Source organism: Bradyrhizobium cosmicum (genome assembly GCF_032290525.1).
Taxonomy (GTDB): domain Bacteria; phylum Pseudomonadota; class Alphaproteobacteria; order Rhizobiales; family Xanthobacteraceae; genus Bradyrhizobium; species Bradyrhizobium cosmicum_A.
The window spans coordinates 1-56826 of the sequence record NZ_JASXTA010000018.1; the positions used below are offsets into that span (position 1 = coordinate 1).

The following is a 56826-nucleotide window of genomic DNA, read 5'->3' on the forward strand; positions in this document are numbered from 1 at the left end:
CCAAGCTCGCCGGCGGCGTCCACCGCCTCGACGGACAGCTCATGGTCGTCCTCGACGTCGATCGCGTCCTCGAGCTCGCGCCCGAGATGATGGCGGCCTGATACGCCGGCACACCCGCCGACGTACCTGCAATTGGAAGTGTCCCCACAAAGGGGATGGGAAGCAGAGGTTCACATGCGAACTTGTCTCGTCGTTGATGATTCCAGCGTCATCCGCAAGGTTGCGCGCCGGATCCTGGAGGGCCTCGACTTCCAGATCCTCGAAGCCGAGGACGGTGAGAAGGCGCTGGAAGCCTGCAAGCGCGGCTTGCCCGATGCGGTGCTGCTCGACTGGAACATGCCGGTCATGGACGGTTACGAGTTCCTCGGCCATCTCAGGCGCATGCCCGGCGGCGATCAGCCGAAAGTGGTGTTCTGCACCACCGAGAACGACGTTGCGCACATCGCCCGTGCGCTGCACGCCGGCGCCAACGAATACATCATGAAGCCCTTCGACAAGGACATCGTGACGGCAAAGTTCCAGGAAGTCGGACTTATCTGAGCGACTGCCCGGAGGCTGAACGGCTCCTTCGGCGTTTGTTTTCAACTGACCGTTTCAGTCTGAGTTGGTGAGTAATGAGTGTTGCGTTCGCAGGTAATTCGACCCCGGGCTCGTCGCGCGAAGCCGGACCATTGCGGGTGATGGTCGTCGACGACTCTGTCGTCATCCGCGGTCTGATCTCGCGCTGGATCGGTGCCGAGCACGACATGGAGGTCGCGGCCTCGCTGCGTACCGGGCTCGAAGCGGTCAACCAGATCGAACGCATCAGTCCCGATGTTGCCGTGCTCGACATCGAGATGCCCGAGCTCGACGGCATCTCGGCGCTGCCGCAACTGCTGGCGAAGAAGCGCGATCTCGTCATCATCATGGCTTCGACGCTGACCCGCCGCAACGCGGAGATCAGCTTCAGGGCGCTGTCGCTCGGCGCGGCCGACTACATTCCGAAGCCGGAATCGACGCGCGAAGCGTCGGCCGCGGACATCTTTCATCACGACCTGATCCAGAAGATCCGCCATCTCGGCGCGCGGCTGCGCAGGAAGTCCGCCGTTGCAAGTCCGCCGCTGGCGCCCGCGAGCCCCGCACCGGCTGCGCGCGCGCCAACCGTCGCTCGGCCTGCGGCGCCCGCACCGGCCGTGCATGCGCCGTCGTCAGGGGCGCTGTCCACGCGCCCGTTCTCGACCCAGGCGCCGAAGGTGCTGCTGATCGGCTCCTCGACCGGTGGTCCGCAGGCGCTGATGGCGCTCGTCACCGAACTTGGTCCTGTCATCGACCGCGTCCCGGTGCTGATCACCCAGCACATGCCGCCGACCTTCACCACCATTCTCGCCGAGCATCTGGCGCGCGCGAGCCGCAAGCCGGCGGCCGAAGCGGTCGACGGCGAGCCGGTGAAGCCGGGCCGTATCTATCTCGCGCCAGGCGGCAAGCACATGCGCGTGGTGCGCAGCGGCGCGGACATAGCGATCGCGCTCGACGACGGCCCCGCGGTCAATTTCTGCAAGCCTGCGGTTGATCCGCTCTTCACCTCCGCCATCGACATCTGGCACGGCGGCATCCTCTCCGTGATCCTGACCGGCATGGGCTCGGACGGCATGCGCGGCGGCAAGGACATCGTCGCCGCCGGCGGCAGCGTCATCGCGCAGGACGAAGCCTCCAGCGTTGTGTGGGGCATGCCGGGCGCGGCGGCCAATGCCGGCATCTGCGCGGCGATCCTGCCGCTCAACCAGATCGGCGCCAAGGTCAACCGCCTGTTCGCGGGAGACCGCGCGTGACGCCCGCAGACTACGACTATCTGCGCAAGTTCCTGAAGGAGCGCTCCGGCCTCGATCTCTCCCCCGACAAGCAGTATCTGGTCGAGAGCCGGCTGCTGCCGCTCGCGCGCCGGGCAAGTCTTCCCGGCATTCCCGATCTCGTGCTGAAGATCAGGAACGGCGACGGCCGGCTTGCGAGCGACGTGGTCGAAGCGATGACCACCAACGAGACCTTCTTCTACCGCGACAAGATTCCGTTCGATCACTTGCGCGAAACCATCCTGCCGGGCCTGCTCCAGGCGCGCGCGGCGCGCAAGTCGCTGCGGATCTGGTCGGCGGCGTCCTCGACCGGGCAGGAGCCCTATTCGATCGCGATGTGCATCAAGGAGATGGGCGCGGCCTTTGCCGGCTGGCGTATCGAGATCGTCGCCACCGATCTGTCGCAGGAGGTGCTGGAGAAGTCCAGGGCCGGCCTCTACAGCCAGTTCGAGGTGCAGCGCGGCCTGCCGATCCAGCACCTGATGAAGTACTTCACGCAAGTCGGCGACGTCTGGCAGCTCAATGCCGACATTCGCGCGATGGTGCAGTTCCGCCAGCTCAATCTGCTGCAGGACTTCTCCCATCTCGGCAAATTCGACGTGATCTTCTGCCGCAACGTGCTGATCTATTTCGACCAGGACATCAAGGCGGTGATCTTCGAACGCATGGCGAAGTGTCTGGAGACCGACGGCACGCTGCTGCTTGGCGCCGCCGAATCCGTCGTCGGGATCACCGACGCGTTCCGCCCGATCACGGAGCGGCGTGGTCTCTATCAGCTCAACCCGTCGCGCTCCGGCCGCCCGATGGGAGGTCTGATGCCGCCGTCCTTGAAGGTCGCCGCGGCGAGGTGAACTTTCTTCCGTCATTCCGGGCTCGCGACTTTGTCGCGCCCCGGAATGACAGAGCCTCTCACAAAATCGCGTGCGGCAGAAATCGCGAGCGGTTGCCCGTGATCGGGCTCTCGTCCTCGCGGATCGACAGGCCGCAGGGTTCGTGGTTCACCAGCCAGCTTCCCACCACCGGATAGAAGCCCGAGAAGTTCGGCAGCGGCGACAATGCCTGGCGCACGAACCCTTCGGTGCCGTAGGGGCCTGCTTGCTCGTCGAGCGGTATGCCGCCGGACACCAGCGTGACATTGGCGCCTTCGCGCGACAGCAGCGGCTTGCGCACATAGGAGCTGCCGAGTTCAGCGGCGCGCGCGTCGTCCTCGAAGAAGGCCGGCAGCAGATTGGGATGGTTCGGAAACATCTCCCAGAGCAGCGGCAGGATGCCCTTGTTGGAGAGCACGGCCTTCCACGGCGGCTCGATCCAGCGTGTCGCTGCGCCCCTGAGCTTTGCGCCGAAGGCGTCGTGGAACATCCATTCCCAGGGATAGAGCTTGAAGGCGAGTGCGATATCGCAATCGTCGAGATCGACGAAGCCGCCGGCCTCATCGCGCCAGCCGATCTCTTCGATGTCGAGCAGCCTGGTCGAGAGCCCGGCCTGGCGCGCGGTGTCTTCGAGATAGGCGAGCGTGCCGGCGTCCTCCTCATTGCCGGTGGTGCCGGTGAGATGGAGATGGCCGCCAGCTCCAATCTCCTTCCACGTTGCGATCAGCCGCTCGTGGATGGAATTGAATTGATCGGCGCGAGCGGGGATGATCCGCCGCTCGATCGCCTGTTCGAGCCAGGTCCATTGAAACACCGAGGCCTCGAAGATCGAGGTCGGCGTATCCGCGTTGTATTCGAGCAGCTTTGCCGGGCCCTTGCCGTCGAATTTCAGATCGAGCCGGCCATAGAGGCTGCGGTCGTCTCGTGTCCAGCTCTCGGCGATCAAGCTCCAGAACGCTTCGGGTATCTTCAAGCGGCGCAGATGGCGCTCGTCGCCGATGATGCGGCCGGCAAGCTCCAGGCACATCGCGTCGATTTCGCCGGTCGGCGCCTCGACGCCGCGCTCGATCTCCTCGAGCGTGAAGCCGTAATAGGCGCTCTCGTCCCAATAGCGCTCGCCGTCGATGGTGTGGAAGGCGAAACCGCATTGCGCGGCGGTCTGCTGCCAGTCGTCGCGTTCGGGACAGGTGATGCGTTGCATGGATCAGCCGCCGCTCGAAAAGCCGTGGCCGAACGAGCCGAAGCCACCGCGGCTCACGGTGCCGGAGCCTCCATCGGATGACGTTCCGGACGAGGAATGACTCGAGGAGTCGCCGCTGAAGAAGCTCGATCGCGACGACCAGCGCGAGCTGCCGCCGCTCGAGGAGCCGGTTCTGCTGCTGCAAGCGGTGTTCGCCTGCACCGTCGAATCCGTTCCGGCCGGCGGCGGCTCGCAAGTCTGCCGCGGCATCAACGTGTAGGCGGTGGTGCCGACCGCCAGCGTGCCCATCACCAGCAGCGCGACATGACCGGAGCGCTTCACCGGCGGTCGCCGAGGCGGCGGCTCGGCCGGCGGCCTGCGCTTGCCGAACTGCTTGCTGGAGGGTTTGTGGGCCATGTCAGTAGATCATGGAGGCGGCGTTGAGCAGGCCGGCGGCGAGCGAAGACAGCCCCAGCCAGATCGCGGGGGCAAGCTCGCCGGCCGCGATCCGCGCCGACAGATTCGGCACCGGTACTCTCACGAGAAAAAGCACGATGATCTGCACGATCAGCGCGATGATCGCCCAGATCATGCAGTCCAGCACATTGGCCGAATGCGCAATGGCGCTGACCAGCGGCGCGACGAAGCCGAGCAGGCTGAGGCCGAGCGCGATCGCGGCGGCCGGCTCGTTGTCGCGGATGAGCTGGAATTCGTTATGCGGGGTGATGCGGGTATAGACGAACAGATACGCCACGATCGCGAGCAGCCCGGTGCAGAAATAGACCAGGAAGGCGGGCAGGCCGGCCAGTGATTGCAGGATCATCGTTCCCCCATCGTGCAGCGACCATTCGTCGGCGGGAGGAGGATAGCGGTTCAAACATTAAGCTTCGGATGAAGCGACCCACAAAACAAAACCCCGCCATTTGCGGCGGGGTCCAGGCTGGGAGGAGCGTGCCGAGGGGGCTCGCGACGTAAACCCGTAAGATCAGGCCGGAATGCGCTCTTCCTGCTCGTGCGGCTCGCGCAGCACGTAGCCGCGGCCCCACACGGTCTCGATGAAGTTGCGGCCTTCGGAAGCGTTGGCGAGCTTCTTGCGGAGCTTGCAGATGAAGACGTCGATGATCTTCAGCTCCGGCTCGTCCATGCCGCCATAGAGGTGGTTGAGGAACATTTCCTTGGTGAGGGTCGTGCCCTTGCGGAGCGAGAGCAGCTCCAGCATCTGGTATTCCTTGCCGGTCAGATGCACGCGCTGGCCGCCGACTTCCACCGTCTTGGTGTCGAGATTGACGACGAGGTCGCCGGTCTGGATGACCGACTGGGCATGGCCCTTGGAGCGGCGCACGATCGCGTGGATGCGGGCCACCAGCTCGTCCTTGTGGAAGGGCTTGGTCATGTAGTCGTCGGCGCCGACGCCGAGACCCTTGACCTTGTCCTCGATGCCGGCGAGGCCGGAGAGGATCAGGATCGGTGTCTTGATCTTGGAGACCCGAAGCTGCTTGAGCACGTCGTAGCCGGACATGTCGGGCAGGTTGAGGTCGAGAAGGATAATGTCGTAATCGTATAATTTACCGAGATCGACGCCTTCTTCCCCCAAATCGGTCGTGTAGACGTTGAAGCTCTCAGACTTCAGCATCAGCTCGATCGACTGCGCGACGGCGCTGTCATCTTCAATCAGCAAAACGCGCATGCCAGTTCCCCATAGTCGCCGCTCCTGGGCGTCAGGTCGGCCGCATTCGCGGCACTCAACAAAACGCCTTTGAACAACTGATTCGGATCCTGACGACAGATGGTTAACAAATCCTGATTCCGGAACGCAAGTCCCCTTGGTGCAATTTTTCTCGAATCGCCCTAAGGTCTTGCGCAGGAAGCAGCTTTTGTTAGTTCGCTCCGTTCAAGTTCCACTTTAAGAGACGGGCCTAACCGACTCCCGCGACTCAGCCTTCTTCTGAAGGGGAGCCACGCTCAGTCACAAAGACAGTGACGCAATGATTAACGATGCGGGTAAACACGAAGTTAAGCGCCGTTCAGAAATATGGCGAAACTTAAGAGTTTTACCGTGAAGTCCCGGGGATCACGAAGACGACCACCTTGTGAAGGCCCCCTTATGAAGGTGCGCCCGCTATGAAGGCCCTCCCATGAAGGCTCTTGCCGAACAGATCGGCGATATCGACGGCGTCAACATTTATGGCCGTGTGGTCGGTGTGCGCGGCCTGATGGTCGAGGTGGCCGGCCCCATTCACGCGATGTCGGTCGGTGCGCGGCTCGTGATCGAGACCGGCGCGAGCCGTTCCATTCCCTGCGAGGTGATCGGCTTCTCCGGCAACAACGCCGTCGTGATGCCGTTCGCCGGACTCGACGGCGTGCGCCGCGGCTGCAAGGCGGTGATCGCCAATGCCGCCAATCAGGTGCGTCCGTCATCGGCCTGGCTCGGCCGCGTCGTCAACGCGCTGGGCGAGCCGATCGACGGCAAGGGACCGTTGCCGCAAGGGTCCTCGCCAATGCCGTACCGCAATTCGCCGCCGCCGGCGCATTCGCGCAAGCGCGTCGGGGCGCCGCTCGATCTCGGCGTGCGCGCGATGAACACGTTCCTCACCTGCTGCCGCGGCCAGCGCATGGGCATCTTCGCAGGGTCCGGCGTCGGCAAATCGGTGCTGCTCTCGATGCTCGCGCGCAACGTCGATGCCGCCGTCAGCGTCATCGGGCTGATCGGCGAACGCGGCCGCGAGGTGCAGGAATTCTTGCAGGACGACCTCGGCGAGGAGGGCCTGGCGCGCTCCGTCGTCGTGGTCGCGACCTCCGACGAGCCGGCGCTGATGCGCCGCCAGGCGGCCTATCTGACCCTCGCGGTCGCCGAATATTTTCGCGACGAGGACAAGGACGTGCTCTGCCTGATGGACTCGGTGACGCGCTTTGCCATGGCCCAGCGCGAGATCGGCCTGTCCGCCGGCGAGCCGCCGACCGCCAAGGGCTACACGCCGACCGTGTTCACCGAGCTGCCGAAGCTTCTGGAGCGCGCCGGACCGGGCCTCGGGGAGGGCGCGATCACCGCGATCTTCACGGTGCTGGTCGACGGCGACGATCACAACGAGCCGATCGCGGACGCCGTCCGCGGCATCCTCGACGGCCATATCGTGATGCAGCGCTCGATCGCCGAGCGCGGCCGCTATCCCGCCATCAACATCCTCAAATCCGTCTCCCGTACCATGCCGAAATCGGCCGATCCGCAATTCTGGCCGACCATCCAGCGGGCCCGCCAGGTGATGGCGACCTATGCCGACATGGAGGAATTGATCCGGCTCGGGGCCTACCGGACCGGCTCCAGCCCCGAGGTCGACGAGGCGATCCGGCTGCACGAACCGCTGGAAGCCTTCCTGCGGCAGCGCAAGGACGAAAATGCATCGCTGGCGGACGGCTACCGGCAGTTGGCGCAAATCCTCGGTAATTTGGAAACGGAACGCTAACTTTGTCCCGTCATCATCCGATCCCACAGAGTAGCAGAACCGGTCTGGGCCCCAATCGGGCCTGTGGGGCGACCGGTGTCGTCCCACGTGCAGCCAAGGGACTTCTGGGGAGTACGAGTCGATGAAGTCACGTGATACCCTCATCCGCCTGAAGAAGTTTCAGGTCGACGAGAAGCGCCGCCGGGTCTCCCAAATCGAGACCATGATCGCCGACTTCCAGCGGATGTCGACCGATCTTGAACGCGAGATCTCGACCGAGCAGGAGCGTGCCGGGATCAACGATCCCTCGCATTTCGCCTATCCGACCTATGCCAAGGCCGCGATTCAGCGCCGCGAGAACCTGACCCGCTCGGCGGACGAGTTGAAGGGCCAGCTCGACGAAGCCAAGGCCGCGCTGGCCGAGGCGTTCGAGGAGCTGAAGAAGGTCGAGCTGCTCGACGAGCGCGACCAGGCCCGCGAACGCGCCGAGGAAAACGCCCGCGAGCAGGCCGACCTCGACAGCATCGGCCTGATGCGCGCCCGCATCGGCGCCGTCGCCTGAGCCGCTAGCAGCGAAATCGACAAGAATTCGAGAGCCCGGACCCGCAAGGTCCGGGTTTTCGCATTTGCTATCCACAGCGTGGCGCCCCGCCCCTTGGTGATGGGCTTTGCCACGCGCTATGGTAGCGGAGTGCCGGGGTCTGCGCGGACGCGACGGGCCGTGTGTGGGGGGCGGAATGCGGACGCCAGCAGAGCTGGTCGAGCTGATCGAAGCGGTCGGCAAGGGCGATCAGGCGGCGTTCGAGCGCCTCTACGTCGCCACGCGCGCGAAACTTTATGGCGTCGTCCTTCGTATCTTGCGCCGGCAGGATCTCGCGGAGGAGGTCATTCAGGAGACCTACGTCAAGATCTGGAACAGCGCCGGCCAGTTCAATCCGGCCTTGTCGTCGCCGATCACATGGATGGCGTCGATCGCGCGCAACCGCGCCATCGACATCGTGCGCAAGAAGACGGAAGTCTCCATCGAAGAAGAGCCGCAGGCGATGGAGGTCGCTGCCGAAAGCCCCGATCCGCTGGCGCGGAGGGAGATGACCGAGGAATTGAAGCGGCTCCTGGAATGTATCGGCCGGCTCGAGCCCGACCGTCAGAGGCTCGTGCTTCTCGCCTATTACAACGGCTGGAGCCGCGAGCAACTGGCCGAGAAATTTGCCGCGCCCGTCAACACGGTGAAGACGTGGCTGCGGCGCAGCATGTTGGATATCCGCGAGTGCCTCGGACTATGAGGGCTCGTACCATGAGGGTTGTTCTGGACTGCATGTGATGGCCTACACGGAGGACCATATCGCGCTCGCCGCGGAATACGCGCTCGGCACCCTCGACGCCGACGAGCGCGCGCAGGTCGAGACCATGATGTCGGTGGACAAGGCGTTCGCCGATGTCGTGCAGGCCTGGGCCTACCGGCTCGGCGTCCTCAACCAGATGGTCGGCACCATCGAGCCGCGTCCGATCGTGTGGGAGAACATCAGGTCCGAGCTGGCGCGGACGGATTTTGCGCAGGAGCCGTCTGCGCTGCCGGAAGGCTCGTCGCCGCCGCCAACGCCGGAGCTTTCCTCGCCCGACATTTCGCCGCCGGAATTGGCCTCGGAGGATACCAAGCAACCGGCGCCGCAGCCTGCGCAAGCAGAGCAGCCCGGCACCGTGCGGCCCGAATCCGATGTGCTTCCAGACATCGCGCCGGTATTCATGCCGCAGGTCCATGCGCCCGATCCTGAAGTCGTGCGCGCGCCACCGTCGCCGGTCGCGGACAATACCAATGTGATCCGGCTCGAGAGCCGCGTGAAGCGCTGGCGCACCGTCGCATCCGCCGCCGGCGCGCTCGCGGCCGCACTGCTGGTGACGCTGTCGCTTCAGATCTTCCAGCCCGACGCGCTGCCGGGCGGCTTGCGTCCGGCGCCGCGCATCCAGACGGTCGAGGTGAAGACACCGGCGCCGCTTGCGGCGTCCGCGCAATACGTCGCGCTGTTGCAGGGCCAGGCCGGCGGCCCCGCCTTCATTCTCACGGTCGACGGCACGACCAGGAATTTTACCGTGCGCAAGGTCGGCGCGACGCCGGAGCCCGGCAAGAGCTTCGAGCTCTGGCTGATCTCGGACAAGCTGCCGCGTCCGCGCTCGCTCGGCGTGATCGGCTCTGGCGATTTCACCGCGCGTCCGCTGCTCGGCTCTTACGATGCCGACGTCGTCAATGGCGCGACCTACGCCGTCACCGTCGAACAGGCCGGCGGCTCGCCGAACGGCCAGCCGACCTCGGCGCCGGTGTTTTCCGGCAAGCTGATCGAGACTGTGCCGTCCTCCCAGCCGCAGGCGCCCGCGAAGAAGTAGACGCGTGACTGTCGTCATGGTCCGTCCCGTCGTCGCAATCCGACAAGTCTCGCCGAATCCAGCCTCAATTTGAACCTCCCTGCAATTCACGGCGTCAAATGCCCGGAATTTGCAGTCGGTGCCGCCAATCATGGTGCCGGAGAGGGGCTAGAAGTCAGATGGATCCAGCAAAAACGCCGGGCATCTTCGTCCACCAATATGCGGGTCTGCCGCATGGTCCGGCCTTCGAACATTGGCGCGAGCGGGCCTTTGGTTCCTGCGGCCTTGATATCGGGCCGAGCCATGGCGACAGCATCGATTGCCGGCTCCAGGTCAGCGTGGTCGACAATATCGCGCTCGCGATTCCCGAAGGCGCCTCCGCGCAATACTCGCGCACGCAAAGCCTCCTTGCCGACGGCAGCGACGATCTGGTGCTGATATCGGCCCATGCGGGCCTCGTCCGCGTCGGCCAGAACGGCCATAGCGTCGAGCTTGCGCCGGCGCAGATGGTGCTGGTCGACATGGCCATCACCGGCACCGTCGGCCACAGCGACGACGACCGCTTCACTACCATCCGCATGCCGCGCCGCGCGCTGCTCGACATCAATCCGCGCGCCGAGGACAAGCTGTCCCAAGTGCTCGCTGATGGCGCAGTCGCCGAGACGATCTTCCGCTACCACGCGCTCGCCGCCAACCAGGCGGCGCATCTCGATGCCGTGGGCCAGCGCCTGACCGCGCAGCACATGGTCGATCTCGTCGGCCTCCTGCTCGGCACCGATGCGGAGCATGCGAGCCTCGCGCGCGGCCGCGGACATGCCGCAGCCCGCCTCGATCTGATGCGTGCCGACGTGATGGCGGCGCTCGGCCGCAATGATCTCTGCCTGTCCGAGATCGCGACGCGGTCCGGCTTGAGCCCGCGCCAGGCGCAGCGTCTGTTCGAGCAGGCCGGCACGACCTTCACTGAATTCGTGCTCGAGCAGCGACTGCTGCTGGCGAGAAAGCTGCTCGTCGATCCCCGTGCGAGAGCACGCAAGATCAGCGACATCGCGCATTCCTCGGGCTTCTCCGATTTGTCCTACTTCAACCGCACTTTCCGCAAGCGCTTTGGCGCGACGCCTTCTGAGCTGCGCGAGGCGTAAGCTGCGTTCTTGTGCAGCGGGGGCGCCGCCGCGGTTGGTCGATCCGGGGGAATGAGCTAAGCTGTTCGCGCGCGGCAGATCGCCGGATTGCTCGGAACAACGAAGTCAACAGACATGGTGCGTAGGACATGGCGCGTATCGTCGTTCTCGGCGCCGGGTTTGCAGGTCTGTGGGCTGCCATCGGCGCCGCCCGCAAGCGCGACGAGATCGCCGCTGGCAGCGACATCGAGATCCACGTCGTCGACCGCAATCCCTATCACAACATCCGCGTGCGCAATTACGAGGTCGATCTCAGCGAGGTCGCGCTTCCGCTTGCACGGCTGCTCGATCCGATCGGGGTCAGTCACGGCCTCGGCGAGGTCGAAGCCATCGATCCGGGACGGCGCGAGATTTCGCTGGTCACGAGCCGCGGCGATGAGACGCTGAGCTACGACCGCTTGGTGCTCGCGCTCGGCAGCGAAGTGATGCGTCCGGCCATCTCCGGCCTCGCCGAGCATGCTTTCGACGTCGACAGCTATGCCGCCGCGCTCCGCCTCGAAAGTCACCTCGCCTCGCTCGGACGCAGTGCACCCTCGCCGGGGCGCGCGACGGTCGTGGTGGTCGGCGCCGGCTTTACCGGCATCGAGGTTGCGGCCGAGATGCCAGACAGGTTGACGCGCGCCGGCATCATCGGCAGCCGCCGCATCATCCTGGTCGATTCCAATCCTGCGGTGGGGGCGACCATCGGTGCGTATGCGCGTCCCGTCATCGAGGCGGCATTGTCATCGCTGGACGTCGAGACGCGGCTTGGCGTGCGCGTCGTATCCATCGAGGCTGCCGGCCTGCGCCTGAGCTCGGACGAGTTCATCCCCACACAGACGGTGATCTGGTGTGCCGGCATGCGCGCGAGCCGGCTGGCCGCGAGCTTTCCAGGCGGGCGCGACCGCCTTGGGCGGCTGCTGGTCGATCCCCTCATGCGGGTTGCGGATGTGGCTGGCGTATTCGCGGCGGGCGACGTCGCCTCCAGCGTGGTCGACGGACTGCATCCGACCGTGATGTCCTGCCAGTTCGCCCGTCCCATGGGCCGCTTCGCCGGCCACAACGTTGTTGCCGATCTCGCAGGCCTGCCGATGCTGCCGCTGCGGATCGACTGGTACGTGACGGTGCTCGATCTCGGCGGCTGGGGCGCGCTTTACACGGAAGGTTGGGACCGAGAAGTCCGCGCCACCGGCGCGGCCGCGAAGGCGACCAAAGAGACCATCAACCGCAGGCGCATCTATCCGCCGCTCACCGGCAGCAAGGGCGAGCTGTTCGCCGCGGCAGCCCCGACCGTGCAGGCACCGCCGCCGACCTATGGGGCGCGGTAGTGCCTCATGTTAGGTGTCATCGTCCGCGAAGGCGTACGATCCAGTATTCCAGAGACGGCAGTGGGATACAGAGAAGCTGCGGCGTACTGGATCCCCGATTTCGCGGGGAATGACGGTTGTGTTTGGAGCGGCGTCGCTGGCTACATCCGCGCCGAATTCATCCGCAGCGTAAAACACACCCCAAACATGAGAAAGCGCCCGTGGGGGGCGGGCGCTTTCTGTAGTCGACTTGGGGTTGGGGTCGTCTACATATCCACGTGGCGACTTTGGGGGGCTGGTAAAGAGCCGCGTGAATTCCTGAAACTCATGTCTCCTTAGCGAACGAGGGACGCGTTTGCGCTGGTGATAACAACCGGCTTGCCGGCCTTGATGACGCGAGCGGTCTGGGTCAGGCCTTCGTCTGAAGCAGTCGTGCGTGCCGTGATGCCGAAGCCTGCCACCGCGATCCCTGCGACGAGGGCCACGACCACGATCTTGAGGTGGGTCGAGCGATCTGCGCTGTAAATCGAGTGGTTCATGGAAGGCTCCTGCCGCCATCTACCCGAAGTAGTCGCTACCCTGTTCGGGCAGGTTCATGCTTCCGGTGCCCATCAACCTAGTATTGGGGGGATTCGTTCCCAAGAGGCGATCACAACAGCGTGACGCGACGTGAGAAGTCGCGATCGAGAGGGGTGCCTGATCGTGCAATTATGTAATTATTTCAAATAGGTAATGTGCTTCTAAGGCGCCTCGACGCCATTTGGTCGACAAGGCGCCAGGAACTCAGAAAACATTTGCCTGTGGCCGAAAAACACACGGCTTCTTAAGGCAAATCAGACGCTTCCGACCGTTTTCAATCTCGCCCTGGGGTGGATCTCAGCCTGCGACAGCACGGTCGTCTGGGCGCGGAACCGCTCGACCAGGGAACGCACGAAAGGACGAATTGCCGCAGAGGTGACGAGCACCGGAGCCTCGCCCTCGCGTGCCGCGCGTTCGAACGCCTCGCGCACGCCGGTCATGAACTCCGACAGCTTCGAGGGCTGCATCGCGAGGCTGCGCTCCTCGCCCTGGCCGATGATGGATTCGGCAAAGGCCTGCTCCCAGCGCGCCGACAGCGCGATCAGCGGCAGATAGCCGTTGTAGGAGGTGTTCTGCGCGCAGATCTGCCGCGCCAGCCGGGCACGGACATGCTCGACCATGGTGGCGGGATTGCGCGAGAAGGCGAGCGAGTCCGCGATGCCTTCGAGGATGGTCGAGAGGTCGCGGATCGAGATGCGTTCGGCGAGCAGCAGTTGCAGCACGCGCTGTATGCCGGAGACGGTGACCTGCCCCGGGACGATGTCCTTGACCAGCTCGCCCTGCTCCTTCGGCAGCTCCTTGAGCAGCTTCTGGACCTCGCCATAGGAGAGCAGATCCGACATGTTGGCCTTGAGCAGCTCGGTGAGATGGGTCGAGAGCACGGTCGCGGCATCGACGACGGTGTAGCCCTTGAGCGAGGCTTCTTCCTTGAAGCTGGCATCGACCCAGGTCGCTGGCAGGCCGAAGGTCGGCTCGGTGGTGTGGATGCCGGGTACCTGCACCTGGCTGCCGCCGGGGTCCATGACCATGAACTGGTTCGGCCAGATCTTGCCGGTGCCGGCGTCGACCTCCTTGATCTTGATGATGTAGGTGTTGGCTTCGAGCTGGACGTTGTCGAGGATGCGCACGGCAGGCATCACGAAGCCCATCTCGATCGCCAGCGAGCGGCGCAGCGCCTTGATCTGCTCGGTGAGGCGGTCGGTGCCGTCGGGCCCGTTGACCAGCGGCAGCAGCGCATAGCCGAGTTCGATCTTGAGGTCGTCGATCTTGAGCGCGGCGGAGATCGGCTCCTCGGCCGCAGCGGAGCCCGGTGCTCCCGGCGTTCCCGGCGCAGGTGCGGTCTTTGCAACTTCGGCGGCGCGGGCCGTCGCGCGGTTGCGGTTGCGCGCGTGCCAGGCGAGCGCGCCGGCGCCGGCGCCGAGCGCGAGGAAGGGAAGGGTCGGAATGCCGGGCAGGGCGGCGAGCACCAGCATGACCGCCGAGGACATCGCCAGCGCCTGCGGATAGCCGGAGAACTGCTTCATCAGCGCCTTGTCGGCGGCGCCGGAGACGCCGGCCTTCGAGACGAGCAGGCCCGCCGCGGTCGAGACGATCAGCGCCGGCACCTGGGTGACGAGGCCGTCACCGACCGTCAGCAGCGTGTAGCTGCGCCCGGCGTCGGCGAAGGAGAGGCCCTGCTGCGCCACGCCGATGATCATGCCGCCGACGATGTTGATGAAGACGATCAGGAGGCCGGCGATGGCGTCGCCGCGGACGAATTTGGAGGCACCGTCCATGGCGCCGAAGAAGCCGCTCTCGTCCTCCAGGTCCTTGCGGCGCTGCTTGGCGACCTGCTCGTCGATCAGGCCGGCGGAGAGGTCGGCGTCGATCGCCATCTGCTTGCCGGGCATGGCATCGAGGTGAAAGCGGGCGGCGACTTCAGCGATACGGCCCGAGCCCTTGGTGATGACGACGAAATTGACGATGATCAGGATCGCGAAGACGATGATGCCGATGACGAAATTGCCGCCCATCACGAAGCTGCCGAAGGCCTCGATGACGTGACCGGCGGCCGCCGTGCCCTCATGCCCGTGCGACAGGATCAGGCGGGTCGAGGCCATGTTGAGCGACAAGCGCAGCATGGTCGAGATCAGCAGGACGGTCGGGAAGGCGGAGAATTCCAGCGGCGCCTGGATGAACAGCGACGTCATCAGGATCAGGATTGAGAGCGTGATCGAGATCGCCAGGAACAGGTCCAGCACGATCGCGGGCAGGGGCAGGATCAGCACCACCAGGATGGTGAGAACGCCGAGCGCCAGCGCGATGTCGCCGCGCCTGAGGATGTTGCCGATCTCGGCAAGGGTGGGGAAGCCGGCGTTCGTGCTGCCTACGCCCTGTCCCGCGGTGACATCGACCATGGTAGCTGCCCCTCCGCGCGACTGCCGCCCGCGCGCCCCAAATGTCTGCGCGGCGGCCGAAGGGCCGCCGTTCCGAAAGTGAGGCACCGCACTGGCGTCCACGGGGGACCTCCCGTTCTACGCGGCTGACGACACTCGACTCTTCACCCGGCAATTCTTGCCGGGTGTATGGTTAGCAAACGGTTAACGGAGGGTGCGGCAGGAGGTCAGACCGGGGTGTTTCGGGGGCCACAGGTGTCGTTCCGGGGCGGCTCGTAGAGCCGAACCCGGAACCTCGAGATTCCGGGTCTGGTCCTGCGGACCATCCCGGAATGACGGCCGGGCTGCCAAGCGCCGCCCTACTTCGCCTTCTCCATCCTGGTCACCGTATACCCCGAGGCCGCCTCCTCGGCTTCGAAGGTCACCTTGTCGCCGACCTTCACCTGCTTGAGCAAAGCAGGATCCTTGACGCGGTAGACCATGGTCATGGGATCCTCCATGCCGAGGCTCTTGGCGGGGCCGTGCTTGAGCGTGATCTTTCCCGCGCTCTCGTCGATCTTCTTCACCTCGCCATTGATCGCGGCGCTCTGGGCCGCGAAGGCTCCGGCGGCAAGACCGACGGTCAGCGCCAGGAGGGATGCGATGCGGATGATGCGGTTCATGGCGGTCTCCTTCATTTCACGGTAACGCGGCCGACCATGCCGTACTCACGGTGGTCGGGGATCAGGCAGGAAAATTCGAACGTGCCGGCCTTGCTGAACTTCCAGAGGACCTCGGTCGTCTTGTTCGGCGCGAGTCGCACCCCGTTCGGCTCGTCGTGCTCCATGTGCGGATGCTTCTTCATCACTTCGGCGTGCGCGAGATTCTCCTTCGTGGTGGCGAGCAGGAATTCATGGTCCTCCTTGCCGACATTGCGCAGGACGAAGCGGATCTGCTCGCCGCGCTTGACCTCGATCTTTGACGGCTCGTAGCTCATCTCGCTCATCGCAATCTCGATGACGCGCGCAGGCTTTTTGGGATCGCCCGGTTCGCCGGCCGAGAAGGACTCGTGGCCGTGCTTTTCATGCGCGTGGGTGGGCGCAATCGAGAGCGCAGCCAGCGCCAGGACCAGTCTGATCGTCTTCTTCATTGTCGTCTCCAGTTGGTGGTTCATCGAAACTTCACATCTTCATCTTGTGCGTCGGCGTCTCCGGCTGCCGTGCAGGTTCTGCCGCCGGTGAGGCGACCTCGTAGGCGACCGTGCCTTGCGGGAACTGGTAAGGCCCGGGATCGCGGTAATCGTCGCGCGCCATTCCCTCGCGGATCTTCATCACCGTGAACATGCCGCCCATCTCGATCGGGCCGAACTGCCCGGTGCCGGTCATCATCGGCAGCGTGTTGTCGGGCGCGGGCATTTCCATGTTACCCATCGCCATTCCGGTCGAGCCCATTGCCATGCCGTCAGGCGCAAGCTTGCCGACGGCCTTTGCGAGGTCCTTGCGCGATACGCCGATCAGGTTGCGCATGTCGTGGCCCATCGAGTTCATGGTGTGATGCGACTTGTGGCAGTGGAATGCCCAGTCGCCGGGATTGTCGGCGAGGACGTCGAACACGCGCACCGCACCGACCGGCACGTCGGTGGTCGTCTCCGGATATTGCGCGCTCTCCGGAATCCAGCCGCCGTCGGTGCAGGTCACCGCAAAACTATGGCCGTGCAAATGGATCGGATGGTTGGTCATGCTGAGATTGCCGATGCACACGCGCACCTTGTCGCCGAGCCTGACCGGCAGCGGATCGATGCCGGGAAACACCCGCGAATTCCAGGTCCACATGTTGAAGTCGGTCATCTCGTTGACTTTCGGCAGGTAGGTGCCGGGCTCGACGAGGTAAGTGCTCATGACGAAGACAAAATCGCGGTCGACCGGACGGAAATTCGGGTCGCGCGGATGCACGACGAACATGCCCATCATGCCCATCGCCATCTGCACCATCTCGTCGGAATGCGGGTGGTACATGAACGTTCCGCTCTTCTTCATCTCGAACTCGTAGACGAAGGTCTTGCCGGGCTCGATGTGCGGCTGGTTCAGCCCGCCGACGCCGTCCATGCCGCTCGGCACAATCATGCCGTGCCAGTGCACGGTGGTGTATTCGGGCAGGCGGTTGGTGACGAAGATGCGGACCTTGTCGCCTTCGACGGCCTCGATGGTCGGGCCCGGCGACTGGCCATTGTAGCCCCACAGATTCACCTTCATGCCTTCGGCGAACTCCCGCACCACAGGCTCGGCGACGAGGTGGAATTCCTTCCAGTCGCCGTTCATGCGGAACGGCAAGGTCCAGCCGTTCAGCGTGACGACGGGCCGGTAGTCGGGGCCGCTGATCGGATGCAGCGGCGGCTGCATCACGGCCTTGTCCATGTGCGGGGCTTCCGGGATCGATGCGGCCTGGACGCGGCCGCTGACGACAGACGCGCTGGCAAGCGCGGCGGTGCCCAAAAATCCTCGGCGGGAAAACATGTTGGCCTCCATCTCAGTGGCCGCCCTCGGCAGGTGCCGCCGCGGCGATGGTGGTGGGATTGTCGCCGCCGGAAGCGGGCGAGCCGCCGCCATTGACGACGGTCTGCAACTCGGACTGGGCGAGGAAGTAGCTTTGCTTCGCATCGATCGCCCCGCGCAGCGATGCCAGTCGCTGCCGCGCTTCGGTCAAAAGTGCGAAGATATCGACCTGCATGCTGGAGAAGCGGAGCTGCATCTCCTCGGTGATGATCTTGCGCAGGGGCACGATCTCGCGCTGATAATGGCTCGCGATGTCATAGGTCGATCGGTAGGCGCGGTAAGCATCGCGCGCTTCGGACCGGACATTGACGGCGCGCTCGGTCAGGCGATTGAAGGCGAGGTTGTAGGTCTCGGCCGCCTGCCGCACCCGCACCTCGCCGCCGTCGAAGATCGGGATCTGGAACTGCACGTCGAAGCCGCGCTCGCGGAACGGCGCGCCTTCCGGGTCCTGGGTCCGGCGGGAAATGCCGGCGAGATCGAGCAGTGTGACGAAGCGCGTCGCTTCGGTGAGGTTCAGCGATTTTGCCAGCGCCGTCAGCTCAAGCCGAGCGATCTGAAGGTCGATGCGGTGGGCCACCGCATCGGCCTCGATCGAGGGCAATGCCTGCGGCCGGCGCGGCAGCGGCGGCAGCTGATTCGGCAAACGGAAGTCGAGGCCGTCGTCCCACAGACCCATCAGTCGCGCGAGCCTTTCCCGCCCGCTCGTCGCCATCTGACGCGCGGCGGCGAGATCGGCGGTGGTCTCGGCGTAAAACACCTGCTCGCGGGCCTGGTCGAGCTTGTTGAGCGAGCCGGTCTCGCCGAGCTTGACGGCGAGTTGCGCGGTCGATTCCGCGGTCGCCTTCGCATCCGTGAGCAGCGCCACCATCTCGTTGGCCGCGACAGCCCTGACATGAGCGCGCCGCACGTCGGCGGCGAGCCGGAGCGTCGCCAGCGCCGCACGCAATTGCGCCTGCCGGAAACGCTCGCGCGCTATGTCGGAGCGGAACGGCAAGGTGGCAAGCGCGAGGATGTCACCGACCATCTGGCGCTCGATTTCGCTGGCGCCGTTGCCTGAGATTCGCGAGATCGAGAACACCGGAGGGGGCGGCAGGCTCTGCTCGACCAGATCAGTCTCGGCCAGCGCCAGCTCATTATAGGCGGCTTGCAATCCCCTGTTGTTGAGCAGCGCGATCTGCACGGCCGCGTCCATGTTCAGCGTGCGCGACAACAGCCGGCGGACGGTTCCGTTGGCTGCCTCCGCACCCTCAGGCGAGCGGACGAAGGCGACGTCCTTGTGGATGGTCTGGCTGGTCAGGTCCGAGACCGCGGACATGCCGCTGTCAGGCGAGAAGGCGGCGCAGCCGGCAAGACCGGGTGCGCAGAGGCCGAGCGCAGCCAGCAGCAGGCGGCGCGCAAAATGGTGTGTCATGGCGCGCTCCTACTGGTGTTGCTTGGGCTGCGGCGCAACGCTGTCGTTGCGCTGGCGCCATGGTGCCGGTGTCGCGGGCCGCAGACTGGTGTAGGGCGCGATCGTCGACCGATAGCCGACAGGTGCAACCTTCGCCGCGGGATCGGCTGGGTCGGCGCTGGCGAGCGGCCCGGCGGCCGGCATGCAGCCGGACAGCGCCAGCCCCACCCCGGCCAGCAACAGCCATCTGAATCGAAAGTATCGTCCACGCGCCGGGAATCCGGCGGCGGATCTCGCCCCGAGAAGCGTAAGCATGAATCATCCCTGATCTGTCCGAGGACCACAGGCGTGCGTGCGCGGACACGCGACGCCTCAAGTCGTGACGATGTTCAGGTCAAACGATGGGAGGGCGGTAGAGCAGGGGGGGCGCCGCGCTGTGCACGCGAACGGCGATCTCCGGGGCGCAAGTGGAGATCGGAAGGACCGGCTTGGCGATAGCAGGCAGGTCGGCCGGCAGCGCCGTCACGCACATCATTGCGCAGCACGGGCCCACCGTGCCCTTGCCGTCATGATGATGCGGAGCGGGAGCGTCCTGTGCGGCGGTCTGGTGATGTGCATGCGGCCCGGCGTGGTCATGCGCCGCGCCGCCATGCATGTGGCCGGCCTGCATCTGGTGATGCACCGGCACGACGTCGGCGAGGAGCGCGTCGTCGAGGCACGGTGCTGGACCGCTGCCCCAGGCAAGGCTTGCGGCGGGCGCGAGCACGCAGAACAGATAGGCGAGGGCGATGATCCGCCCCACCCTGATCCGCATCGATCGCGTCAATCGCAACAGCATTCCGTCGACATGTTCCCCGCGCGGCAATGTTGCACACGCAGATTGCAAACTAATGGCAAAGCGCGATTTTGCCAAGCTCTTCCTACCGCAGTGCACAGCGCATGCCCAATATCGCGGCACGATGCTTGACCGTGTGGCGATCCGCGCGCCATGGTCCCGCCCGTGCACGCGCCAAATCACTCAGAACAAACGCCTAATTCATTCAGTCCTGATTCTCGTCAGGCCTGGATGCGGCTGCTCATTGCGCTTGTGATCGGCTCGATCGGCGCTGTCGGCATGTGGGCGGTCGTGGTCGTAATTTCTGTGGTGCAGGCCGAATTCGGTGCCACGCGCGGCGCGGTGTCGCTGGCCTTTACGCTGATGATGTTCGGCTTCGGGCTCGGCGGCGTGATCGCCGGCAAGATCACCGACCGGTTCGGCATCGTGCCGGCAATGGCGATCAGCATCGGCTTTCTCGGCGTCGCCAATGTGCTTGCGGGTCTGTCAGGTCAGCTCTGGCAGTTCGTGGCGGCGTACTTCCTGATCGGGCTCGGGACGTCAGCGACCTTTGCGCCGCTGATGGCGGAGGCCTCGCACTGGTTCGAGCGCTACCGCGGACTGGCCGTGACCATCGTCGCGAGCGGCAATTATGTCGCCGGCACGATGTGGCCGCCGCTCGTGAACTGGGGCATAGAGAACTACGGCTGGCGCTACACGCACGTCGGCATCGCCCTCTTGTGCGTGGTCTTGATGACGGGCCTGGTGCTAGTCCTGCGTGCGCAGATGGGCGACGACAAGGTCCGCAATCACGCCAATGCGCGGCCCCCGCAGGTCGATCTCAAGCTCTCGACCAATACGCTGACCGTGCTGCTCTCGATCGCCAGCATCTCCTGCTGCGTCGCCATGGCGATGCCGCAGGTCCATATCGTCGCTTATTGCGGCGATCTCGGTTACGGCGTGGCACGCGGCGCCGAGATGCTGTCCCTGATGATGGCCTGCGGCATTGTCAGCCGGATCGGCTCGGGCTATCTCGCCGACAAGATCGGAGGCATCCGCACGCTGCTGGTCGGATCGCTGGCGCAGGGCTTTGCGCTGGTGTTCTATTTGTTCTTCGACAGCCTCGCCTCGCTCTATCTCATTTCGGCGATGTTCGGCCTGTTCCAGGGCGGCATCGTGCCGAGCTACGCCATCATCGTGCGCGAGGCGATGCCGGCCAGCGAAGCCGCAACCCGCGTCGGCATCGTGATCTTTGCATCCGTGTTCGGCATGTCCTTCGGCGGCTGGGTGTCCGGCGTCATCTTCGATGCCACGGGGTCCTATGCAGCGGCATTTGCGAACGGCGTGGCCTGGAATGCGCTCAACATCGGGATCGTCGTGCTGCTGCTGATCCGGTCGCGGATGAATGCGGTCAAGGCCGGGCCGGGTTTTGCGACCTAAGCCTCGCGCCCGACTTTCAACAACGAACAGCCGGTGATCTTGTAGCTGCCGTCGCTCTGCTGCTCGAGCGTGTAGAGCGCTTCCCAGGCTTCGCCATTGGCATCGACGATGTGAACGCGCTGGGAGATTGAATGGCCTTCGCTCTTGCTGTCGCCGAATTCAAAGCTCTTGTGCCGGTAGACCGGCGCGTAGCCGTTCTGCACCATGGACATGAAGATGTCGGGCGCAGGAAAAATCTCCCTGATCGCCGGCGCGGCGTGGGAATAGGCTGCGGCTGCATCGTCACGCGCAAAGGCCTGTTCCTGGGCGCGGATGACGCCTTGCGCCGCCGAGACATCGTCGGCGCATGCCGAGACGGAGCTGAAGATAATGCTGAAAGCGACGAGCAAAGCGGCGATGCGCATGACAGGCTCCGCGTTGAAATCCCGGCGATGCTGATCCTAGCATGGCTCTAGGGAAATACGGGCGCCCTATCGCTTTCGTTTCACGGCCGGCTTCACGGGTTTGGCGGCACGCGTCTTGACGTTCGCGGCGGGCTGCACCCGCAGCCCATCGACAAACACGTCGAGCATCCGCAGTACCGAGGATTGCCAGCCGGGCTGGTCGTGCATGTAGCACATGCCGAAGAACGCGCGCAGCAAGTCCTCGGGACTGATGTCCGCGCGCATCGCGCCTGCCGCGGCTGCGCGGTCGAGAAGCGAGCCGATCGCCTTGGTTAGGCGTTCAAAGGAAAAGGCATGCAACTCCGACCCGCTCTGCACCGCGAGTGCCAAGGCTGCCACCATGCCCTTTTTTGTGGCAACGAATTCAACGCCTGAGCGCAGCCAGCGACGCAGCGCATCCACCGGGTCCTTCGCATTTTTTAACTGCTCGGCGAGCTCGCTGAGCTGTTCGACCTCGCGCCGGTACACCGCCTCGAACAAATCCTCGCGGGTCGGGAAGTGCCGATAGAGTGTACCGATGCCGACCCCGGCGCGTTTTGCGATGGCCTCCAGGCTCGCCTCCGGCCCGCCCGCGCTGAACACGGCTTTCGCAGCCTCGAGCACGCGCTCGCGATTGCGCACGGCGTCGGCGCGGGGTTTTCGAATCTGGTCGGTGTGGTCGTCCATGCCGGCAATGTAGATCACGAATTGGTTAGATTGAACCCTTGGCTGGCTGCATAGCGTTGTCCGCGCATGGGCTTTTGACCAATTCCAAATATTTTCCGGCTGCCCTTGTTAAGCGGAGGCTGCCTCCGTATCTTCGTTCATACGTTGGCTCGGATCATGTCCGGCCAGCGCATATCGACGGCGGCCACGGCGGTGGCGCGCTGCGCGATGAGCCATGTCCATATCTGATCGGAGCCTTGTATGAACCACTCCATCAGCCTCACCGTGAACGGTGCGCGGCGCGATTTCGTCCTCGACGATCCGCGCGTCACGCTGCTCGATCTCCTGCGTGAGCGCCTGCATCTCACCGGCACCAAGAAGGGATGCGACCGCGGTCAGTGCGGCGCCTGCACCATTCTCGTCGACGGCAAGCGCATCAACTCCTGCCTCGCCCTCGCCATCAGCCATGACGGCGCCGACATCCTCACCATCGAAGGCGTCGCGCGCGGCGATCAGCTTCATCCTGTCCAGGCCGCCTTCATCGCCCATGACGGCTTCCAGTGCGGCTTCTGCACGCCCGGCCAGATCATGAGCGCGATCGGCATGATGCAGGAGGCGCAGGCCGGCAACGATCCCGAACGCGTCCGTGAATGCATGAGCGGCAATCTGTGCCGCTGCGGTGCCTATGCCGGCATCGTCGATGCCGTGCTGGAGGCGCAAGCCGGCATGGACGAATCCAATCAGAGGCGCTCCGCATGAAACGGTTCGATTATGTCAGGCCCGCCACGGTCGCCGAGGCGGTAGCTGCTGCCGCGCAGCCGGGCGCGACCTATCTTGCCGCCGGCACCAATCTGCTCGATCTGATGAAGGGCGGCGTCAGCCGTCCGGATCGTCTGGTTGACGTCACGCATCTCGACGGGCTCGACGGAATCGAGACTCTCGCTGACGGGTCGTTGCGGATCGGCGCGCTCGTGAGCAACGCCGATCTCGCGCATGATGCAAGCTTCGCGAAGTCCTACCCTGCCGTCGCCGAAGCGCTCCTCTCCGGCGCGTCCGCGCAACTGCGCAATGCCGCGACCGTCGGCGGCAATCTGCTGCAGCGGACGCGTTGCGCGTATTTCTACGACACCGCCAGCCGCTGCAACAAACGCGAGGCCGGTACTGGCTGCGACGCCCGCGATGGCGAGAACCGCAGCCATGCCGTGCTCGGCTGGAGCGAGAGCTGCATCGCCACGCATCCGTCGGACTTCTGCGTGCCCCTGGTCGCGCTTGACGCCATAGTCGAGATCGAGGGCAGGAGCGGCCGTCGCGAGATCGCGCTCGAGGAGCTGCATCGCTTGCCCGGCAGTACGCCCGAGCGCGAATCGGCGCTCGAGCCCGGCGATCTCATCGTCGCGGTTCGCCTGCCAGCCGCCGCACGTGAATTTGCGGCGCATGCGCGGTACCTCAAGGTCCGCGAACGAACCTCCTACGCCTTTGCCGTCGTCTCGGCCGCCGCCGCGTTGCGGATCGAGAACGGCAGGATTGCGGAGGCGCGGCTTGCGCTCGGCGGCGTCGCCGCAAAGCCGTGGCGTGCTCGTGCCGCGGAGGACGTGCTCAGGGGCGTTGCGCCAACGGCCGATGCTTTCCAGGAAGCCGCCTGGCGCGCGCTCACCGATGCAAAGCCGTCCGGCGACAACGCCTTCAAGATCGAGCTGGCGCGCCGCATCGTCGTGCGCGCGCTGACCCTTGCCGCAGTCGGTACGCCCGCGCGCATTCCCGCGCTGCCGGCCTCACCCTTCGCTTCAACGTCTGGAGCCATCCATGCCTGAGCTCAATCTGTCCAGCGCGCCCGCCCATCTGCGTCACGGCTCGAACATCGGCCAGCCCCTGACCCGCCGCGACGGCGTCCTCAAGGTCAAGGGCCAGGCGACCTATGCCGCCGACAATCATCCGCCGGGCATGCTGTTCGCGGTGATGGCGGTTTCCACCATCGCGCGCGGCCGTGTAACCTCGCTCGATGTCGCCGCCGCAAAACGCCATCCCGGCGTCGTCGATGTCATGACGCCGGATCACAAGCCTGAGCTTGCGATCGACCCCGAAATCAAGACCAATCCGTTCGTGTTCCGGATGGAGGTGTTGCAGAGCAACGAGGTGCGCTACGCCAACCAGCCGATCGCGGTCGTGATCGCTGAAACGCTGGAGGCTGCCACCGAAGGCGCGGCGCTACTGGCGCCGCGTTATGAGACGCTGCCCCCGCTGGTCGGCCTCGATGCGGGCGAAAGCTTCGTGCCGCCGGTCGTCGGCGTCGGCAACCCCACGGAAAATCACCGCGGCGATGTCGAGGCAGCCCTCGCCTCGGCCGAGAAGCAGATCGACGCGACTTACGAGACGCCGCCGCAATATCACAATGCGATGGAGCCGCATGCGATCGTCGCCGCGTGGGAGGGCGACAGGCTCCAGGTCGACATGCCGACCCAGGGCCTGATGCTGTCGCTCGCGCGGATCGCCGAGCTGTTCGGTATCGCGCACGACAAGATCCACATCCGCAGCCCATTTCTCGGCGGCGGTTTTGGCTCCAAGGGGCTGATGTCCGGCCCGCCGACCCTCGGCATCATGGCGGCCAAGCTCGTCGGCAAGCCGGTCAAGCTCGTGCTGCGCCGTGAGCAGATGTACGGCCCGGTTGGTCACCGCGCGCCCACCCGCCAGCGCCTTCGCATCGGCACGGACGGCGAGGGACGTCTGGCCGCACTCGATCACCATGCGAGAACGGTCTCGAGCACGTTCGACGATTTCTACGAGCCCGCGGCCGATGCCTCGCACACGCTCTATGCTGCCCCTGCGATCCGCACCTCGCACGACGCCGTGCGCGTCAATACCGGCACGCCGCTGTTCATGCGCGCGCCCGGCGAGGCGACCGGTTCGATTGCGCTCGAAAGCGCGATCGACGAGATGGCGTGGGCGTGCGGCATCGATCCGCTCGCCTTCCGTCTGAAGAACTACGCCGAAGTCGAGCCGATCACGGGAAAGCCGTTCTCGTCGAAGGCGCTGCGTGCCTGCTACGAGCAGGGCGCGGCGCGTTTCGGCTGGGCGAAGCGTCCGCTCCAGCCGCGGCAGATGCGCGACGATTCCGGTCTTCTGGTCGGCTGGGGCATGGGCACCGCGACCTTCCCGGCGCTGATGTTCCAGGCCGAAGCACGCGCGGTGCTTCGCCGCGACGGCACCGGCGCGATGGAGATCGGCGCGCATGACATGGGGCAGGGCGCCTGGACTGCGCTGGCGCAGATCGCGGCCGACGAGCTCGGGCTCGATATCGACAACGTCGAGTTCAAGGCCGGCACATCAGACCTGCCCGACGCCGGCATTGCCGGCGGCTCCGCGCACACGGCGACCGCGGGTGCGGCGATCCACAGCGCCGGCGCGGCCGTGATTGCGAAGCTCGCCGATCTCGCGACCGGTGACGAGCGCTCGCCGCTATTCGGCGCCGGCAACGCCGGCGTGATCGCGCGCGATGGCAGGTTGATCCGGCGCGACGACGAGAGCCGCAGCGAGAGCTACGCCGAGATTCTCGCGCGTGCCGGCGTTGCCGAGGTCGAGGCACGCGGCACCGGCGCGCCGAACCCCGCGGCGATGGAAGAATATGCGATGCATGCCCACGGCGCGGTGTTCGCCGAGGTGAAGGTCGATCCCGAGCTTGGCCAGGTCCGCGTCACCCGCATGGTCGGCGCATTCGCGGCGGGGCGCATCGTCAATCCGCGGATGGTGCAGAGCCAGCTGTTCGGCGGCATGATCTGGGGCATGTCGTTTGCGCTGCATGAGGAGGCCATCACCGATCGCCGTAGTGGCCGCATCATGAACGCCAATCTCGGCGAGTACCACATCCCCGTGAATGCCGACGTGCCGCCGCTCGACGTGATCACGGTCGAGGAGCACGATCCGCACGTCAATGCGCTCGGCATCAAGGGCGTCGGCGAGATCGGCATCACCGGCAGCGCCGGCGCCGTCGCCAACGCGGTCTGGCACGCGACCGGCGTGCGTGTGCGTCGCTTCCCGATCAGGATCGAGGAGTTGCTGACGCAGCGTTGATGCTGCCGGCGGAGCCGCGCTTCAGAACGTCGGCGGTGTGCAGGCCGAGATCACCTCGCACGGCTTGCCGCCGACGCAGCGGAAGCGATGCGGGCGGCGGCTCTCGAAATAATAGGCATCGCCGGGATTGAGGATGCGGCGCTCGTCCTCGACCGTGACTTCGAGCTTGCCCGAGATCACGATGCCGCCTTCCTCGCCGTCATGCACCAGATGCACGCGCCCGGTGTCGCTGCCGGGCTCGTAGCGCTCTTTCAAAATCTGCAGGCTGCGGCCGAACAGATTGTCGCCTACTTGCTGATACGAGATCGGCTTTTTGCCGACCTCGGTCAGCTCTTCGGAGCGATAGAAGATCTTGCGCCGGTTCTCCGGTTCCAGCGCGAAGAACTCGGCAAGCCCCATCGGGATGCCGTCGAGGATGCGCTTGAGCGCGCCCACCGACGGGTTCATCTGGTTGGACTCGATCAGCGAAATCGTCGAATTGGTGACGCCGGCACGCTTGGCGAGCTCCCGCTGCGACAGCTTCTGGCGGGCCCGGATGAATCGCAGCCGTCCACCGATGTCGACGCTCATGCCCGGAATCCCTGTTGCAAGTGTTGCGGATCGGGCAAATATGGACCAGCAGCCCCAGTCAAATCAATGGCTTGCAGCCGGCCAGAAAAGGACTTGTTGCGGATTTGAAGCCGTGGCTCTGCTATCCGGTCAGCAAAGGAGCGTGGCCCGTGACCCTTCATCAGATTCCGAACACCATCAAGACCGACTCGTTCTGGATGCCGTTCACGGCCAACCGGCAATTCAAGAAGGCGCCGCGCCTGTTCTCCTCGGCCGAGGGCATGCACTACACCACGGTCGACGGCCGCAAGGTGATCGACGCCTCCGCCGGCCTCTGGTGCGTCAATGCTGGCCACGGCCGCAAACAGATCGCCGCCGCAGTCGAGCGCCAGCTGATGACGCTGGATTTCGCGCCGTCGTTCCAGATGGGCCACCCGCTGGCGTTCGATTTCGCCGAGCGCCTTGCCGAGATCGCGCCGAAGGGCCTCGACCGCATCTTCTTCACCAACTCCGGCTCCGAATCGGTCGACACCGCGCTGAAGATCGCGCTCGCCTATCACCGTGCCAATGGCCAGGCGAGCCGCACCCGTTTGATCGGCCGTGAGCGCGGCTATCACGGTGTCGGCTTCGGCGGCACCTCGGTCGGCGGCATGGTCGCCAACCGCCGCGCCTTCGCAACCCTGCTGCCGGGCGTCGACCACATCCGCCACACCCATGATCTCAGCCGCAACGCCTTCGCCAAGGACCAGCCCGAGCATGGCGCCGAGCTCGCCGACGATCTCGAGCGGCTGGTCGGGCTGCACGGCGCCGAGACGATCGCCGCCGTCATCGTCGAGCCGGTGCCCGGCTCGACCGCGGTGCTGCCGCCGCCGAAGGGCTATCTCAACCGCCTGCGCGAGATCTGCGACAAGCACGGTATCCTGCTGATTTTCGACGAGGTCATCACCGGCTTCGGCCGCCTCGGCACGCCCTTCGCCGCCAACTTCTTCGGCGTCACGCCTGATATGATGACGACGGCCAAGGGCATCACCAACGGCACCATTCCGTGCGGCGCGGTGTTCGCGAGCCGCAAGGTGCATGATGGCCTGATGGTCGGCCCCGAGAACGCGATGGAGCTGTTCCACGGCTACACCTATTCGGCGCATCCGACCGCCTGCGCCGCCGGCATCGCGACACTCGACATCTACAAGGACGAAGGCCTGCTCACGCGCGGTGCCTCGATTGCCGAATACTGGCGTGATGCGCTGCATTCGCTGAAGGGCCTGCCCAACGTCGTCGACATCCGCAATTGCGGCCTGATGGGCGCGGTCGAGCTGTCCCCGCGTGACGGCACGGTCGGTGCGCGCGGCTACGACGTCATGGTCGACTGCTTCAATCGCGGGCTCTACTTCCGCATGAGCGGTGATTCCTTTGCGCTGTCGCCGCCGCTGATCGTCGAGAAGAGCCATATCGACGATATCGTCTCGATCCTGGGCGATGCCATCAAGCGGGTGGCCTAATAATTGCTCTCGCCGTTGCGAGTTGTTTCCTTGCAGCGGCGAGCGTGATGCCGCGGGAGTTTGACGAAGCGTGAAAGTTCTGATCCTCGGCAGCGGTGTCATCGGTGTCACCTCTGCCTACTACCTCGCACGTGCCGGCCACGAAGTGACGGTCGTCGACCGCCAGCCCGAGCCGGCGCTGGAGACCTCTTTCGCCAATGCCGGCGAGGTCTCGCCCGGCTATTCGTCCCCCTGGGCCGGCCCGGGCGTGCCGGTGAAAGCGATCAAGTGGCTGCTGATGAAGCACGGCCCGCTGGTGATCCGGCCCAAGCTCGACCCGGTGATGTGGGTCTGGCTCCTCAAGATGCTGCGCAACTGCACCAGCGCGCGCTACGCGGTCAACAAGAGCCGGATGATCCGGATCGCGGAATACAGCCGCGACTGCCTGCGTGATCTCCGCCGCGACATCGGAATTCAATATGACGAACGTTCGCAGGGCACGCTGCAGCTGTTCCGTTATCAGGCGCAGCTGGATGGCACGGCTGAGGATATCGCGGTGCTCAAGCAGTACGGCGTGCCGTTTGAGCTGCTGAGCCGCGAGGGCTGCATCGCGGTCGAGCCGGCGCTTGGCGGCGTGAAGGAGAAGTTTGCCGGCGGACTTCGCCTGCCGCAGGACGAGACCGGCGATTGCCACATGTTCACGCAGGCATTGGCCAAGCATGCCGAGGCGCTCGGCGTGCGCTTCCTGTTCAACACCGGCATCGACCGCATCGTCACCGAGGGCGCGCGCGTCAGCGGTGTCGCGACCAGCGCCGGGATGTTGCAGGCGGATGCCCATGTTCTCGCGCTCGGAAGCTGGTCGTCGCGGCTGGTCGCGCCGCTCGGCATTTCGCTGCCGGTCTATCCGGTGAAGGGCTATTCGATCACGGTGCCGATCAAGGATGCCTCGGGCGCGCCGGAATCGACGGTGATGGACGAGAGCTACAAGGTTGCGATCACGCGCCTCGGCAATCGCATCCGCGTCGGCGGCACCGCCGAAATCTCGGGCTTTTCGAGCCAGCTCTACGACGCGCGCCGCGCCACGCTCGATCATTCGCTGACCGATCTGTTTCCGCGCGGCGGCGATCTTGCCAAGGCGACGTTCTGGAGCGGCCTGCGTCCGATGACACCGGACGGCCCGCCCGTGATCGGACCGACCCAATACGCCAATCTCCACCTCAACACCGGCCACGGCACGCTCGGCTGGACCATGTCCTGCGGTTCGGGGCGGGTGCTCGCGGACATGCTGTCGGGCAGGAAGCCGGAGGTCGATGTGAGTGCGCTGACGGTGGACCGGTATAAGCATCGGTTTGGGTGAGACTCTATCCGCCCATCGAACTCCATCACCGTCACCCGGAGGCGTGAGCTGCGCGGCGCAACGCGCCGCGCGGCGAGCCTCGAAGGGCGACGGCCCGGCTGCATCGCGGCCGTATCCTTCGAGGCTCCCCATGTGGCGCGTTGCGCCGCGCAGCTCACGCCTCAGGATGACGGGACTGAGAGCGTGCGCCCGGAAAGACGAGTGAGCTACCCCGTCCCCGTCACGCAATTCACCCACAGCACCACGGCCTTCGCATCCTGCGCCGGATTGGAAAACCGGTGCGGCCGCCTGCTCGCAAAGCGAAAACTATCACCCGTCTTCAGCGACCATGTCTCGCTGTCCACGGTCAGCAGCATCTCGCCGTCGAGCACGAGGCCGGCTTCTTCGCCGTCATGGGTGTAGAGCTCGTCGCCGGTGGAGCCGCCGGGCTCCAGATGCACCAGGAACAGGTTGAGCCGGTTGTCGGCGCTGGCCGGGCTGAGCAATTGCTTCGACACGCCGGTGCGCCAGAGCTTCAGCTCGGGCCGCTGCAGCCCGCGCGTGACGACCTGATCGGCTCCACTATCGGCGTTCGGGCCGGCGCCGAACAGCGCGGCGATGCCGACGCCGAGCACGTCGGCGAGCGTTGCCAGTACGCGCAACGACGGCGACGACAGGCCGCGCTCGATCTGGCTGAGGAAGCCGATCGACAGCTCCGAGCGCGCCGCGACCGTTTCGAGCGAGAAGTGCCTGAGGCGCCGGAGATCCCTGATGCGACGGCCGACCGCGACGTCCATTGCAGGCTCGGCCGGTTTGGTGACAGCCTTGGTCCCGGCCTTGGCCTTGGTCCTGGCCTTCGCCTTCTTCACCGGCTTTGCGCCGGCCGGTTTGCGCATTCTCTTGCCACCGCTCACGTCAAACCGCTTTCTTCATGTGCATGAAAACCGCTTGCATCGTCCGCGGAAGTGTGACCAAATTTTCATATTGGTGAAAATAGGCCGAAACGGCTTGGCCCGCAACGTCTGATCACGACATGCGCTGGCGCCGCCATCGGTGGGACCCAAAGGGGAATGCGATGAAGCGTTTTGGTCTGGCCGCGGTCGCGGCACTCGCAATTGCAGCACTGGCTCCGGCCTCCGCGCAGCAGGTGCTGAAGGTCGGCTCGACACCGACAGGGATTCCCTTCACCTTCCTCGACACCAAGACCAACACCATCCAGGGCATCATGGTCGATCTCATCACCGAGATCGGCAAGGACGCCGGCCTCAATGTGCAGATCGAGCCGATGGCGTTCTCGGCGCTGATCCCGTCGCTGACGTCGAGCAAGATCGACATCATTGCGGCTGCGATGTTCATCACCGCGCCGCGCAAGGAGGTCGTCGACTTCTCCGATCCGATCTACAGCTACGGTGAAGGTCTCGTGGTGCCGAAGGGCGACACCAAGGCCTATGCCACGCAGGACGACCTGAAGGGCGAGACGGTCGGCGCCCAGGTCGGCACCGCCTTCGTCGATGCGCTGAAGAAGTCCGGTCTGTTTGCCGACGTCAAGGCCTACGACACCATTCCGGACATCCTGCGCGACGTGAACACCGGCCGCCTCAAGGCCGGCTACGCCGACTACCCGATCCTCGCCTACAATCTGAAGCAGGGCGGCTTCCCGGAGGTTCGCCTCGTCGACGGCTACAAGCCCGTCACCGTCGGCTCGGTCGGCATCGGCGTGCGCAAGGGCGAGGCCGCGCTGCTCGGCAAGATCAATGCGTCGCTGGCGAAGCTCAAGGCCAACGGCACCATCGACAAGATTCTCGAAAAATGGGGCCAGAAGGCGCAGGGATGATTGGCAGAGGCTGATCGCTAGCGTCTGATCGATGAAGGCCGCCCGATGAAAGGCTTCTGGCACGACGCCGCCGAGTTCTTCCCGATTTTGATGAGCGGCGTCGCGCTGACAATCGTCGTCACCATCAGCTCGCTGCTGCTCTCGACGGTGCTGGGCCTGATCTGGGCGATGATGCGGGTGTCCGGCATCAAGGCGCTGTCGATGCTCAGCGCCAGCCTGATCAACGTGATCCGGGGTATCCCGATCATCGTGCTGTTGTTCTATCTCTATTTCGTGATGCCCGATCTCGGCGTCACGCTCTCGGCGTTGCAGGCCGCGATCCTCGGGCTCGGCATCGCCTATTCGGCCTATCAGGCCGAAAACTTCCGCGCGGGCATCGAGGCGATCGACAAGGGTCAGATCGAGGCGGCGCAGTCGATCGGCATGGGCTGGTGGCTGACCATGCGCCGCGTGGTGCTGCCGCAGGCCGTGCGCATCGTGCTGCCGCCCTACGGCAACGTCATGATCATGATGCTGAAGGATTCCTCGCAAGCCTCGACCATCACGGTGGCCGAGCTCGCGCTCCAGGGCAAGCTGATCGCGTCCTCGACCTTCAAGAACACCAACGTGTTCACGCTGGTGGCGCTGATGTACCTGACCATGAGCATCCCGCTGATCCTGCTGGTCCGTCACTTCGAGAAGCGGGCGGGCAAGAAATGATCGAGCTCACCGACGTCCACAAGAGCTTTGGCGAGAACGAGGTGCTCAAGGGCATCACGGCGCGCGTCGAGAAGGGCGAGGTGGTCTGCATCGTCGGCCCGTCCGGCTCCGGCAAGTCCACCATCTTGCGCTGTGTCAACGGTCTCGAAAGCTACGACCGCGGCGAGATCAGCGTCGAGGGATTGAAGGTCGACCGGGATGCGCCCTCCATCGTGAAGGTCCGCACCCAGGTCTCGATGGTGTTCCAGCGCTTCAACCTGTTTCCGCACCGCACCGTGCTGGAGAACGTCGTCGAGGGACCGCTGTTCGTGAAGAAGGAGCCGCGTGCGCAGGTGCTCGAGCGCGGCCGTGCGCTGCTTGCCCAGGTTGGCCTCGCCGAAAAGGCCGACGCGCATCCACCGCAACTCTCCGGCGGCCAGCAGCAGCGCGTCGCGATTGCGCGCGCGCTCGCGATGCAGCCCAAGGCGATCCTGTTCGACGAGCCGACCTCGGCGCTCGATCCTGAATTGGTCGGCGATGTCCTCGGCGTCATGCGCAAGCTCGCCGACGACGGCATGACCATGGTCGTCGTCACCCATGAGATGGGATTTGCCCGCGACGTCGCCGATCGTGTCCTGTTCATCGACGGCGGCGTCATCGTCGAGCAGGGGCCGGCCAAGGCGCTGCTCAATCAACCCCAGCATCCGCGTACGCAGGACTTCTTGCGGCGCGTGCTGCATCCGCTCTGACCGGCTTCGCCATGACGACGCGCCTGCCTCTGCCGCCCTCGCTCTATGCCGACACCCCCGTGGCGCCGGTTGCTGCGCCGCCGCTCGATGTCGACAAGACCGTCTCCGTCGCGATCGTCGGCGGCGGCTACACCGGCCTGTCCACCGCGTTGCATCTGGCGGAGCAAGGTGTCGAGGCGCTGGTGCTGGAGGCGCAGGAGCCGGGCTGGGGTGCGTCGGGTAACAATGGCGGCCACACCAATCCCGGCTTGAAGCACGATCCTGATAAGATCGAGGCCGATTTCGGCACCGAACTCGGTCGCCGCATGATCGACTTCTCCTACGGCACGACGAACTTCACCCACGAGCTGATCCGCCGCTACCAGATCCCCTGCGAAGCACGGCAGAACGGCACGCTGCGCGCGGCCTACAACGAGACCAGCGCCGCCGCGATCGAAAGAACCGCGCAGCAATGCATCCGCCGCGGCATGCCGGTGACATATCTGAACCGCGAGCAGGTGCGCGAGATGACCGGCACGGACCGCTACATCGGCGCCATGCTGGACACGCGCGGCGGCGACCTGCATCCCCTCAACTACGCTCGCGGCCTCGCGCGTGCCGTGATCTCGGCGGGTGCGAAGGTCCATGGTGAAACTCCGGCGCTGTCGCTGCGTCGCGACGGCAGCCGCTGGCGCATCGAGACGCCGCGCGCAGTGGTGCATGCCGACAAGGTGCTGCTCGCCACCAACGGCTTCACCGATGATCTCTGGCCGGCGCTCCGCCGCACCATCGTGCCGGTCTTCTCCTCGATCGCCGCGACCGCGCCGCTCTCGGACGACGTCGCCCGTTCGATCATGCCGACGCGGCCGGTGCTCTACGAGAGCGGCCACATCACCGTCTATTACCGCATCGATCAGCAGAACCGCCTCTTGATGGGTGGCCGCGGCCCGATGCGCTGGATCAGCTCGCCGCAGGATGTCGCCTATCTCATGCGCTACGCGGAGCGGCTGTGGCCGCAGCTCAAGGGCGTTTCCTGGACGCATGGCTGGAACAGCCGGCTCGCCATCACCAAGGATCATTATCCGCATGTGCACGAGCCAGCGGAGAACGTTCTGATCTCGCTCGGCTGCAACGGCCGCGGCGTCGCGCTTTCGACCGCGATGGGCGCGCAGCTCGCGCGCCGGCTAATCGGCGGTCCGAAACAGGAGATCGACATGCCCGTCACGGGAATCAAACCGATCCCGATGCATGTATTCTGGCCGGTGGGCGTGACCACTGCCGTGATCGCCGGCCGGGTACGCGACCGGCTCGGCATATGAGAAGACGTCGCCCCGTCACGGAGCGACGCCCTGTACGATTCGCAGAGGGGATTTCAGCAGCGACCTTGCTTCCACAGGCCGGGCGGGCACCCGTGACCGCGCCAGCCGACCTTGCGTCCGTGGTACCATCCCGGCGGCGTGCCATGGTGATGATGGCCCATCGCGTGGCCGTGTCCGTGGCCATGACCGTGTCCATGCCCGTGGCCGCCCTTGGCGAGCGCGGGATTGGCAAAAGTGAGGCCGGCAGCAACGATCAGCGACGCGGCGAGCGCAAGTTTCTTCATCATGTCCTCCAGTGGGGCGAGCGCATTTGTCCGTTCAACGAACGAACCGTGCGCACGTAAGTTCCCTGCAAATGCGGGGGAGTCGTGACGCTCGCCTGGATACGCATTGGCGCATTGGCTCAACGCGCGCTGGCCATTGTCCGCGTCGTTGTCGCGGACGCGCGTTTTGTCTGGTGGATTCAGCCTTCCGCCACCGCGTCGGCCCAAGGTTGAAAAATCTCGACCGCACCCGAATTCGTATCACCTACGCGCATCACCACGCTCGGGCAGGCGAATTTCTGCGGCACGGACTGTACCCGCGCTTCCTCGTAGTCGAAGCGTGCGGCGAGCGACTTGCGCGTATCCGCCGGCAGGCGCGAGTCGCCGATCACGGTCGCGCCTTCGCTGGCGTCGATGCGCGGCTGGTGGATGGCGGTATCGAGGTTCATGCCGAAATCCATTGCAAAGGACACGAGCTGTATCACCGACGGCAGGATGCGCCGGCCGCCGGAGGCGCCGACCGCGAGCCGCCTGCCATCCGTGGTTTCGGCGATGACGGGCGTGTAGTTGGTGAGGCAGCGCTTGCCTGCTGCGAGCGAGTTGGTGATGCCTGGCGTCGGATCGAACCACATGATGCCGTTGTTCATCGCGATGCCGGTGTGCGGCGTCACATATTTCGAGCCGAATGACGAGAGCAGCGTCTGCGTCACCGCGGCCATGTTGCCGTGGCGGTCGACGACGGAGAAATGCGTGGTGCAGGCCGGCGCCAGATATTCGGCGCCGAGCGAGCGCTTGCCGTCGGCGTCGCCCATGTCCTCGAGTCGCTCGCGATAGGCCGATTGCAGGGCCAGCGCATATTCGCCGTAGGCGGCCGCATCGGGCGTGCCCGCCGGCTTCAGATTCTGCTGCAACAGGCGGAGCGCATGTGCCAACGTCGGCCCGGCCGTGAGCTCCGGCGTCGCAAACACCTTGCCGCCGCGATAGGGGATCGCCAGCGGCTCGCGCAGGTGTGCGCGGAAGGCAACGAGATCTTCCACCGACAGCGAACCGCCATCGGCCTTGATGTCGGACGCGATGCTCTTGGCGAGATCGCCCTGGTAGAAATCGCGCGGACCGGCTGCGGCGAGATGCGACAGCGTCGCCTTCAGATTGTCCAGCGGCAGCCGCGTCTCGGATTTGATGCCCCACGGCGCGCTCGGCGGCAGGCCGTCCTTCAGGAACGTCGCCGCGCTTCCCGGATAGCGCCGAAGATCGGCCGCCGACGCCGCGATCGTCAGCGTCGTCCACCAATCGACCAGCAGGCCTTCGCCGGCGAGGGCGACGGCCGGCGCGACCAGGTCTTTCCACGGCAGCTTGGCATGGCGGCGATGCGCCTCCTCCATGCCGGCGACGACGCCTGGCACGGCGACCGAACCGGGGCCGTGGATGTTGCGGTCGTCCTTTACCCGCTGCCAGGGAAACAGATCGGAGGCCGCTCCCTCGCCGCTGAGCGGATAGTCGGCGGCGCGCAGGTTTTGCGGCGCGCACATGCCGTAGTCGATCACCTCGTAGCGATTGTCCTTGGCGCGATAGAGCACCATGGCGCCGCCGCCGCCGATGCCGCTGTTCCAGGGCTCCAGCACGTTCAGCGCAAAAGTGGTCGCGACGATCGCATCCACGCAGTCGCCACCCGCCGCCAGCACTTGCGCCCCCACTTCGGCTGCCCGCCGTGATTGCGAGGCAACGATACCGCCCTTGGATGTGACGGCGGATTTGCGGACCGTTTGGTTGAGGCTGAACTGATGAGGCATGATCTCGTCTTGCGTCTTGTCGTCGGTTGTCTTGGTTGGCGAAGCGTGCGGACAATGGCACATTGCGGCAAACGAGAACAATCCAAAGGGGGACGCGACATGGCAGGTGTGAAACAGGCGCGGGATGGCGCCGTCGGGATCTTGACGCTCGACGAGCCGGCGAGCCTGAACGCGATGACGCCGGACCTGCTCGGCGCGCTCGCCGCCGCCATCGCCGAGATGACGCGGAACGAGGACATCCGCGCCCTGATCCTCACTGGCGCCGGGCGCGGTTTTTGCTCAGGACAGAATTTGAAGGCATCCGAAGCACTGGGTGAAGACATCGCCGCCGGAGTCATGCGCTTCTATTGGCCTGCCTTCAGGGCGCTACGCGAATGCCGTGTGCCTGTCGTCATGGCCGTCAATGGTGTCGCGGCAGGTGGCGGCTTCAGTCTCGCGATGGCCGGCGACATCATTGTCGCGGCGCGGTCGGCGAGCTTCATCCAGGTGTTCAGCCGCATCGCGCTGGTGCCCGATCTCGGCTCGACCTGGCTGTTGCCGCGACTGGTCGGCCGGCAGCGCGCGCTCGAGCTGATGCTGCTGAACGAGCCGCTGACGGCCGAACGTGCGCAGGAGATTGGCCTGGTGCGGCAAGTTGTCGACGATTCGAAGCTGATGGACGAGGCGCTGGCCCTGGCACGTCGCCTCGCGGACGGGCCGACGCGCGCTTTGGTCGCAACCCGCGCGCTGGTCGAGGAGAGCGAGCATGCGACCTACGAGGCGCAGTTCCGACGCGAGATCGAGCTTCAGGCCACGATCCGCAGGAGCGCCGATGCCATCGAAGGCCGCAAGGCCTTCGTCGAGAAGCGTAAGGCGAGATTTACGGGGAAATAAGGTGGGGAGTGTTCCCCTGCACTCGTCATGCCCGGGCCTGACCCGGCATCCACGTCTTTGCGTCCTCAGAACGTGGATGGCCGGGACAAGCCCGGCCATGACGACGAAGAGACAGAGATCAGCTGGAAAGCGGCGAAGCCGCTGCGCTCAGAGCCTGCGGTCCAGCCGGCTGGCATGATATTTGGCGTGCCATTTCGGGCCAGGCCCGCGCATGTAGTGAAGCTCGGGGCGGTAGGGGTTGCCCGCGATTCGGATCAGCGTCTGCCATTTGGTGGCGACGAAGGTCAGGGGCTGGCGGAGCAGGCTCAGTGAAGCGAGCAACATGGCCTCACCTCAATGCGGCTTGCCGAGCATGGCGGTGAAGGGAAGATCAAAGATCTCCTCGCCGTCAGAACCGCTGACATGGATCACCCAGTCGCGCCAGTCTTCGGCACCCGGAGTCTGGATCATCGAGTTCATGATCTGGGCGGCACGGTCGCGCGCCTCGGTCAGGCTGGCCACTGCGGTGCCGCTGCGATCGATCAGCGTGCCGTCGGCGTTGGAGCAGTGAAAGTAAACCTGGACCATATGCGTCTCCTGTTGGGAGCGATTGGGATGGCAAACCGATACCACCCGAAGCCTTCGCGAAACATTCGGGCCGAGCCCGGTAAGGGAATCTACGGAGATTGGTCGGCACGAAGGTCGTTACAGGTTTAATCACAGGCGGGTGATGACCAGCTGGACGACGCTGAGGCGGCATGGAACAAGTTGCGCGGAAGGTCGGGGACCACCGTGAACCAGTTCACATTCGGGAGCGAACGCTGGAATCTGCGCTTGTTCGCAGCGGTCACCGCTACAGCGCTGCTTGGCGTCGCCCCGGCCTCGTCCGAGCCGGTCAGGAAGAGCGGCTATGCCATCGGCGCGGACACCTGCGGCAGTGGCGATCTCGCTTTTCCCAGAATCCAGATCGACATGAGGGCGGGATTTTGCGCTGGTCTCGTCGCCAGCGAAGAGGATCGTCTCAAATTTCCCCGTTCGATCGTCCAGGTGCCGGGCCGTGACCTGTTCGTGGTCGCCGACATGGGCGGCTGGGGCCACACCGATGGACGGCTGCTGCAGCTCGATCCGCGCGCGCCCCAGGGACAGCGACTCAAGGAGCTGCTGACGGGTGTTGAGTACCCGTTCGGCCTCGTGATCGGCCCGGACAGGAAGCTCTATGCCTCGAGCGCGGAGACGATCTTCCGGTTCGATCCGCTCGCCGAGAATCCACGGAGCACGGTCGAGACCATCATCCGCCATATGCCGGGCCGCCGGATCACATTGCCTGACGGCACCAGGCTCGACGAGAGCGCGCATCCGCTCAAGCAGTTTGTGTTCGACAGGAACGGGCGGCTGTTCGTCAATGTCGGCTCGCACAGCGACGACTGCATCACGCCGGCGCCGATCACCAGACCTTGCGCGGCGGCCGAGGGTGCGTCCGCGATGGCGTCGATCTGGCTGTTCACGCCGCCCGCAGGCGGCGTCTTCCCGGCGCTGAAGCCTGGTGATCGCGATCCGCCGCACACCGTCTATGCGCGCGGCCTGCGCAACTCGATGGCGCTGGCGCTGCATCCGAATTTTCCCGATGCTGGCTACGCCTTCCTGCAAGGCGAGAACAGCCGCGACCTGCCCGACATCTTCAAGCCGAACGAGGAGATCAACGCGATCGAGCAGGGCAGCCATTATGGCTGGCCCTATTGCTACGACCTGTCGACGCCGAGCCCCGAATTCAGGCTCGTGCTGCAATCCGGGGTCTACAAGTCGCTCTGCACGGCCAATGCGCTCTACAAGCCGCCGTTCTCGCTGCTGCCGCCACATGGCGCGCCGCTCGCGATGCTCTATTATCACGGCGCGAAATTCCCGGAGTTGGAAGGCAAGCTGCTGGTCGGCCTGCACGGCTACCGTCCGACCGGCAGCCGCGTCCTCGTCTATGACGTCGACGACCACGGCTTCCCGAAGCCCGCACCGGCGCCGGTGCGTTACCGCGTCAGTTGCGCGGCCGACCCGACCCACAGCTTTCAGACCGAGGCCGGCGACGTCGCCGCCGCGCCATTCGACGAACTGATCGCAGGCTGGCATCGCGTCAACGGTGCGCGGCCGCAAGGCGCGCCGGTCGGCATGACGATCGCCGAGGACGGCGCGATCTGGCTGGTCGAGGACAAGAACCAGACCGTGATCCGCATCGACCGCGCCGTGGGCGATGCCCCGGAGCCGCTGCCTTGCGACACGCGCAGCCAGGCGATGATCGACCAGCTCGCGGCCTTCGTTGCGCGCGACGCGCAGAACCGCGTCCGGCTCAGCACGCTGCGCAAGGGCCTCGTCGAGAAGCATTGCGTCGGCTGCCATTCGGATTTCGGCCTGAAGGCGGGACAATCGGACGCGGAGAAGGACAGCACGGTGCTCCGATTCATGCTGTCGCAGGACGGCTGGATCTATCCCGGGGACCCCGATGCCGGCAGGCTGCGCACGCGCCTTCGCGGTCTCGGTGCGGAAAAGCTGATGCCGCCGGGCGGCGAGAGCCTGCCCAGGACCGAGCCTGGCTACACGGGCCTGCTCGATACCGCCGACCTGCTCGTTGCGAAAATGGTTCCCGGAACGCGGATGCGGATCAAGTCCGGCCCGCCACAGCGCAAGTTCTTCAGCAAAACCAACAAGGAATGCGGCGAAATACCGGCCGCCAAGGTCGTCGTCGTCGTGACACAAAGGAGCGCTGTAGACAAATCCGGCTTCAGCCGCTTCTTCCGGCCGGCCGATCCCTATCTGAATGGCGAGTGCAGCGACGGCGATGGCTATTACATCCGGCAGGAATTTCTGGTGCCTGTGCAGTAGCGTCCTTCTCGTCATCGCGACGTCGGCCCAGGCGGAAACCAGGCTGTTCGAAAGCGTGCAGGTGACGCCTTCAGGCGAATACACCTTCGGCATCGAGGGGCCGGCCGCCGATCTCGACGGCAATCTCTTCGTCGTCAACCTCGGCAAGCCCGGCACGATCGGCAAGCTGCCTGTCGGCGGTGCCGCGTCGGAGCCATTCACCACCCTACCCGAGGGAAGCGTCGGCAATGCCATCCGCTTCGATCGCAACGGCACCATGTTCATCGCCGACTACAAGAAGCACAATGTCTTCGCGATCCCGAAGGGCGCGACCGAGCCCGCCGTCTGGTTTCATTCCGACGAAATGAATCAGCCCAACGACATCACGATTGCGCGCGACGGCACGATCTATGCGAGCGATCCGAACTGGAAGGGCCGGGAAGGCCACATCTGGCGCATCGCGAAGACGGCGGACGGATCGGTGCAGGGGCAGGTCATGGCGGCGCCGCGCGCGATGGGCACCACCAACGGCATCGATCTCAGCCCTGACGGCAAGACGCTCTATGTCGGCGAATCCAGCAGCGGTCAGGTCTGGTCCTACACGATCAGCGGCAACGAGCTCACCGAGGCAAAGCTGGTGAAGTCGTTTCAGCCCGACACTGTCGACGGACTGCGCACCGACGTTACCGGCCGTCTCTATGTCGCGCGCATTCTCAAGGGCACGATCGCGCTGATGAAGCCCAATGGCGCGGTCGAGCGCGAGATTGCGCTCAGGGCGAAGGAGCCGACCAATCTTGCCTTCGGCGGCAGCGACGGCAAGACCGTCTTCGTTACCCAGCGCCAGGGCGGCTTCGTCGAATCCTTTCGCACCGACCAGCAGGGCCGCGAGCACTGCCTCCAGCGCGGTCGGTGCTGAGCATCAGAGCCGATCTGCTTCCTGCGCAGAACGCCATGGCAGAGGCGGCATTCTTCTTGCTTGCATCTGGCCGCTGCAGCGATCAAGACATCTGTGGCACTTTCAAAGCGACCACGGAGTGTTTGAGTGAAAGCCGTCCATACCGAACTGCACCGCAGCCACGATCCGCAATTCTTCCTGGTGCGCGGTGTCGTCAAGCGCACCACCGAGCAGCCCGAGCGCGCCGACCGCCTGCTCAAGGGGCTCAAGGACGGCAAGCATCATCTGGTCGAGCCGACCACATTCGGGCAGGGGCCCCGCGCGCGCATTCACAGCCCGGAATATCTTTCGTTCCTGAGCGAGGCCTGGGACGCCTGGACCGCGCTCGGCGATTCCGGCCCGGAGATGATCGGCAACATTCATCCCGTACGTCATGCCGCGACCTATCCCACCCACATCACCGGCAAGCTCGGCTGGCACACCGCCGATACCGCGGCGCCGATCGGCCCCGGCACCTGGGCCGCGGCTTGCGCGGCGACCGACGTTGCGGTCACCGCCGCGCAGATGGTGATGGACGGCGAGGACGCGACCTACGCGCTCTGCCGTCCGCCCGGCCATCACGCCTATCGCGACATGGCCGGCGGCTTCTGCTTCCTCAACAACAGCGCGATCGCGGCCGCACATCTGCGGCAGAGGCACGAGCGGGTCGTGATCCTCGACGTCGACGTTCATCACGGTAACGGCACGCAAGGCATTTTCTACGCGCAGCCAGACGTCTACACGGTGTCGATCCACGCCGATCCCGTCGCGTATTATCCTTACGTGTGGGGCTATGCCCATGAGCGCGGCGAAGGCCCCGGCCTCGGCACCAATCTCAACATCCCGCTGCCCATCGGCACCGGCGATGACGGCTACATGCAGGCGATGGACATCGCGCGCAAGGCGATCGAATCCTTCGCGCCCGGCGCCCTCGTCATCGCGCTCGGCCTGGATGCCTCCGAGCACGATCCGCTGAAGGGGTTGGCCGTGACCACACCCGGCTTCCGCCGCATCGGCCAGGCCATCGCCAAGATGGGTCTGCCGACCGTGTTCGTACAGGAGGGTGGTTATCTCTCGGATATCCTGGGAGCCAACCTGACCTCGGTGCTGGCGGGGTTTGAAGAGGCGCGGTGAAGGAATACGAATTCGATTTCGTGTGAGGTCGTCATGCCCGGGCTTGTCCCGCCTGCGCGGCCGAAGCCGCTTCGGCGAGGCGAAGGCCCGGGCATCCACGTTCTTGGTACCGGGTGGCGGCCGGGACAATCCCGGCCATGACGACGAGAGAAGAAATCTAGAACATCCCGCTCGCCGCGAGCGCCTTGCAGACGTGCTGCATCTCGGTCTCGTCCGCCGCCATGTCGAGCATAACAGTGGTCAGGCCCTTCGCCGCAAAATCCTTCAGCTTCGCGCCGATCTCGTCGTAGCTGCCGACGAGGTAGGGGCAATCGGCCTGGAAGGTCAGGAACGGCAATAGCCAATAGCCGTTCTCCGCCAGCTCGCCGCTCTGGCCCTCGTAGAGCCGCCGCTTCCACACGGAATCGCTGTTCTCCACCGTGAGCGCGAGCAGCTCGCGATCATCGGCATTATCGCGAAAGCGCGCCCGTGCCGCCTGCCGCGCCTCCTCGCGCCCCTCGCGCGCGAAAATGCCGAAATTCATCCCTGATGCCTCGAGTCCGCGATCGAGATCGGGCGGCAGCATCTGCATCTTGATGCAGCCGGTTTCTTTCGCCACACGCTGCGCCGCGTCCGACTGGCCCGCGACCAGGAATTCCGGCATCGGCTCCGCCGGCAGACGCGGACGCAGTTGCAGATTGCTCGCGCGGTAGAACCGGCCCTCGAAATTCACCGGGCGGGGGCTTTCCAGCAGCTGGCGCATCAGCCCCACGAATTCGCCCAGACGGATATAGCGGTCGGCATGCGACTGATCGTCGCCCAGCCCCTGCAAGTCGCTGAGCGGGGTCCCCGTGATCATGTTGAGATAGACGTTGCGGCCATGAAGCTGCGCAAAGGACGAGACGAATTTCGCCGCCGTGAACGGGTGCATGTAGACCGGATTGACCGCGATCAGCGGCGAAGATCGCGTCGTCGCTGCCATGATGTGCTGGGCCATCGCCCAGGGCTCGACGAACACGTCGTTGCCTTCGAACAGCAATATGCCTTCGAAGCCGTTGCGGTCGGCGAAGTGCGACTCGCATCAACTCGCCGACATATTTCTTGGGATCGCGGTTGCGTGAGATCGCGGGAAAGACGCGCAGCCGCGCCGGCGTCATTCAGCCGCTTCCTGGAGCGGCCAGGCGTTGCGGGTGATGGGAAGGCCGCCGGTCGCGCGGGAGCCGTCGGCAATCGCCAGGCGATGCGAGGGCGAGGGCGAGCACAGCGAGAAGCGCCATCCATGCGGATCGTCGGCGATATCGGGTTTGAAGCTGATCTCGATGGCCTCCCGCGACACCTGCATCGCGAAGGCGTCGAGCGGCAAATTGAGTCCGAAACCCCTGGCCTTCAGATAGGCCTCCTTGAGCGTCCAGTAGTCGAAGAAGCGCTCGATTGCGGCCGGCTCCGGCAGTTCACGCAGCGTTTCGACCTCCTCCGGTGCGAAGAAGCGAAGCGCGGTGGACAGTGGCGCGCCGCGCCGTGACACGGTTTCGACGTCGACGCCGACGGTCTCATGCGCTGACACGACGCAGGCAACGCAACCGTCTGCATGGGACAGGCTGAAATGGAGCGGGGTGGAGGTTGTGGGCGCTGCGACAAACGGTCGCCCATAACGGCCGGCCGCAAAGGACCAATCGGAAGGCCCGACATCGGGTGCGACCCGCGACAGCGCCAGGCGGAGCATCGCATGCGCGAAAATATACTGCCGCCGATGCCGCTCGAACATGAAGCGATCGGCGCGGAGTCGTTCGTCGACCGAGAGGACCCGTCGGCACGCATCGAGCGCGCCCGGCGCGTCAATGGTCTCGATCAGTCCGACAAACAGTTCAATTCTGTCGTCTTCCATCAATTAGGCCCATGACGTCGAATGGAGGCAAGCCCCCTATCCGACGGAAGAAATAACTGAGCAAGAATCTACTGAGCGGACCGCTTCTAACGGTCCACCCGGGCAATTTCTTGTCGATTTGCAGGCCGGTTTACAGGCGCAAGCTTGTGCGAGACCCCAGCCCGACGAGCGAGCGGCCCATATCCGAAAAAGTGAAGCCTGAAGATTCGTGCGGCGTCCCGGCCGACGAGCTTACTTTTTCTTCTTCTTGGCTTTCTTTGATCCGCCCAGCACCGAAAGGCTGGCGTCGACATCCTTGAGCGCGGACTGGAGCTTCTTCTTCTCGGCGCCCAGCAGCTTTTGCAGGGCCTTGCGGTCCTTGTCGCTCAACGTGGTGCCCTTGGTAAATTTAATGAAACCCATAACACTCCCCCCGGTTGAAAATAATCGTCCAACTCAAAACGCGGGAATAATGTTGCGCGCTGGCGTGAAATAATCAAGATGCAACTTGGTCATTCACAGCTCTGGCGAGTGAATCCGTATTCGTCCGGTGCGAAGGTAGACCAGTCAGGCCGCTCGCCTATCGAGCAATCGGCCGAGCGGCGTGTTGGGCTGGGCGACAGCGGACCGCAGCAGCGCGACGAGATCCTCCATCCACTGGCTGACCGTACCACCATCGAGCAGCTCGCTCTTGTAATTGCATGAGCCGGTGATTCCGGTCGGCCGCTCCTTGAGCATCAGCGACAGCCAGGTCTGGTCGATCGGCAGCACCGGCTGGCCTTCGCGCGCGACGTTGCCGATCGATTGCGCCGTGATCTCCGGCAGATCGAGCGGCTGGCGCAGCGGATTTTGCAGCGTGAAATAGACCTGGAGCAGCGAGGCCGGATCGATTCCCTCCTGCTCCAGATGGTCGGCCAGGATGTTGAACGGCAGCTCCTGCCGCGCATGGGCCTCAAGCACGCTCCGGCGCACCCGGGCCAGGGCTGCCGCGAACGACAGGTCCGGCGTGAGTCGAGTGCGGACGATCACCGTGTTCTCGAACGGACCGACGATCCGGTCGGTGTCCGGCTGGCCGCGGTTGGCCATGGCGGTCGCAACCGCCATGTCGCTGCGGCCGGTCTGCGCCAGCAGCAGGGCCTTCAGGCCGGTGAGAAGGCACATGAACAGCGTGGCGTTGTGCCGGGCGGCAAACGCCGTGAGCCGGCCGATCAACTCGCGCTCGAGACTGACGGGGTGATGCCCGGTCGACGCGCCGGGGCTTGCTTCGCCATCGAAGACGGGGGCGGCGCCGCGCAAATTCTCGGTCCACTCGGCGGCCTGGCGGCGGGCGACGTCGGTCCCGCACCACCAGCGTTGCCAGCGGGCGACATCCGAAAAGGCGAGCGGCAGTTTCGGCAGCGGCACGGACGGCTGCCCGGCCAGCGCGGCGTAGCGGTTGGACAGCTCCTCGAACAGCACGCCAATCGACCAGCCGTCGGCGATGGCGTGATGAAGCGTCAGCAGCAGCACATGATCGTCGGCATGGAGCCGCAGCAGCCGCGCCCGCAACAGCGGCGGCCGCGCGGTGTCGAACGGGGTGTAGGTTTCCTGCTCGATCAGGAGACCGATCTTCCTGGTTTCCAGGGCCTTGCGCCGCTTGTTGCTGTGCGGTTGCCCGTCACCGATGATTTCGACGGTGAGGACGGGTCCGAGCTCGCTGGGTGCGGCAATGCGGCTGACGGGCTCCTCGCCGCTCCAGCCGAACCCGGTGCGCAGCGATTCGTGACGCCGCACGATATCGCCGAACGCCTGCGCGAGGCTGGCCGGATCGAGCGGGCCCCGGAGACGGAAGGCAAAGGGCAGGTTGAACAGCGGCAGGCGCGGCAGGTTCTGCTCGATCCGTATCATCTGGTCCTGCGCGATCGAGAGCGTGGGAGGGCCGCGTTCACCGAGCCTTGTTCCAGCCAGCATTGGCACGCCTGCGGCGGGCTTGTGCGGCTTCGCCGCCAGGGTCTCGTCGACCCGGCGGGCGAGCTCTTCGATCGTCGGTGCTTCGAAGATGGTCTTGATCGGCAGCGACACGCCGAGCGCACGGGCGACGCGCGCCATCGCCTGGCCCGCTAGCAGCGAATGACCACCGAGATCGAAGAAATTGTCGGTGACGCCGAGGCTCTCGACCTTCAGTAGGTCGATCCAGATGTCCGAGAGCACTTTTTCGGTGAAGCGCCGTGCCGGCACGGCGGCGTCCGGTCCGGAGACTTCCTGCGGCGCGGACGCGAGCAGCGCCGACCGGTCGATCTTGCCATGGGCGTTGAGCGGCACCTGATCCAGGAACAGGAATGCGGACGGGATGGCGTGGTTCGGCAACCGGCTCTTCAGGAATTCGCGCAGCTCGCTGGCGCTGCTCCGGCTGCCGGACCTTGCGACGATGTGGGCGATCAGCCTGACGTCGCCGCTCGCCTCGCGGCGCGGCTCGACGATGCCGGCGCGCACGCCCGGATGGTCGGCAAGGGCGTTCTCGATCTCCTTGAGCTCGATACGATAGCCGCGGACCTTGACCTGGTGGTCGGCACGGCCGAGGCATTCGATGGTGCCGTCCGCGCGGCGGCGGGCAAGGTCGCCGGTCCGGTACAGCATCCTGCCTTGCCGGCGCGAGAACGGATCGGGGATGAAGCGCTGCCGGCTTTGCGCGGGATCGTTGACATAACCGCGCCCAACGCCGGCGCCGCCGATGCAGAGCTCGCCGGTCACGCCGACCGGCTGCGGTTGAAGATTTTGATCGAGCACATAGAGCTGCGTGTTCGGCAGCGGCGCACCGACCGGGACGTTGCTTGTCGCCGCCGCCGCCGCATTGGTCAGGCGATGCAGCGAGACGTCGTCCGAACATTCCGAGGCGCCGTAGGCGTTGATCAGCGGCACCTTCGGGCAGCGGGCGAACCAGGCGCGGCAGAGATCGACCGGCAGCGGCTCGCCGGTCGAGATCAGGAGGCGCAACCTGGCAAAGGCGCGCTGGAGCTCCGCCTCGTCCATGCGATCGAGGATCACGCGGAGCAACGACGGCACGATCTCCAGCACCGTAATGCCTTGGCGCTCGATCTCCCGCGCGAGCAGGATCGGGTCCTGCACGATCGCGTTGGCGCAGATATGGACACGCGCGCCGACCATGGGTCCCGCGAGGAATTGCCAGACCGAGATGACAAAGCTCTGCGGCGCTGTCTGCGCGATCACGTCCCTGGGCGAGAGGCCGAGCTCGGAGATGAGCGATCCCAGATGGTTCGACAATCCGCGTTGCTCGATCATGACGCCTTTCGGCGCACCCGACGAGCCGGACGTATAGATGAGATAGGCAAGGCCCGAGGCTGCGCGCCGCGCGGCGCGAGCCGGCCTGGTCGCTCCTGGCGTGAGCGCGTCGTCGAGCTCGGCGACATGGATGCGTTCGACCAGCGGTTCGAGCAGCGCCTCGACCATGGCGGACTGCGCGCGGCCGGTCAGCAGCATGCGCGCGCAGCTCGATCCGAGGATGGTCGCTAGGCGCGCCGGCGGCTGGTCGGGATCGAGATTGAGGAAGGCAGCGCCCACCCGCTGCACGGCGATCATCGCGGCGAGCAGGTCGGGTCCGCGGTCCGCGAGCAACGCGACCACGCTCTCGGCGCCGATGCCTTCGCTGGCGAGCCAGCGCGCGGCCGCCTCGCTGCGGCGGGCCAGCTCGCGATAGGTCAGGGAGGTACGGCCGTCGGACACCGCAATCGCGTTTGGTGTCCTTTTGGCCTGGCGGTCGAACCGTTCATTGAGGTTGCCGCGCGTGCTGAAATCGGCCGGCGCGCCCTGGCCTTCAGCCAGCAATTGGCGGCGCTCGGCTTCTGTCAGCAGCGGCAAGCGCGAGATGGGCTGCTCCGGATTGGCGATGACGGCCTTGAACAGCGTCTTGAACTGGGCGGCCATGCCCTCGATCGTCGCCGCGTCGAACAGATCGGTGGCGTATTCGAAGAATCCGGTGAATCGGCCGTCGGCCTCGACCAGTTCGAGCGTGATGTCGAAGCGCGCCACTTTCGGGTCGACCTCCAGCCGGCGCGTCGACAGCCCGGGGAAGCGTGCGGCCTCGATCGAGGCGTTCTGGAGGATGAACATGATGCGGAACAGCGGATTGCCGTCCGTCCTTCGCGCGACCTGGAGCGCGCGCAGCACCTCCTCGATCGGGAGGTCCTGATTGCGATACGCATCCAGCGTGACCTGCCGCACCCGCCGCAACAATTCGCCAAAACCCGGGTCGCCGCCAAAATGATTACGCAGGATCAGGGTATTGGCGAAAAGGCCGATCAGGCGTTCGCTCTCGATCTGGTTGCGGTTGGCGATCAGCAATCCCGTCGCGACATCCTCATGTCCGGTGTAGCGGAACAGCAGGCACTGGAACGCGGCGAGCAGCGTCATGAAGGGCGTGACGCTCTGGTCCTGGCTCAGCGCGCGCAAATCGGCCGAAAGCGTTTTGGAGAATTCGATATAGTGCCGGGCGCCATGACCGCTCCAGATCTCCGGCCGTGGCCGGTCGGTCCGCAGCGGCAGCGTGGTGACGCCGTCGAGCTGGGTTTTCCAGTAATCGAGCTGCTCCTTCGCCGCCGGCGTCTGCGCCCAGCTCTGCTGCCACAGCGCAAAGTCGCGATATTGGAAGGTGGGCGGCGGCAGCGTCGCCGCGCTTGTCTTGCGCGCGGCTGCATAATGGGCGGCAAGCTCCTCCCAGAACAGCCGCTGCGACCAGCCGTCGGTGACGAGGTGATGAACGTTGACGACCAGCGCGTGGCTGGACTTGTCGAACGACAGCAGCGTGACCTTCAGCGGCGCCTCGCGCGCCAGATCGAACGGATATTGCGCGAGCTCGAACGCCTTGCGCCGGATCATTGCGGTCCGCTCGTCCGCGGCGCGGGGCTTGAGCTTGATCCGCTCGAGCCGCGGCGGCGATTGCAGCACGAGCTGCGCCGGCTCGCCCTGTCGTTCGATGAAGACCGAGCGCAGCGCCTCATGGCGCGCGCAGATCGGAGCGAGGCTCGCAGAAAGCGCGGAGACGTCGACCAGGCCCTTGAGAATGGCGACCTCGACGACGTTGTAATTGTAGCGGGTCGGATCGAGCCGCGAGAGCACATACATCCGCTGCTGCTGGAACGACAGCGGCGCGTCTGCCGCCGCCGCGGTGCGCCATGCCGGCAGCATCGTTTCGCGACCGGCCGCGGCGCTCTCGACCCGGGCCGCAAGCGCGGCGACCGTGGCACTATCAAAGATGTCCTCGAACGAGAAGTCGACATTGAAGTGTTCGCGCAGGCGCGAGCGCATCTGCGTCGCGGCGAGCGAGTCCGCGCCGAGTGCGAAGACGTCCTGGTCGATGCCGACACGAGGCAGCTCCAGCAGGCCGGCCCAGATCTCCGCAAGCTGGGTCTCCAGCACATTGCGCGGGAGCTGCGCCTGCTCGCCATCCTCCGCCGTTGCGATCAGATCGGCCAGCGCGTTGCGCCTGACCTTGCCGCTCGCGCCTTTCGGCAGCGCGGCCACGCTGCGGATCAGGCTCGGGACCTTGTAGGCCGCAAGACGTTTGCGCGCGAACCGGCGGAGCTGGTCCGAGGTCGCCTCCGAGTTCCGCCGCAGCACCACGACCGCGGCGACGTTGTCACCGAGCTTTGGGTGCGGGACGGCGAACACGCCGGCCTCCAGCACCGCCGGATGGCTGAGCAGGACGTCTTCCACCTCCAGCGGCGAGATCTTCTGGCCGCCGCGGTTGATGACGTCCTTGATGCGGCCGACGATGAAGAGATAGCCGTCGGCATCGAGATAGCCGAGGTCGCCAGTCCGGAACCAGCCGTTGCGGAAGGCGGCCTGCGTCGCTGCCTCGTCATTGTAATAGCCGCGGCTCATGTTGGGTCCGCGCAGCATGATCTCGCCATGCTCGCCGCTTCCGAGGACGCGCCCGGTCTCGTCCATGATCGCGATCTCGGGGCCCGCGGCGCGGCCAACCGAGCCGACTTTGCGCAGCTCGAACGGATTGGCCGCGATCTGCGAGGCCGCTTCCGTCATGCCGTAGGTTTCGAGCACGGGAACACCGAACATCGCCTCCAGCCCGTTCAGGATCGCAGGCGCGAGCGAGGACGAGGCCGAGCGGATCACGCGCAGCGACGACGAGCGGGCGCGGTCCGGGTTGGCTTCCGCTGCCGTCAGCAGCGCGCGATGAATGGTCGGCACCGCCGTGTACCAGGTCGGTCGCAGCTCCCGCATCCAGTCGAAAAACGACGATGCATCAAAACCGTTGGTGCAGATCACGCTGGAGCCCGCGGCCAGCGCCGTCAGCAGGCCGGAGATCAGCCCGTGAGCGTGAAACAGCGGCAGGGCATTGAGCAGGCGGTCGTGGGGCCCAAGCGACAACACGCGTCCGGCGTTGTAGGCAGAGAGGCACACATTGCGATGTGTCAGCGGCACCATTTTGGGCCGCGCTGCAGTGCCTGACGTCAGCATGATGAATGCGTCGTCGTCGCCGCGCGAGGTGCCGCTGCCATTGGCCGGACCGACCGTCGGGCCGACGAATGCGCAGCCGCCGGGATTGTCGTCCGGTCCCGGCACGAAATCGATCACCGCGATGGCGAGCGCCTTGGCGACGTCACGGCTTGGTGAGTTCAACTCGGCGCGGGTGACGAGCGCCGCCAGCTTCAATTCGCTGAAATAGCGTTGCAGCTCATCGGCTGTCAGATCGGGATTGACCGGGACGCAAGCACCGGCCGAGGCGACCGCGATCAACGCCAGTGCGCTGTCGGCGCCGCGTGGCAACGCAACGGCGATCCGGTCGGCAGGGGTAATGCCGAGCTCGCGCAGGGTGCGGACCAGCTGCGGGATCAAGTCACCCAGCTTGCCGTAGGTGAGGGGCGACCTGCCAGGGGCGAGGAGAGCCGGCGCCGCCGGCGTCTTCCGTGCATGGAAGTCGAGAAGGCCGCCGATATGGGCAAAGGTCCTGGTTTCGGCGCCCGCGCTGCCCGATCCCTCTCCCGCTTTGGATGCAGTGTCCGACAATGCCATTCCCTTTTGATCTGATTGGGCTATTCTTCCCAAGACTTAGGGAATGCGTCCAGTCTGAGGTGAAGTTCGGGCCCCAAAATCTGTGGTTGAGGGGCCTAAAGCCCTTCGACGGAGTGATGGTCGGGCAGAATCACCATGCTGGAGAATGAGCCTGTTACGGGGACGCAAGCTACGGGGACGGAAGGCGGGCTGAAGCGCTGGCTCGAAGGCATCGGGCTTGGTCACTACACCGATCTCTTCGCGCAGCACCGCCTCGATCTCGACGTCATGGGGGATTTGACCGAATCCGATCTGGTCGAGCTCGGATTGCCGCTCGGCGATCGCAAGCGGCTCCAGCGGGCGATGACGGTGCTGTTCCAGGCCGAGACCGCGGAGAAGCCCGAGGCGGCGGCCCGTCCGCAAAACCGGGCGGAAGTCGGCGCCGAACGGCGTCAGCTCACCACCATGTTCTGCGACATGGTGGATTCCACCTCGCTCTCGGTGCAGTTCGATCCGGAAGACGTACGCGACATGATCGCGAGCTTCCGCGAAACATGCGTCCGCGTGGTCAAGCACTACGAGGGCTTTGCCGCCCGCTTCGTCGGCGACGGCATTCTGGTCTATTTCGGCTATCCGACCGCGCATGAGGACGATGCCGAGCGTGCGGTGCGCGCCGGGCTCGAGATCGTGCGGGTGCTGTCGACCGCGCGCGCGGTCGAGCCGCGCGGCGCGCTGAGCCATGCTCCCGCCGTCCGTATTGGCATCGCGACCGGCCTCGTCGTGGTCGGGGACCTCGTCGGGCAGGGCACGGAGGAGCGCGATTCCGCGGTCGGAGAAACCGTCAATCTCGCCGCGCGCCTGCAAGGCCTGGCGCCGCCCAATGGCGTGGTGATTTCCGCCTCGACGCAGTCGCTGCTGAAGGGCAAGTTCGACTACCGCAATCTCGGCGCCCATGAGCTGAAGGGTATCTCCGAGAAGGCGCAGGCCTGGCACGTGATGCGCGCCTCGCGGCTGGAGACCCGCTTCGCTGCCGCGATGGGCACGCGTTTGACGCCGCTCGTCAACCGCGAGGAGGAGATCGCGCTGCTGATGGGACGCTGGCAGCAGGCCAAGGACGGCGACGGCCAGGTCGTCGCCAAGTTCGGCGAACCCGGCATCGGCAAGTCGCGCATCATCCAGGAGATCTTCGAGCGCATCGCGCGCGACCGGCATGGGCAGATCTCGTTCCAGTGCTCGCCCTATTACACCTCGACGGCGTTCTATCCATTCGCCGCGCAGCTCAAATTCTCGCTCGGCCTCGACCGCGAGGATGCGTCCGCGCAGTCGCTGGCGAGCCTTGAGACCGCGATTGCCGCAGCCCACGGCGACATCGAGCAGGTCGCGCCGCTGTTCGCCGCCCTGTTGTCGATCCCGACCGGAGACCGCTATCCGCCGCTCGAACTGTCGCCGCAGCAGCAGAAGGATGCGACCGTCGCGGCCCTGGTCAATCACTTCCTCGGCCTTGCGCGCGAGATGCCGCTGGTGATCGCGTTCGAGGACCTGCACTGGATCGATCCGACCTCCCGTGAGGTGATCGACCTCCTGGTCGGCCAGGTGCAGAACCGGCCGGTCCTGGTCATCATCACGGCGCGCTCCGAATTCCAGCCGAGCTGGAACGCGCATTCGCACATCACGACAGTGGTGCTGAACCGGCTGAGCCGGCAGTTGCGCGCGACGCTGGTCGAGCGCGTCGCCGGCCGCGAGCTTCCCAAGGAGGTCGTCGAGGAGATCATCGTCAAGACCGACGGCGTGCCGCTGTTCCTGGAGGAGCTCACCAAGACGGTTCTCGAATCCGATCTGCTGACCGAGCGGCACGGCCGCTATGTGCTGTCGGGCCCGTGGCGGCAGCTCGCGATCCCGGCGACCCTGACCGATTCGCTGATGGCGCGGTTGGACCGGATGGGGCCGTTCAAGCGGATCGCGCAGATCGGCGCCACCATCGGCCGCGAGTTCTCCTACGAGACGCTGCACGCGGTCGCCAACACGCCGGCTGAGCAGATCGAGGCGGCGCTCAATCATCTGGAGGAGGCGGGCCTGATCATGCGCCGCGGCCTTCCGCCGGATGCGCTCTACCTTTTCAAGCACGTGATGATCCAGAATGCCGCGCATGCAAGCCTCTTGCACAGCGAGCGACGCAAGCTGCATTCCCGGATCGCCCAAGTGCTCGCCGAGATGTATCCTGAGAAGACCGAGCGCGAGCCGGAGCTGCTTGCCCATCACCTCACTGAGTCCGGCCAGAGCGAGGGCGCCGCCAGCTTCTGGCTCAAGGCCGGCAAGCAGGCGGCCAAGAACGGCGCCAATCTGGAGGCGATCGGCCATCTGCGCCGCGGGCTCACCGTCGTGCAGGCCAATGCGCGCATGCAGGGCGCCGACGAGATGGAGCTCGAGCTGCGCATTGCGCTCGGCAACGCGCTGATCGCCGCCAAGGGCTATGCCGTGCAGGAGGTCGAGGAGAACTACATCCGCGCGCTCGAGCTCGGCCGGCAACTCGAGGATGACGAAAAGGCCTTCGCCGCCACCCGCGGGCTCTGGGTCTGCCATTTCATCCGCGCCGATCTCACCCGCGCGCACGATCTCAGTGTCGAGCTGTTGAGATTCGCCAAGCGCGAACGGATGAACGAGCGGACACAGCCGGCGCAGCAGACCGGCTATCTGATCGAAGCGCACCGATCGATCGCGATGACGATGCTCTATCGCGGCCGCTTCGCTGCTTCCCAGCATCACTTGCATCGCTGCATCAATCTCTACAGCCCCGATTTGCACTCGGATCTGATGGAGCGGCACGGCATCGATCCCGGCGTCGTCTCGCTGTCCTATCTCGGTTACCTCCTCTGGTTCCTCGGCCGGCCCGACGCGGCGCGCCAGCACAGCGAGCAGGCGATCGCGAACGCAGAGAAGATCCGCCATCCCTTCACGCTCGCCTTCGCGCTCGTGTTCGGTGCCTATCTCTGCCAGCATCTGCGCGACGTCGAGGGCACGCGGGACCACGCCAACCGCGCCATGATCATCGCCACCGAGCACAATTTCCTGCACTGGAAGCAGCAGGCGGCGATCCTGCGCGGCTGGGCGCTGGCCCAGCTCGGCGAGGCCGACGAGGGCCTCAGCCAGATGCGCTTCGGTCTCGACGAGTACGAGGCGATGGATTCCTGGCTTGCTGGCTGCTGGTTCCGCTGCCTGCTGGCGGAGGCGTACGCCAAGGTCGGGATGCGCGATGCCGCCTTGCGCGCGCTGGACGGCGCGCTCGCGACCGCGAGGCGCACGGGCGATCACTCATATCTCGCAGAGGTCTATCGCCTGCAAGGCGAGATCACGCTGTTGGACGGCGAGCCTGCGTCGGTGCAGGAGGCCGAGGACCTGTTCGCCCTGTCGCTGGAGACCGCACGCAAGCAGGGCGCGCTGTCCTGGGAGCTCCGCACCGCGGTCAGCCTCGCACGCCTGTCGCAGGAAGCCGGAAAGCGCGAGCACGCAAGGCTCCTGCTCGTGCCGATCGTCGGCAAGTTCAGCGAAGGCTTCTACACGCCGGACCTGAAGCAGGCGATGCAGCTCATCAACGAGCTCGGCGCGGACGCGCCGGTTCGTGAACAGGCCGATGCCGTGCGATGAGCGATCTTGCGGCCGCACGGGCGCGCTACGTGGAGCTGATCGCCAGGCGCGAGCAGATTGCCTCAAAGCGCCTGCTCGCAGCGCTCGCAGCCGTCCCGCGCGAGGATTTCGTGGCGAAAGGACCCTGGCGCATCAAGAGCGAAGCGGCCCGCAGCTACCGGCTGACACCCGATGCCGATCCGGTTCACCTCTATGACAATGTACTGGTCGCGATCGATGCGCGCCGCAGGCTCGATACCGGGCTGCCGAGCCTGTGGGCGCATTTCATCGATCTGCTCGACGTCGGGGCGAAGGATCGCGTGGTCCAGATCGGCTGTGGGCTCGGCTATTTTTCGGCGGTGCTATCGAAGATCGTGGGACCAAAGGGTAGGGTGCACGCGATCGAATGCGATGAGCGGCTTGCCGCGCGGGCCGCGACCTGCCTGCGCACCTATCGCAATGTCGAGGTGGTCCATGGCGACGGATGCGAAGAGATCAACGAGCAGGCCGACGTGATCATCGTCCATGCCGGCTTCTCGCATCCGCATCCGCCCTGGCTTTGCGCGCTTCGTCCGCGCGGCCGCCTTTTGCTGCCGCTGACCCAGCGGGACCGCGAAGGCGCCGCCCTCAAGATCACGCGCAGGGGCAAGGGGTTCGAGGCCGAGGCGGTGCAGCAGATCCGGATCTTCCCCGGCCGGGGCCGCGGCGTGACCGCGCTGGACGACCGTGTCGCCGACTGGTGGCAGCGAGCCTCTGCACTCGCGCCGCTGCGCTTTCGCGGCATCGAGCAGGGACTGCCGTCGGATGGCTAATGAATGGTTTCGTTTTACCTTGATTGCGATTGGACGTTTGCAGCATCTCGTTGTGCGGCTATGAGTGTGGCCTGATCGCCATTCGAGCGCGCGCCATGCATTCCGTTGCCCTGCTGACCGCCAGCTACGCCAAGGATATCGAACGCTTTTCGCTGCTCAGCGAGAGCATCGACGCCTGGCTGACGGGGTACACGCGGCATTATGTCCTCGTTAACGATGAGGATCTGCCGCTGTTCGCGCGGTTTGCGTCCGACAAACGCGTCATCGTGCCGGCCTCGCGCTATCTGCCGAAATGGCTGTGGGCGCTGCCGCCGTCGCTTCAGTTCCTCAGCAAGCGCCGGGTCTGGCTGTCGCTGCTGTCCTCGCCCGTGCACGGCTGGCACGTCCAGCAGATCCTCAAGATCGCCGGCGTTCTCAACGCGTCCGAGCAGCGCGTCTGCATCCTCGACTCGGACAATCTGTTCTTCCGCGAGTTCGACGTCGGCCAATATGCGGGTGCCGAGAAGACTCCGCTGTTCGTCACGCCGAAGGACATCGGCGCTGACCACCCGTTGCACGGGCTGTGGCTGCGCACCGTCGATCAGCTTCTCGGTATCAAGCAGCGCTCGTTCCCGGCCGATGATTATGTCGGCAACGCGCTGGTCTGGGACAAGGACACCGCGCGCGCGATGACCGACGCCATCAAGGCGGCGACGGGGTTGAACTGGGTCCTGGCGCTGTGCCGGAAGAAGAAGTTTTCGGAATACCTGCTCTACGGCAACTTCGTAGCGAACGCGCCCGCGCATCTGGCCGCCCATCGGGTCACCGAAGACAGTATCGCGGTCTCGCACTGGGACGACACGCCGCTCGACCGTCCGGCGATCGAAGCGTTGATGCGCGCCGCTTCGCCCGAGCAGGTCGCGCTCTGCATCCAGTCCTATTCGTCGACCTCGGTCGAAGACATCCGCGACGTGTTTCGCCTCAGTTCGCGTGATCGCCGCGGTCCGAGCCTCGCGCCCGACCACATGGATGATGTGGCCGAATTCAAAGTGCCGACCAAGACGCGCTAGGATCGCGTCGTCAACCGACTCTGGTGAACTTGCTGATCACGTCCATGAACGGCTTCGGCTTGAACTCGCCGTCGAGCGGCAGCGGACGGTTCGGCTGCTTGTCCGCACGGGCGAAGACGCCGTTGATCCAGCTGTAGCGATCGGAGAGCCCCCAGGTCAGGATCGAGCGCACCGGCCCGCTGGTCGAAATCGCTGTCAGCAGATCGTTGACGCGCTTGGCGACGATGGCGTCGCGCTCCGCGGGATTGCCCGTCAGCTTCTGATCGTCAACGTCGAGCTCGGTGACGAGCACGTCGAGCCCCCATGAACGCAGCTCCGTGACGAATTCGGCAAGC

The 56826-nt window shown here is 65.4% G+C and carries 50 protein-coding genes and 2 pseudogenes (1 of these 52 only partly in view); 27 read left to right on the forward strand and 25 right to left on the reverse strand.

Annotated elements, in window-relative coordinates:
- The 4 genes and pseudogenes from QSV46_RS27975 to QSV46_RS27990 all read left to right on the forward strand — a co-directional run.
- Positions 1–101: pseudogene (locus QSV46_RS27975) on the forward strand (chemotaxis protein CheW); the annotation flags it as partial.
- Positions 102–174: 73 nt separating this feature from the next.
- A complete protein-coding gene (locus QSV46_RS27980; RefSeq protein WP_007600538.1) occupies positions 175–540 on the forward strand; it encodes a PleD family two-component system response regulator in 366 nt (121 codons plus the stop codon).
- A 74-nt stretch (positions 541–614) separates the two neighbouring features.
- Positions 615–1808, forward strand: a complete 1194-nt coding sequence (locus QSV46_RS27985) for a chemotaxis response regulator protein-glutamate methylesterase (RefSeq protein WP_314959170.1) — start codon at positions 615–617, stop codon at positions 1806–1808.
- Entirely contained in the window at positions 1805–2677 is an 873-nt protein-coding gene (locus QSV46_RS27990; RefSeq protein ID WP_314959173.1) for a protein-glutamate O-methyltransferase CheR, read from the forward strand. The genes QSV46_RS27985 and QSV46_RS27990 overlap by 4 nt, the downstream gene beginning before the upstream one ends.
- A gap of 58 nt (positions 2678–2735) precedes the next feature.
- Here QSV46_RS27990 and QSV46_RS27995 read toward each other — a convergent pair whose 3' ends face one another.
- The 4 genes from QSV46_RS27995 to ctrA form a co-directional block, all read right to left on the reverse strand.
- On the reverse strand, positions 2736–3896 hold the full coding sequence (locus tag QSV46_RS27995) for a glutathionylspermidine synthase family protein (protein WP_314959174.1): 1161 nt from the start codon (positions 3894–3896) through the stop codon (positions 2736–2738).
- A 3-nt stretch (positions 3897–3899) separates the two neighbouring features.
- The gene (locus QSV46_RS28000) at positions 3900–4292 is read right to left on the reverse strand and encodes a hypothetical protein (protein WP_314959175.1); all 393 of its coding nucleotides are present in this window, start codon (positions 4290–4292) and stop codon (positions 3900–3902) included.
- Between the two features lies 1 nt (position 4293).
- The gene (locus tag QSV46_RS28005; RefSeq protein WP_314959177.1) at positions 4294–4698 is read right to left on the reverse strand and encodes a DUF350 domain-containing protein; all 405 of its coding nucleotides are present in this window, start codon (positions 4696–4698) and stop codon (positions 4294–4296) included.
- 162 nt (positions 4699–4860) lie between these two features.
- Positions 4861–5562 (reverse strand): response regulator transcription factor CtrA, encoded by a 702-nt coding sequence (ctrA, locus tag QSV46_RS28010; protein WP_015688285.1) that lies wholly within the window; start codon positions 5560–5562, stop codon positions 4861–4863.
- Positions 5563–6010: 448 nt separating this feature from the next.
- Here ctrA and fliI point away from each other — a divergent pair, with 448 nt between their 5' ends.
- The 6 genes from fliI (at position 6011) to QSV46_RS28040 (ending at position 12158) form a co-directional block, all read left to right on the forward strand.
- Positions 6011–7336 (forward strand): flagellar protein export ATPase FliI, encoded by a 1326-nt coding sequence (fliI, locus tag QSV46_RS28015; RefSeq protein WP_314959180.1) that lies wholly within the window; start codon positions 6011–6013, stop codon positions 7334–7336.
- Between the two features lie 121 nt (positions 7337–7457).
- Positions 7458–7877: a flagellar export protein FliJ gene (fliJ, locus tag QSV46_RS28020; RefSeq protein WP_314959181.1), complete on the forward strand. Its 420-nt coding sequence runs from the start codon at positions 7458–7460 to the stop codon at positions 7875–7877.
- A 175-nt stretch (positions 7878–8052) separates the two neighbouring features.
- On the forward strand, positions 8053–8598 hold the full coding sequence (locus tag QSV46_RS28025; RefSeq protein ID WP_314959183.1) for a sigma-70 family RNA polymerase sigma factor: 546 nt from the start codon (positions 8053–8055) through the stop codon (positions 8596–8598).
- Between the two features lie 37 nt (positions 8599–8635).
- Positions 8636–9694, forward strand: a complete 1059-nt coding sequence (locus QSV46_RS28030; protein ID WP_314959186.1) for an anti-sigma factor domain-containing protein — start codon at positions 8636–8638, stop codon at positions 9692–9694.
- A 158-nt stretch (positions 9695–9852) separates the two neighbouring features.
- Positions 9853–10812, forward strand: a complete 960-nt coding sequence (locus tag QSV46_RS28035) for an AraC family transcriptional regulator (protein WP_314959188.1) — start codon at positions 9853–9855, stop codon at positions 10810–10812.
- Positions 10813–10940: 128 nt separating this feature from the next.
- A complete protein-coding gene (locus QSV46_RS28040) occupies positions 10941–12158 on the forward strand; it encodes an NAD(P)/FAD-dependent oxidoreductase (RefSeq protein WP_314959190.1) in 1218 nt (405 codons plus the stop codon).
- Positions 12159–12472: 314 nt separating this feature from the next.
- On the opposite strand, the gene QSV46_RS28045 is transcribed toward QSV46_RS28040, so the two are convergent.
- From QSV46_RS28045 to QSV46_RS28080, 8 genes are all read right to left on the reverse strand, one after another.
- On the reverse strand, positions 12473–12676 hold the full coding sequence (locus QSV46_RS28045) for a hypothetical protein (RefSeq protein WP_314959192.1): 204 nt from the start codon (positions 12674–12676) through the stop codon (positions 12473–12475).
- Positions 12677–12970: 294 nt separating this feature from the next.
- Positions 12971–15112, reverse strand: coding sequence for a flagellar biosynthesis protein FlhA (gene flhA / locus QSV46_RS28050; protein WP_314959193.1), 2142 nt, complete (start codon positions 15110–15112; stop codon positions 12971–12973).
- 338 nt (positions 15113–15450) lie between these two features.
- Positions 15451–15753 (reverse strand): copper-binding protein, encoded by a 303-nt coding sequence (locus QSV46_RS28055; RefSeq protein WP_314959194.1) that lies wholly within the window; start codon positions 15751–15753, stop codon positions 15451–15453.
- Positions 15754–15764: 11 nt separating this feature from the next.
- On the reverse strand, positions 15765–16220 hold the full coding sequence (locus QSV46_RS28060) for a cupredoxin family protein (protein ID WP_314959195.1): 456 nt from the start codon (positions 16218–16220) through the stop codon (positions 15765–15767).
- A 31-nt stretch (positions 16221–16251) separates the two neighbouring features.
- Entirely contained in the window at positions 16252–17583 is a 1332-nt protein-coding gene (locus QSV46_RS28065) for a copper oxidase (protein ID WP_314959198.1), read from the reverse strand.
- A 13-nt stretch (positions 17584–17596) separates the two neighbouring features.
- Positions 17597–19033 (reverse strand): TolC family protein, encoded by a 1437-nt coding sequence (locus QSV46_RS28070; RefSeq protein ID WP_314959201.1) that lies wholly within the window; start codon positions 19031–19033, stop codon positions 17597–17599.
- A gap of 9 nt (positions 19034–19042) precedes the next feature.
- On the reverse strand, positions 19043–19327 hold the full coding sequence (locus QSV46_RS28075) for a hypothetical protein (RefSeq protein ID WP_314959202.1): 285 nt from the start codon (positions 19325–19327) through the stop codon (positions 19043–19045).
- A gap of 79 nt (positions 19328–19406) precedes the next feature.
- Entirely contained in the window at positions 19407–19826 is a 420-nt protein-coding gene (locus QSV46_RS28080; protein ID WP_314959205.1) for a hypothetical protein, read from the reverse strand.
- Between the two features lie 174 nt (positions 19827–20000).
- Between QSV46_RS28080 and QSV46_RS28085 the strand changes: the two genes are divergently transcribed.
- Complete coding sequence (locus QSV46_RS28085) at positions 20001–21266, forward strand: MFS transporter (RefSeq protein WP_314959207.1); 1266 nt, start codon at positions 20001–20003, stop codon at positions 21264–21266.
- On the opposite strand, the gene QSV46_RS28090 is transcribed toward QSV46_RS28085, so the two are convergent.
- Together QSV46_RS28090 and QSV46_RS28095 are read right to left on the reverse strand one after the other, a co-directional pair.
- Positions 21263–21670, reverse strand: coding sequence for a DUF4864 domain-containing protein (locus QSV46_RS28090; RefSeq protein ID WP_314959210.1), 408 nt, complete (start codon positions 21668–21670; stop codon positions 21263–21265). The two genes, QSV46_RS28085 and QSV46_RS28090, sit on opposite strands and share 4 nt — an antisense overlap.
- Positions 21671–21736: 66 nt before the next feature.
- On the reverse strand, positions 21737–22375 hold the full coding sequence (locus QSV46_RS28095) for a TetR/AcrR family transcriptional regulator (protein WP_314959509.1): 639 nt from the start codon (positions 22373–22375) through the stop codon (positions 21737–21739).
- Between the two features lie 240 nt (positions 22376–22615).
- On the opposite strand from QSV46_RS28095, the gene QSV46_RS28100 reads away from it, so the two are divergent.
- From QSV46_RS28100 to QSV46_RS28110, 3 genes are read left to right on the forward strand one after another with little or no spacing between them, the layout of a single operon-like run.
- A complete protein-coding gene (locus tag QSV46_RS28100; protein WP_314959212.1) occupies positions 22616–23113 on the forward strand; it encodes a (2Fe-2S)-binding protein in 498 nt (165 codons plus the stop codon).
- Entirely contained in the window at positions 23110–24165 is a 1056-nt protein-coding gene (locus QSV46_RS28105) for a xanthine dehydrogenase family protein subunit M (protein ID WP_314959215.1), read from the forward strand. Before QSV46_RS28100 ends, QSV46_RS28105 begins: the two co-directional genes overlap by 4 nt.
- Complete coding sequence (locus tag QSV46_RS28110; protein ID WP_314959216.1) at positions 24158–26419, forward strand: xanthine dehydrogenase family protein molybdopterin-binding subunit; 2262 nt, start codon at positions 24158–24160, stop codon at positions 26417–26419. Before QSV46_RS28105 ends, QSV46_RS28110 begins: the two co-directional genes overlap by 8 nt.
- Positions 26420–26440: 21 nt before the next feature.
- Here QSV46_RS28110 and QSV46_RS28115 read toward each other — a convergent pair whose 3' ends face one another.
- Positions 26441–26989, reverse strand: a complete 549-nt coding sequence (locus tag QSV46_RS28115) for a cupin domain-containing protein (RefSeq protein WP_314959217.1) — start codon at positions 26987–26989, stop codon at positions 26441–26443.
- Positions 26990–27138: 149 nt separating this feature from the next.
- Here QSV46_RS28115 and QSV46_RS28120 point away from each other — a divergent pair, with 149 nt between their 5' ends.
- Both QSV46_RS28120 and QSV46_RS28125 read left to right on the forward strand, forming a co-directional pair.
- Entirely contained in the window at positions 27139–28467 is a 1329-nt protein-coding gene (locus QSV46_RS28120; protein WP_314959218.1) for an aspartate aminotransferase family protein, read from the forward strand.
- Positions 28468–28537: 70 nt separating this feature from the next.
- On the forward strand, positions 28538–29803 hold the full coding sequence (locus QSV46_RS28125; protein ID WP_314959220.1) for a D-amino acid dehydrogenase: 1266 nt from the start codon (positions 28538–28540) through the stop codon (positions 29801–29803).
- Between the two features lie 206 nt (positions 29804–30009).
- Here the strand turns inward: QSV46_RS28125 and QSV46_RS28130 are convergent, their stop codons facing one another.
- The gene (locus QSV46_RS28130) at positions 30010–30678 is read right to left on the reverse strand and encodes an XRE family transcriptional regulator (protein ID WP_314959222.1); all 669 of its coding nucleotides are present in this window, start codon (positions 30676–30678) and stop codon (positions 30010–30012) included.
- 179 nt (positions 30679–30857) lie between these two features.
- Between QSV46_RS28130 and QSV46_RS28135 the strand changes: the two genes are divergently transcribed.
- Genes QSV46_RS28135 through QSV46_RS28150 form a run of 4 tightly spaced genes read left to right on the forward strand, consistent with a single transcriptional unit; the run spans position 30858 to position 34341 of the window.
- Positions 30858–31616, forward strand: a complete 759-nt coding sequence (locus QSV46_RS28135) for an ABC transporter substrate-binding protein (protein ID WP_314959224.1) — start codon at positions 30858–30860, stop codon at positions 31614–31616.
- A gap of 45 nt (positions 31617–31661) precedes the next feature.
- On the forward strand, positions 31662–32315 hold the full coding sequence (locus QSV46_RS28140; RefSeq protein WP_314959227.1) for an amino acid ABC transporter permease: 654 nt from the start codon (positions 31662–31664) through the stop codon (positions 32313–32315).
- Positions 32312–33043: an amino acid ABC transporter ATP-binding protein gene (locus QSV46_RS28145; RefSeq protein WP_314959228.1), complete on the forward strand. Its 732-nt coding sequence runs from the start codon at positions 32312–32314 to the stop codon at positions 33041–33043. The genes QSV46_RS28140 and QSV46_RS28145 overlap by 4 nt, the downstream gene beginning before the upstream one ends.
- Before the next feature lie 11 nt (positions 33044–33054).
- On the forward strand, positions 33055–34341 hold the full coding sequence (locus QSV46_RS28150; protein WP_314959230.1) for an FAD-binding oxidoreductase: 1287 nt from the start codon (positions 33055–33057) through the stop codon (positions 34339–34341).
- Positions 34342–34394: 53 nt separating this feature from the next.
- Here the strand turns inward: QSV46_RS28150 and QSV46_RS28155 are convergent, their stop codons facing one another.
- Positions 34395–34628, reverse strand: coding sequence for a hypothetical protein (locus QSV46_RS28155; RefSeq protein ID WP_314959233.1), 234 nt, complete (start codon positions 34626–34628; stop codon positions 34395–34397).
- Positions 34629–34804: 176 nt separating this feature from the next.
- Positions 34805–36394 (reverse strand): gamma-glutamyltransferase family protein, encoded by a 1590-nt coding sequence (locus QSV46_RS28160; protein ID WP_314959235.1) that lies wholly within the window; start codon positions 36392–36394, stop codon positions 34805–34807.
- Positions 36395–36493: 99 nt separating this feature from the next.
- Here QSV46_RS28160 and QSV46_RS28165 point away from each other — a divergent pair, with 99 nt between their 5' ends.
- On the forward strand, positions 36494–37267 hold the full coding sequence (locus tag QSV46_RS28165; RefSeq protein WP_314959236.1) for an enoyl-CoA hydratase-related protein: 774 nt from the start codon (positions 36494–36496) through the stop codon (positions 37265–37267).
- Between the two features lie 147 nt (positions 37268–37414).
- On the opposite strand, the gene QSV46_RS28170 is transcribed toward QSV46_RS28165, so the two are convergent.
- The gene (locus tag QSV46_RS28170) at positions 37415–37591 is read right to left on the reverse strand and encodes a hypothetical protein (protein WP_314959238.1); all 177 of its coding nucleotides are present in this window, start codon (positions 37589–37591) and stop codon (positions 37415–37417) included.
- 9 nt (positions 37592–37600) lie between these two features.
- Positions 37601–37834, reverse strand: coding sequence for a DUF6894 family protein (locus QSV46_RS28175; protein WP_314959240.1), 234 nt, complete (start codon positions 37832–37834; stop codon positions 37601–37603).
- 204 nt (positions 37835–38038) lie between these two features.
- Here QSV46_RS28175 and QSV46_RS28180 point away from each other — a divergent pair, with 204 nt between their 5' ends.
- From QSV46_RS28180 to QSV46_RS28190, 3 genes are all read left to right on the forward strand, one after another.
- On the forward strand, positions 38039–40114 hold the full coding sequence (locus QSV46_RS28180; RefSeq protein WP_409997214.1) for a PQQ-dependent sugar dehydrogenase: 2076 nt from the start codon (positions 38039–38041) through the stop codon (positions 40112–40114).
- On the forward strand, positions 40071–41009 hold the full coding sequence (locus QSV46_RS28185) for an SMP-30/gluconolactonase/LRE family protein (protein WP_314959241.1): 939 nt from the start codon (positions 40071–40073) through the stop codon (positions 41007–41009). Before QSV46_RS28180 ends, QSV46_RS28185 begins: the two co-directional genes overlap by 44 nt.
- Positions 41010–41135: 126 nt before the next feature.
- The gene (locus QSV46_RS28190) at positions 41136–42161 is read left to right on the forward strand and encodes a histone deacetylase family protein (RefSeq protein ID WP_314959242.1); all 1026 of its coding nucleotides are present in this window, start codon (positions 41136–41138) and stop codon (positions 42159–42161) included.
- Between the two features lie 157 nt (positions 42162–42318).
- On the opposite strand, the pseudogene QSV46_RS28195 reads toward QSV46_RS28190, so the two are convergent.
- The 4 genes and pseudogenes from QSV46_RS28195 to QSV46_RS28210 form a co-directional block, all read right to left on the reverse strand.
- A pseudogene (locus QSV46_RS28195) lies at positions 42319–43297 on the reverse strand (LLM class flavin-dependent oxidoreductase).
- Positions 43294–44025 carry a 4'-phosphopantetheinyl transferase family protein gene (locus tag QSV46_RS28200; protein ID WP_314959243.1) on the reverse strand — a complete coding sequence of 244 codons (732 nt, stop codon included), beginning with the start codon at positions 44023–44025 and terminating at the stop codon, positions 43294–43296. The pseudogene QSV46_RS28195 and the gene QSV46_RS28200 overlap by 4 nt, the downstream one beginning before the upstream one ends.
- Before the next feature lie 231 nt (positions 44026–44256).
- Positions 44257–44427 (reverse strand): hypothetical protein, encoded by a 171-nt coding sequence (locus QSV46_RS28205; RefSeq protein WP_314959245.1) that lies wholly within the window; start codon positions 44425–44427, stop codon positions 44257–44259.
- 144 nt (positions 44428–44571) lie between these two features.
- Positions 44572–51030, reverse strand: coding sequence for a non-ribosomal peptide synthetase (locus tag QSV46_RS28210; protein ID WP_314959246.1), 6459 nt, complete (start codon positions 51028–51030; stop codon positions 44572–44574).
- Positions 51031–51165: 135 nt separating this feature from the next.
- Here QSV46_RS28210 and QSV46_RS28215 point away from each other — a divergent pair, with 135 nt between their 5' ends.
- The 3 genes from QSV46_RS28215 (at position 51166) to QSV46_RS28225 (ending at position 56491) form a co-directional block, all read left to right on the forward strand.
- Positions 51166–54651, forward strand: a complete 3486-nt coding sequence (locus QSV46_RS28215; protein ID WP_314959248.1) for an ATP-binding protein — start codon at positions 51166–51168, stop codon at positions 54649–54651.
- Positions 54648–55442, forward strand: coding sequence for a protein-L-isoaspartate O-methyltransferase family protein (locus tag QSV46_RS28220; RefSeq protein ID WP_314959249.1), 795 nt, complete (start codon positions 54648–54650; stop codon positions 55440–55442). The genes QSV46_RS28215 and QSV46_RS28220 overlap by 4 nt, the downstream gene beginning before the upstream one ends.
- A gap of 95 nt (positions 55443–55537) precedes the next feature.
- Positions 55538–56491, forward strand: a complete 954-nt coding sequence (locus QSV46_RS28225) for a DUF6492 family protein (protein ID WP_314959251.1) — start codon at positions 55538–55540, stop codon at positions 56489–56491.
- A 10-nt stretch (positions 56492–56501) separates the two neighbouring features.
- On the opposite strand, the gene QSV46_RS28230 is transcribed toward QSV46_RS28225, so the two are convergent.
- A protein-coding gene (locus QSV46_RS28230; protein WP_314959252.1) for an endo-1,4-beta-xylanase crosses the window boundary here: on the reverse strand, positions 56502–56826 show its final stretch. Its footprint extends 743 nt past the window's final position; only the last 325 of its 1068 coding nucleotides appear in the window; its start codon lies beyond the right edge, outside the window; its stop codon occupies positions 56502–56504.

What these genes read in the sequence shown, in the direction of transcription:
- QSV46_RS27980 (WP_007600538.1), top strand. Translation starts at nt 175, where the DNA reads ATGCGAACTTGTCTCGTCGTTGATGATTCCAGCGTCATCCGCAAGGTT.
- QSV46_RS27985 (WP_314959170.1), top strand. Translation starts at nt 615, where the DNA reads ATGAGTGTTGCGTTCGCAGGTAATTCGACCCCGGGCTCGTCGCGCGAA.
- QSV46_RS27995 (WP_314959174.1), bottom strand. Translation starts at nt 3,896, where the DNA reads ATGCAACGCATCACCTGTCCCGAACGCGACGACTGGCAGCAGACCGCC.
- QSV46_RS28000 (WP_314959175.1), bottom strand. Translation starts at nt 4,292, where the DNA reads ATGGCCCACAAACCCTCCAGCAAGCAGTTCGGCAAGCGCAGGCCGCCG.
- QSV46_RS28005 (WP_314959177.1), bottom strand. Translation starts at nt 4,698, where the DNA reads ATGATCCTGCAATCACTGGCCGGCCTGCCCGCCTTCCTGGTCTATTTC.
- ctrA (WP_015688285.1), bottom strand. Translation starts at nt 5,562, where the DNA reads ATGCGCGTTTTGCTGATTGAAGATGACAGCGCCGTCGCGCAGTCGATC.
- fliI (WP_314959180.1), top strand. Translation starts at nt 6,011, where the DNA reads ATGAAGGCTCTTGCCGAACAGATCGGCGATATCGACGGCGTCAACATT.
- fliJ (WP_314959181.1), top strand. Translation starts at nt 7,458, where the DNA reads ATGAAGTCACGTGATACCCTCATCCGCCTGAAGAAGTTTCAGGTCGAC.
- QSV46_RS28025 (WP_314959183.1), top strand. Translation starts at nt 8,053, where the DNA reads ATGCGGACGCCAGCAGAGCTGGTCGAGCTGATCGAAGCGGTCGGCAAG.
- QSV46_RS28030 (WP_314959186.1), top strand. Translation starts at nt 8,636, where the DNA reads ATGGCCTACACGGAGGACCATATCGCGCTCGCCGCGGAATACGCGCTC.
- QSV46_RS28035 (WP_314959188.1), top strand. Translation starts at nt 9,853, where the DNA reads ATGGATCCAGCAAAAACGCCGGGCATCTTCGTCCACCAATATGCGGGT.
- QSV46_RS28040 (WP_314959190.1), top strand. Translation starts at nt 10,941, where the DNA reads ATGGCGCGTATCGTCGTTCTCGGCGCCGGGTTTGCAGGTCTGTGGGCT.
- QSV46_RS28045 (WP_314959192.1), bottom strand. Translation starts at nt 12,676, where the DNA reads ATGAACCACTCGATTTACAGCGCAGATCGCTCGACCCACCTCAAGATC.
- flhA (WP_314959193.1), bottom strand. Translation starts at nt 15,112, where the DNA reads ATGGTCGATGTCACCGCGGGACAGGGCGTAGGCAGCACGAACGCCGGC.
- QSV46_RS28055 (WP_314959194.1), bottom strand. Translation starts at nt 15,753, where the DNA reads ATGAACCGCATCATCCGCATCGCATCCCTCCTGGCGCTGACCGTCGGT.
- QSV46_RS28060 (WP_314959195.1), bottom strand. Translation starts at nt 16,220, where the DNA reads ATGAAGAAGACGATCAGACTGGTCCTGGCGCTGGCTGCGCTCTCGATT.
- QSV46_RS28065 (WP_314959198.1), bottom strand. Translation starts at nt 17,583, where the DNA reads ATGTTTTCCCGCCGAGGATTTTTGGGCACCGCCGCGCTTGCCAGCGCG.
- QSV46_RS28070 (WP_314959201.1), bottom strand. Translation starts at nt 19,033, where the DNA reads ATGACACACCATTTTGCGCGCCGCCTGCTGCTGGCTGCGCTCGGCCTC.
- QSV46_RS28075 (WP_314959202.1), bottom strand. Translation starts at nt 19,327, where the DNA reads ATGCTTACGCTTCTCGGGGCGAGATCCGCCGCCGGATTCCCGGCGCGT.
- QSV46_RS28080 (WP_314959205.1), bottom strand. Translation starts at nt 19,826, where the DNA reads ATGCGGATCAGGGTGGGGCGGATCATCGCCCTCGCCTATCTGTTCTGC.
- QSV46_RS28085 (WP_314959207.1), top strand. Translation starts at nt 20,001, where the DNA reads ATGGTCCCGCCCGTGCACGCGCCAAATCACTCAGAACAAACGCCTAAT.
- QSV46_RS28090 (WP_314959210.1), bottom strand. Translation starts at nt 21,670, where the DNA reads ATGCGCATCGCCGCTTTGCTCGTCGCTTTCAGCATTATCTTCAGCTCC.
- QSV46_RS28095 (WP_314959509.1), bottom strand. Translation starts at nt 22,375, where the DNA reads ATGGACGACCACACCGACCAGATTCGAAAACCCCGCGCCGACGCCGTG.
- QSV46_RS28100 (WP_314959212.1), top strand. Translation starts at nt 22,616, where the DNA reads ATGAACCACTCCATCAGCCTCACCGTGAACGGTGCGCGGCGCGATTTC.
- QSV46_RS28105 (WP_314959215.1), top strand. Translation starts at nt 23,110, where the DNA reads ATGAAACGGTTCGATTATGTCAGGCCCGCCACGGTCGCCGAGGCGGTA.
- QSV46_RS28110 (WP_314959216.1), top strand. Translation starts at nt 24,158, where the DNA reads ATGCCTGAGCTCAATCTGTCCAGCGCGCCCGCCCATCTGCGTCACGGC.
- QSV46_RS28115 (WP_314959217.1), bottom strand. Translation starts at nt 26,989, where the DNA reads ATGAGCGTCGACATCGGTGGACGGCTGCGATTCATCCGGGCCCGCCAG.
- QSV46_RS28130 (WP_314959222.1), bottom strand. Translation starts at nt 30,678, where the DNA reads ATGCGCAAACCGGCCGGCGCAAAGCCGGTGAAGAAGGCGAAGGCCAGG.
- QSV46_RS28135 (WP_314959224.1), top strand. Translation starts at nt 30,858, where the DNA reads ATGAAGCGTTTTGGTCTGGCCGCGGTCGCGGCACTCGCAATTGCAGCA.
- QSV46_RS28140 (WP_314959227.1), top strand. Translation starts at nt 31,662, where the DNA reads ATGAAAGGCTTCTGGCACGACGCCGCCGAGTTCTTCCCGATTTTGATG.
- QSV46_RS28145 (WP_314959228.1), top strand. Translation starts at nt 32,312, where the DNA reads ATGATCGAGCTCACCGACGTCCACAAGAGCTTTGGCGAGAACGAGGTG.
- QSV46_RS28150 (WP_314959230.1), top strand. Translation starts at nt 33,055, where the DNA reads ATGACGACGCGCCTGCCTCTGCCGCCCTCGCTCTATGCCGACACCCCC.
- QSV46_RS28155 (WP_314959233.1), bottom strand. Translation starts at nt 34,628, where the DNA reads ATGATGAAGAAACTTGCGCTCGCCGCGTCGCTGATCGTTGCTGCCGGC.
- QSV46_RS28160 (WP_314959235.1), bottom strand. Translation starts at nt 36,394, where the DNA reads ATGCCTCATCAGTTCAGCCTCAACCAAACGGTCCGCAAATCCGCCGTC.
- QSV46_RS28165 (WP_314959236.1), top strand. Translation starts at nt 36,494, where the DNA reads ATGGCAGGTGTGAAACAGGCGCGGGATGGCGCCGTCGGGATCTTGACG.
- QSV46_RS28170 (WP_314959238.1), bottom strand. Translation starts at nt 37,591, where the DNA reads ATGTTGCTCGCTTCACTGAGCCTGCTCCGCCAGCCCCTGACCTTCGTC.
- QSV46_RS28175 (WP_314959240.1), bottom strand. Translation starts at nt 37,834, where the DNA reads ATGGTCCAGGTTTACTTTCACTGCTCCAACGCCGACGGCACGCTGATC.
- QSV46_RS28185 (WP_314959241.1), top strand. Translation starts at nt 40,071, where the DNA reads ATGGCTATTACATCCGGCAGGAATTTCTGGTGCCTGTGCAGTAGCGTC.
- QSV46_RS28200 (WP_314959243.1), bottom strand. Translation starts at nt 44,025, where the DNA reads ATGGAAGACGACAGAATTGAACTGTTTGTCGGACTGATCGAGACCATT.
- QSV46_RS28205 (WP_314959245.1), bottom strand. Translation starts at nt 44,427, where the DNA reads ATGGGTTTCATTAAATTTACCAAGGGCACCACGTTGAGCGACAAGGAC.
- QSV46_RS28210 (WP_314959246.1), bottom strand. Translation starts at nt 51,030, where the DNA reads ATGGCATTGTCGGACACTGCATCCAAAGCGGGAGAGGGATCGGGCAGC.
- QSV46_RS28215 (WP_314959248.1), top strand. Translation starts at nt 51,166, where the DNA reads ATGCTGGAGAATGAGCCTGTTACGGGGACGCAAGCTACGGGGACGGAA.
- QSV46_RS28220 (WP_314959249.1), top strand. Translation starts at nt 54,648, where the DNA reads ATGAGCGATCTTGCGGCCGCACGGGCGCGCTACGTGGAGCTGATCGCC.
- QSV46_RS28225 (WP_314959251.1), top strand. Translation starts at nt 55,538, where the DNA reads ATGCATTCCGTTGCCCTGCTGACCGCCAGCTACGCCAAGGATATCGAA.